The organism is Methylobacterium sp. Leaf89 (assembly GCF_001422215.1).
In the GTDB taxonomy this organism is placed as follows: domain Bacteria; phylum Pseudomonadota; class Alphaproteobacteria; order Rhizobiales; family Beijerinckiaceae; genus Methylobacterium.
Genome location: NZ_LMML01000008.1, coordinates 398 through 54,594 on the forward strand (window position 1 = coordinate 398; position 54,197 = coordinate 54,594).

Annotated in this window: 59 protein-coding genes and 2 tRNA genes (1 of these 61 cut by a window edge); 29 read left to right on the forward strand and 32 right to left on the reverse strand. The window is 69.3% G+C overall.

The genetic code is table 11. The features are described from left to right. Positions 1-419 precede the first annotated feature (419 nt). The 4 genes from ASF18_RS03405 to ASF18_RS03420 all read right to left on the reverse strand — a co-directional run bounded on the left by ASF18_RS03405 (position 420) and on the right by ASF18_RS03420 (position 5,669). Positions 420-496, reverse strand: a tRNA-Arg gene (locus ASF18_RS03405). Between the two features lie 581 nt (positions 497-1,077). Continuing rightward, positions 1,078-1,437, reverse strand: coding sequence for a hypothetical protein (locus ASF18_RS23495; protein WP_156649621.1), 360 nt, complete (start codon positions 1,435-1,437; stop codon positions 1,078-1,080). 2,475 nt (positions 1,438-3,912) lie between these two features. Next, positions 3,913-3,988: transfer RNA gene (locus ASF18_RS03415), tRNA-Lys, on the reverse strand. Positions 3,989-4,091: 103 nt separating this feature from the next. After that, positions 4,092-5,669 (reverse strand): 2-isopropylmalate synthase, encoded by a 1,578-nt coding sequence (locus ASF18_RS03420; protein WP_056277297.1) that lies wholly within the window; start codon positions 5,667-5,669, stop codon positions 4,092-4,094. A gap of 570 nt (positions 5,670-6,239) precedes the next feature. Here ASF18_RS03420 and ASF18_RS03425 point away from each other — a divergent pair. Together ASF18_RS03425 and ASF18_RS03430 are read left to right on the forward strand one after the other, a co-directional pair. Next, positions 6,240-6,716 (forward strand): SRPBCC family protein, encoded by a 477-nt coding sequence (locus ASF18_RS03425; RefSeq protein ID WP_244472563.1) that lies wholly within the window; start codon positions 6,240-6,242, stop codon positions 6,714-6,716. 166 nt (positions 6,717-6,882) lie between these two features. Beyond that, positions 6,883-7,212 carry a hypothetical protein gene (locus ASF18_RS03430; protein ID WP_056213371.1) on the forward strand — a complete coding sequence of 110 codons (330 nt, stop codon included), beginning with the start codon at positions 6,883-6,885 and terminating at the stop codon, positions 7,210-7,212. On the opposite strand, the gene ASF18_RS03435 is transcribed toward ASF18_RS03430, so the two are convergent. Genes ASF18_RS03435 through pdxY form a run of 3 tightly spaced genes read right to left on the reverse strand, consistent with a single transcriptional unit; the run spans position 7,203 to position 9,689 of the window. Then, a complete protein-coding gene (locus ASF18_RS03435; protein ID WP_056349526.1) occupies positions 7,203-7,919 on the reverse strand; it encodes a hypothetical protein in 717 nt (238 codons plus the stop codon). The genes ASF18_RS03430 and ASF18_RS03435 overlap by 10 nt on opposite strands. Beyond that, complete coding sequence (locus tag ASF18_RS03440; RefSeq protein WP_056277289.1) at positions 7,912-8,808, reverse strand: PhzF family phenazine biosynthesis protein; 897 nt, start codon at positions 8,806-8,808, stop codon at positions 7,912-7,914. Before ASF18_RS03440 ends, ASF18_RS03435 begins: the two co-directional genes overlap by 8 nt. Positions 8,809-8,840: 32 nt before the next feature. Continuing rightward, positions 8,841-9,689: a pyridoxal kinase PdxY gene (gene pdxY / locus ASF18_RS03445; protein ID WP_056349530.1), complete on the reverse strand. Its 849-nt coding sequence runs from the start codon at positions 9,687-9,689 to the stop codon at positions 8,841-8,843. A 151-nt stretch (positions 9,690-9,840) separates the two neighbouring features. On the opposite strand from pdxY, the gene ASF18_RS03450 reads away from it, so the two are divergent. Together ASF18_RS03450 and ASF18_RS03455 are read left to right on the forward strand one after the other, a co-directional pair. Next, entirely contained in the window at positions 9,841-10,362 is a 522-nt protein-coding gene (locus tag ASF18_RS03450) for a DedA family protein (RefSeq protein ID WP_056349533.1), read from the forward strand. Positions 10,363-10,368: 6 nt separating this feature from the next. Beyond that, positions 10,369-11,154: a cobalamin-binding protein gene (locus ASF18_RS03455; protein ID WP_056349536.1), complete on the forward strand. Its 786-nt coding sequence runs from the start codon at positions 10,369-10,371 to the stop codon at positions 11,152-11,154. Positions 11,155-11,160: 6 nt separating this feature from the next. Here ASF18_RS03455 and ASF18_RS03460 read toward each other — a convergent pair whose 3' ends face one another. Beyond that, a complete protein-coding gene (locus ASF18_RS03460) occupies positions 11,161-11,589 on the reverse strand; it encodes a hypothetical protein (RefSeq protein WP_244472556.1) in 429 nt (142 codons plus the stop codon). 200 nt (positions 11,590-11,789) lie between these two features. Here ASF18_RS03460 and ASF18_RS03465 point away from each other — a divergent pair, with 200 nt between their 5' ends. Beyond that, a complete protein-coding gene (locus tag ASF18_RS03465; protein ID WP_056213359.1) occupies positions 11,790-12,275 on the forward strand; it encodes an MmcB family DNA repair protein in 486 nt (161 codons plus the stop codon). 78 nt (positions 12,276-12,353) lie between these two features. After that, positions 12,354-13,700 carry an adenylate/guanylate cyclase domain-containing protein gene (locus ASF18_RS03470; protein ID WP_082487029.1) on the forward strand — a complete coding sequence of 449 codons (1,347 nt, stop codon included), beginning with the start codon at positions 12,354-12,356 and terminating at the stop codon, positions 13,698-13,700. Between the two features lie 10 nt (positions 13,701-13,710). Here the strand turns inward: ASF18_RS03470 and ASF18_RS03475 are convergent, their stop codons facing one another. From ASF18_RS03475 to ASF18_RS03490, 4 genes are all read right to left on the reverse strand, one after another. Then, the gene (locus ASF18_RS03475) at positions 13,711-13,899 is read right to left on the reverse strand and encodes a hypothetical protein (RefSeq protein WP_056213357.1); all 189 of its coding nucleotides are present in this window, start codon (positions 13,897-13,899) and stop codon (positions 13,711-13,713) included. A gap of 150 nt (positions 13,900-14,049) precedes the next feature. Beyond that, positions 14,050-14,280, reverse strand: a complete 231-nt coding sequence (locus ASF18_RS03480; protein WP_056349539.1) for a hypothetical protein — start codon at positions 14,278-14,280, stop codon at positions 14,050-14,052. Between the two features lie 69 nt (positions 14,281-14,349). Next, entirely contained in the window at positions 14,350-15,828 is a 1,479-nt protein-coding gene (locus tag ASF18_RS03485) for a protein adenylyltransferase SelO (RefSeq protein WP_056349542.1), read from the reverse strand. A gap of 231 nt (positions 15,829-16,059) precedes the next feature. Next, complete coding sequence (locus tag ASF18_RS03490) at positions 16,060-17,157, reverse strand: phosphatase PAP2 family protein (protein ID WP_244472557.1); 1,098 nt, start codon at positions 17,155-17,157, stop codon at positions 16,060-16,062. A gap of 124 nt (positions 17,158-17,281) precedes the next feature. On the opposite strand from ASF18_RS03490, the gene ASF18_RS03495 reads away from it, so the two are divergent. The 3 genes from ASF18_RS03495 to ASF18_RS03505 all read left to right on the forward strand — a co-directional run bounded on the left by ASF18_RS03495 (position 17,282) and on the right by ASF18_RS03505 (position 18,622). After that, positions 17,282-17,863 (forward strand): transcriptional regulator, encoded by a 582-nt coding sequence (locus ASF18_RS03495; protein WP_244472558.1) that lies wholly within the window; start codon positions 17,282-17,284, stop codon positions 17,861-17,863. A 211-nt stretch (positions 17,864-18,074) separates the two neighbouring features. Continuing rightward, positions 18,075-18,254 carry a hypothetical protein gene (locus tag ASF18_RS03500; protein WP_056349548.1) on the forward strand — a complete coding sequence of 60 codons (180 nt, stop codon included), beginning with the start codon at positions 18,075-18,077 and terminating at the stop codon, positions 18,252-18,254. Further along, positions 18,251-18,622 carry a DUF6883 domain-containing protein gene (locus tag ASF18_RS03505; protein WP_056213344.1) on the forward strand — a complete coding sequence of 124 codons (372 nt, stop codon included), beginning with the start codon at positions 18,251-18,253 and terminating at the stop codon, positions 18,620-18,622. The genes ASF18_RS03500 and ASF18_RS03505 overlap by 4 nt, the downstream gene beginning before the upstream one ends. A gap of 71 nt (positions 18,623-18,693) precedes the next feature. Here ASF18_RS03505 and ASF18_RS03510 read toward each other — a convergent pair whose 3' ends face one another. Then, positions 18,694-19,359, reverse strand: coding sequence for a class I SAM-dependent methyltransferase (locus ASF18_RS03510; protein ID WP_056349551.1), 666 nt, complete (start codon positions 19,357-19,359; stop codon positions 18,694-18,696). Positions 19,360-19,571: 212 nt separating this feature from the next. Between ASF18_RS03510 and ASF18_RS03515 the strand changes: the two genes are divergently transcribed. Continuing rightward, on the forward strand, positions 19,572-19,949 hold the full coding sequence (locus ASF18_RS03515; RefSeq protein ID WP_347379729.1) for a response regulator: 378 nt from the start codon (positions 19,572-19,574) through the stop codon (positions 19,947-19,949). A 42-nt stretch (positions 19,950-19,991) separates the two neighbouring features. On the opposite strand, the gene ASF18_RS03520 is transcribed toward ASF18_RS03515, so the two are convergent. From ASF18_RS03520 to ASF18_RS03530, 3 genes are read right to left on the reverse strand one after another with little or no spacing between them, the layout of a single operon-like run. Beyond that, positions 19,992-22,460, reverse strand: a complete 2,469-nt coding sequence (locus tag ASF18_RS03520) for a branched-chain amino acid ABC transporter ATP-binding protein/permease (protein ID WP_056349558.1) — start codon at positions 22,458-22,460, stop codon at positions 19,992-19,994. A gap of 4 nt (positions 22,461-22,464) precedes the next feature. Further along, entirely contained in the window at positions 22,465-23,334 is an 870-nt protein-coding gene (locus ASF18_RS03525; protein ID WP_056213336.1) for a branched-chain amino acid ABC transporter permease, read from the reverse strand. Positions 23,335-23,347: 13 nt separating this feature from the next. Beyond that, positions 23,348-24,574 (reverse strand): ABC transporter substrate-binding protein, encoded by a 1,227-nt coding sequence (locus ASF18_RS03530; RefSeq protein WP_056349562.1) that lies wholly within the window; start codon positions 24,572-24,574, stop codon positions 23,348-23,350. Between the two features lie 190 nt (positions 24,575-24,764). On the opposite strand from ASF18_RS03530, the gene ASF18_RS03535 reads away from it, so the two are divergent. Beyond that, positions 24,765-25,166 carry a nuclear transport factor 2 family protein gene (locus tag ASF18_RS03535; protein ID WP_056213332.1) on the forward strand — a complete coding sequence of 134 codons (402 nt, stop codon included), beginning with the start codon at positions 24,765-24,767 and terminating at the stop codon, positions 25,164-25,166. A 113-nt stretch (positions 25,167-25,279) separates the two neighbouring features. Here the strand turns inward: ASF18_RS03535 and ASF18_RS03540 are convergent, their stop codons facing one another. Together ASF18_RS03540 and ASF18_RS03545 are read right to left on the reverse strand one after the other, a co-directional pair. Further along, positions 25,280-25,993 (reverse strand): GntR family transcriptional regulator, encoded by a 714-nt coding sequence (locus tag ASF18_RS03540; RefSeq protein WP_056349566.1) that lies wholly within the window; start codon positions 25,991-25,993, stop codon positions 25,280-25,282. 124 nt (positions 25,994-26,117) lie between these two features. Further along, on the reverse strand, positions 26,118-27,071 hold the full coding sequence (locus tag ASF18_RS03545; RefSeq protein WP_056349567.1) for a DMT family transporter: 954 nt from the start codon (positions 27,069-27,071) through the stop codon (positions 26,118-26,120). A 142-nt stretch (positions 27,072-27,213) separates the two neighbouring features. Here ASF18_RS03545 and ASF18_RS03550 point away from each other — a divergent pair, with 142 nt between their 5' ends. From ASF18_RS03550 to ASF18_RS03560, 3 genes are all read left to right on the forward strand, one after another. Beyond that, positions 27,214-27,702 (forward strand): Lrp/AsnC family transcriptional regulator, encoded by a 489-nt coding sequence (locus tag ASF18_RS03550; protein WP_056213324.1) that lies wholly within the window; start codon positions 27,214-27,216, stop codon positions 27,700-27,702. A gap of 72 nt (positions 27,703-27,774) precedes the next feature. After that, complete coding sequence (locus ASF18_RS23500; RefSeq protein WP_156649623.1) at positions 27,775-28,506, forward strand: hypothetical protein; 732 nt, start codon at positions 27,775-27,777, stop codon at positions 28,504-28,506. Further along, a complete protein-coding gene (locus ASF18_RS03560) occupies positions 28,503-28,859 on the forward strand; it encodes a hypothetical protein (protein ID WP_056213320.1) in 357 nt (118 codons plus the stop codon). The genes ASF18_RS23500 and ASF18_RS03560 overlap by 4 nt, the downstream gene beginning before the upstream one ends. Before the next feature lie 15 nt (positions 28,860-28,874). Here ASF18_RS03560 and ASF18_RS03565 read toward each other — a convergent pair whose 3' ends face one another. Continuing rightward, a complete protein-coding gene (locus ASF18_RS03565; protein WP_056349649.1) occupies positions 28,875-29,744 on the reverse strand; it encodes an NAD(P)-dependent oxidoreductase in 870 nt (289 codons plus the stop codon). A gap of 42 nt (positions 29,745-29,786) precedes the next feature. Further along, positions 29,787-30,806, reverse strand: coding sequence for an alpha/beta fold hydrolase (locus ASF18_RS03570; protein WP_056349575.1), 1,020 nt, complete (start codon positions 30,804-30,806; stop codon positions 29,787-29,789). Positions 30,807-31,121: 315 nt separating this feature from the next. Here ASF18_RS03570 and ASF18_RS03575 point away from each other — a divergent pair, with 315 nt between their 5' ends. From ASF18_RS03575 to ASF18_RS22785, 4 genes are all read left to right on the forward strand, one after another. Continuing rightward, positions 31,122-32,450: an MFS transporter gene (locus tag ASF18_RS03575; RefSeq protein WP_056349579.1), complete on the forward strand. Its 1,329-nt coding sequence runs from the start codon at positions 31,122-31,124 to the stop codon at positions 32,448-32,450. Between the two features lie 74 nt (positions 32,451-32,524). Beyond that, the gene (locus tag ASF18_RS03580) at positions 32,525-33,337 is read left to right on the forward strand and encodes an SDR family oxidoreductase (RefSeq protein ID WP_056213313.1); all 813 of its coding nucleotides are present in this window, start codon (positions 32,525-32,527) and stop codon (positions 33,335-33,337) included. Positions 33,338-33,429: 92 nt separating this feature from the next. Further along, entirely contained in the window at positions 33,430-34,458 is a 1,029-nt protein-coding gene (locus tag ASF18_RS03585; RefSeq protein WP_056349582.1) for a matrixin family metalloprotease, read from the forward strand. 125 nt (positions 34,459-34,583) lie between these two features. Beyond that, positions 34,584-35,681, forward strand: a complete 1,098-nt coding sequence (locus ASF18_RS22785) for a DUF262 domain-containing protein (RefSeq protein ID WP_082487040.1) — start codon at positions 34,584-34,586, stop codon at positions 35,679-35,681. Positions 35,682-36,487: 806 nt separating this feature from the next. Here ASF18_RS22785 and phoB read toward each other — a convergent pair. The 6 genes from phoB to pstS all read right to left on the reverse strand — a co-directional run bounded on the left by phoB (position 36,488) and on the right by pstS (position 42,067). Beyond that, positions 36,488-37,192 (reverse strand): phosphate regulon transcriptional regulator PhoB, encoded by a 705-nt coding sequence (gene phoB, locus ASF18_RS03590; RefSeq protein WP_056349586.1) that lies wholly within the window; start codon positions 37,190-37,192, stop codon positions 36,488-36,490. Between the two features lie 30 nt (positions 37,193-37,222). Further along, complete coding sequence (phoU, locus tag ASF18_RS03595) at positions 37,223-37,948, reverse strand: phosphate signaling complex protein PhoU (protein WP_056213306.1); 726 nt, start codon at positions 37,946-37,948, stop codon at positions 37,223-37,225. An 86-nt stretch (positions 37,949-38,034) separates the two neighbouring features. After that, positions 38,035-38,853 (reverse strand): phosphate ABC transporter ATP-binding protein PstB, encoded by an 819-nt coding sequence (gene pstB / locus ASF18_RS03600; RefSeq protein WP_056213304.1) that lies wholly within the window; start codon positions 38,851-38,853, stop codon positions 38,035-38,037. A gap of 52 nt (positions 38,854-38,905) precedes the next feature. Continuing rightward, positions 38,906-39,796 carry a phosphate ABC transporter permease PstA gene (pstA, locus tag ASF18_RS03605; protein ID WP_056213301.1) on the reverse strand — a complete coding sequence of 297 codons (891 nt, stop codon included), beginning with the start codon at positions 39,794-39,796 and terminating at the stop codon, positions 38,906-38,908. Between the two features lie 33 nt (positions 39,797-39,829). Next, positions 39,830-40,804 carry a phosphate ABC transporter permease subunit PstC gene (gene pstC, locus ASF18_RS03610; RefSeq protein WP_056349589.1) on the reverse strand — a complete coding sequence of 325 codons (975 nt, stop codon included), beginning with the start codon at positions 40,802-40,804 and terminating at the stop codon, positions 39,830-39,832. A gap of 225 nt (positions 40,805-41,029) precedes the next feature. Further along, positions 41,030-42,067, reverse strand: coding sequence for a phosphate ABC transporter substrate-binding protein PstS (pstS, locus tag ASF18_RS03615; protein WP_056213297.1), 1,038 nt, complete (start codon positions 42,065-42,067; stop codon positions 41,030-41,032). A gap of 339 nt (positions 42,068-42,406) precedes the next feature. Between pstS and ASF18_RS03620 the strand changes: the two genes are divergently transcribed. Both ASF18_RS03620 and dut read left to right on the forward strand, forming a co-directional pair. Further along, on the forward strand, positions 42,407-43,294 hold the full coding sequence (locus ASF18_RS03620; RefSeq protein WP_056349592.1) for a CoA ester lyase: 888 nt from the start codon (positions 42,407-42,409) through the stop codon (positions 43,292-43,294). Then, the gene (gene dut, locus ASF18_RS03625; protein ID WP_056213292.1) at positions 43,291-43,782 is read left to right on the forward strand and encodes a dUTP diphosphatase; all 492 of its coding nucleotides are present in this window, start codon (positions 43,291-43,293) and stop codon (positions 43,780-43,782) included. The genes ASF18_RS03620 and dut overlap by 4 nt, the downstream gene beginning before the upstream one ends. Before the next feature lie 10 nt (positions 43,783-43,792). Here the strand turns inward: dut and ASF18_RS03630 are convergent, their stop codons facing one another. Then, positions 43,793-43,999, reverse strand: coding sequence for a DUF3606 domain-containing protein (locus ASF18_RS03630; RefSeq protein ID WP_056213289.1), 207 nt, complete (start codon positions 43,997-43,999; stop codon positions 43,793-43,795). A gap of 165 nt (positions 44,000-44,164) precedes the next feature. Here ASF18_RS03630 and motA point away from each other — a divergent pair, with 165 nt between their 5' ends. From motA to ASF18_RS03670, 8 genes are all read left to right on the forward strand, one after another. Next, the gene (gene motA / locus ASF18_RS03635; protein WP_056349595.1) at positions 44,165-45,037 is read left to right on the forward strand and encodes a flagellar motor stator protein MotA; all 873 of its coding nucleotides are present in this window, start codon (positions 44,165-44,167) and stop codon (positions 45,035-45,037) included. A 2-nt stretch (positions 45,038-45,039) separates the two neighbouring features. Continuing rightward, positions 45,040-45,972, forward strand: coding sequence for a FliM/FliN family flagellar motor switch protein (locus tag ASF18_RS03640; RefSeq protein ID WP_056213285.1), 933 nt, complete (start codon positions 45,040-45,042; stop codon positions 45,970-45,972). After that, positions 45,956-46,255: a hypothetical protein gene (locus tag ASF18_RS03645; RefSeq protein WP_056213282.1), complete on the forward strand. Its 300-nt coding sequence runs from the start codon at positions 45,956-45,958 to the stop codon at positions 46,253-46,255. The genes ASF18_RS03640 and ASF18_RS03645 overlap by 17 nt, the downstream gene beginning before the upstream one ends. A 107-nt stretch (positions 46,256-46,362) precedes the next feature. Beyond that, positions 46,363-46,752, forward strand: coding sequence for a flagellar motor switch protein FliN (fliN, locus tag ASF18_RS03650; RefSeq protein WP_056349599.1), 390 nt, complete (start codon positions 46,363-46,365; stop codon positions 46,750-46,752). A gap of 19 nt (positions 46,753-46,771) precedes the next feature. Continuing rightward, positions 46,772-47,800 (forward strand): flagellar motor switch protein FliG, encoded by a 1,029-nt coding sequence (locus ASF18_RS03655; protein WP_244472559.1) that lies wholly within the window; start codon positions 46,772-46,774, stop codon positions 47,798-47,800. Positions 47,801-47,827: 27 nt separating this feature from the next. Beyond that, a complete protein-coding gene (gene flhB, locus ASF18_RS03660) occupies positions 47,828-48,889 on the forward strand; it encodes a flagellar biosynthesis protein FlhB (RefSeq protein WP_056213279.1) in 1,062 nt (353 codons plus the stop codon). Continuing rightward, positions 48,889-49,341, forward strand: a complete 453-nt coding sequence (locus ASF18_RS03665) for a hypothetical protein (RefSeq protein WP_056213276.1) — start codon at positions 48,889-48,891, stop codon at positions 49,339-49,341. The genes flhB and ASF18_RS03665 overlap by 1 nt, the downstream gene beginning before the upstream one ends. A 293-nt stretch (positions 49,342-49,634) precedes the next feature. Then, on the forward strand, positions 49,635-50,318 hold the full coding sequence (locus ASF18_RS03670) for a response regulator transcription factor (protein WP_056349601.1): 684 nt from the start codon (positions 49,635-49,637) through the stop codon (positions 50,316-50,318). A 133-nt stretch (positions 50,319-50,451) separates the two neighbouring features. On the opposite strand, the gene ASF18_RS03675 is transcribed toward ASF18_RS03670, so the two are convergent. Next, on the reverse strand, positions 50,452-50,700 hold the full coding sequence (locus ASF18_RS03675) for a hypothetical protein (RefSeq protein WP_082487035.1): 249 nt from the start codon (positions 50,698-50,700) through the stop codon (positions 50,452-50,454). Positions 50,701-51,193: 493 nt separating this feature from the next. Here ASF18_RS03675 and ASF18_RS03680 point away from each other — a divergent pair, with 493 nt between their 5' ends. Beyond that, on the forward strand, positions 51,194-51,418 hold the full coding sequence (locus tag ASF18_RS03680) for a hypothetical protein (protein ID WP_056349604.1): 225 nt from the start codon (positions 51,194-51,196) through the stop codon (positions 51,416-51,418). Between the two features lie 25 nt (positions 51,419-51,443). On the opposite strand, the gene ASF18_RS03685 is transcribed toward ASF18_RS03680, so the two are convergent. The 4 genes from ASF18_RS03685 to ASF18_RS03700 form a co-directional block, all read right to left on the reverse strand. Continuing rightward, a complete protein-coding gene (locus tag ASF18_RS03685; protein ID WP_056349607.1) occupies positions 51,444-51,800 on the reverse strand; it encodes a cupin domain-containing protein in 357 nt (118 codons plus the stop codon). Positions 51,801-51,940: 140 nt separating this feature from the next. Next, positions 51,941-52,564, reverse strand: a complete 624-nt coding sequence (locus tag ASF18_RS03690; protein WP_082487038.1) for a transglycosylase SLT domain-containing protein — start codon at positions 52,562-52,564, stop codon at positions 51,941-51,943. After that, positions 52,518-54,176 (reverse strand): flagellar hook-length control protein FliK, encoded by a 1,659-nt coding sequence (locus ASF18_RS03695; RefSeq protein WP_056349610.1) that lies wholly within the window; start codon positions 54,174-54,176, stop codon positions 52,518-52,520. The genes ASF18_RS03690 and ASF18_RS03695 overlap by 47 nt, the downstream gene beginning before the upstream one ends. Beyond that, positions 54,173-54,197: the 3' portion of a chemotaxis protein MotC gene (locus ASF18_RS03700; protein WP_244472560.1), read on the reverse strand. 1,220 nt of this gene lie beyond the right edge of the window; only the last 25 of its 1,245 coding nucleotides appear in the window; its start codon lies off the right edge, out of view; it ends in the stop codon at positions 54,173-54,175. Before ASF18_RS03700 ends, ASF18_RS03695 begins: the two co-directional genes overlap by 4 nt.

Here is a 54,197-nt window from a genome sequence, read left to right on the forward strand (position 1 = left end):
GGGCGGGCCACTTGGCAGACCTGCACCGGCGGATCACGGAGGCGGAGGCCGATCAGCGTCTCAATCGGCCTTACGATGCGATCAAATGAGGGATCGCCGCTCTGGACGATGCGAGTTAAAGGAAAGGATCGCGACGTTGAAGGCGATGAGAGACCAGGCTGCGGCTGATGCGGAACGCGTCCAGGCGACCCTCGGTAGCGCCGGCCGTCGGGAGATCACCCCGGCCATGATCGACGCACTCTCGACGGCCGCGCACGGCCGGGAGGGGCGGCTTCGGCAGGAACACCTGAGCGCAGCGTATCGAGGCCGCTGCCGACGGAGCCCGCATCATGGAATCGAAGTCCGTACTGCTGCAAACCTCCGTCGCCGCTACGAGCAGTAGATCGGCGGGTCTTGGTGTCCGCAGTTCTGTACCGAAATGGCGCACCCATCAGGATTCGAACCTGAGGCCTTCGCCTTCGGAGGGCGACGCTCTATCCAGCTGAGCTATGGGTGCATATTGCTTACGCAGTGCTTACGCGAAATTTCTTGGCCTGGGAAGTCCCGATCCGCCTTCTTGTAAGCACTTGTACAATCTGTAGTACAATCTGTATTTTTCGACCTGCACTTCTACGTCCGCACCCTTGACTTCAGCCTTCGGAGGGCAACGCTCTATCCAGCTGAGCTACGGGTGCTGACCGTGCCGCTGTGGTAGCCCATGCGAGGGCGCCGCGCAACGGGTTCGTGAAAGCGTTTCGGCCACGTGAAGGGCGGCAGCGCGTGGAGGGCGACGCTCACACGTCCGAAGCGGGACGGCTGTGCCCCGCACGAAAGGTGACAATCGGTTGTCCGTGACAATAGCCCAGCAGAAGCAGCCGGGTCCGGCCCGACGGCGGCCAACTCGGACCCGTTCGTTGATCTGCCGACGGAATTAGGGTGGGACTGCGGAACGGGACTTGGGTCGTGGACAAAAGCCCGGTGTGAGGCCGGTCTCCGTGTCCGCCAACGAAGGGCAATCCTCGTCACCGTAACGCCCGAACCGAACGGCCGGATCGCGTCACGATCGATCCGGGCCACCTCAATCCCGTGATCATACAGCTAGTCGAGCGGTGCTTGGGCCGGGTCGCCGACGATCTCGCCGTCAGTCAGGGCACTCGCTTCGAAGCGTTCGAGGCGCGGCTCGATGCCCCTCCGGGGCGGCGCGCAGCCATTGCAGACCGAAGACATGGCGCGGCGTGCACGCATCGCGATCCTTCGATCGAACGCATCCATCGCCGCCACGGATTTCGCATGCGCCTCCTCGAGATGGCCTCCGATCCTGGCAGGATCGGTATCGCCCGGGATCCCCGTAGCGCTCTGGAGCGGCAGATAGACACGACGAATCGATGGCCGAGCCGCCGCATTTGGAGGCGCGCCACAGAACAGTATGATCAGCAGTGAGACGACAACGCGGAGCAAATCGAGAAATCCTACACCGCTGCCGTATCGATCGACATCTGAGCCGAACCAAGACCGACCTGTGGCGCGGGGCCATGATTGAGCCGACACGTCTTCATCATCCCCCCCGGTCGACGAACTCTGGCTTCGGGAGGAGGACAATCGAGAAGGAAAGGTCGTAGATAGAAAGGATCCCTCAACCCTTTTGAGAAAGCGATAATAGAGCACCGCTCGCTGCCCGCATTCGGGCTCCCGATACAGGGGCATCAAAGGCTGCTCTATGCTGCGGTGCCGCCAAGCCAGACCCCGGGCCAAGCCTGCACCCCCGATTGGGTGAAGCAAGGCTGCCACACCCTTTGGAATAAATACTTTAGCATAGTTTCCGTGGATACGATCCGGTGCAAACTTGCTTAGCGAGCCAAAGGACTTGAGCGCATTTTCGATTTAAATTTTATGATTCCGATCGAAATTGAGCAGCCATAAAAACACTTTGAACATCTAAAGCCGGTTTGGGTTGGAGGGGAAATTGACTAATACTTCCGCGTCTGTCTCCGCGAGCGGCAGTCAAGATGTTGATGGATTGCTTTCAGGCTTGCGCTGGGCGAACGCCCGGATCACGTTCAGTTTTCCGACAGTTCCGGCTCAGTACGAATACAGCGGTGAGAAGAACAATACCTTCGACTCATTCAGCGTACGGCAGCAGGAGGCTGTCCGAAGCATTTTGAGCTCGATCGCGTCAATCGCAAATGTCTTTTTCACCGAGGTGGATGGAGGGGCCGGCGATTTGCGCTTTGCCATGTCGGATATGCCCCCAACCGCGTGGGCTTACTATCCGGGTAATACCCCCAAAGCCGGTGACAGTTGGTATGGAAATACGAATGGGTGGTACGATGATCCGGTCGTCGGCAATTATGCTCTTTATTCGATCTTCCATGAAATTGGGCATGCACTTGGCTTAAAGCACGGTCATGAGACCGATGTCTTCGGTGCCATGACCTACGAACATAATTCAAGCGAATTTTCTCTGATGACCTACAGTTCCTATGTAGGCTCAAATGGAATGTATGCCTATAACGAGGCGAATGGCTTCCCTCAATCGCTGATGATGTATGATATCGCAGCACTGCAATACATGTACGGAGCAAATTATAACATCAACTCAGGTGATAATCGATACCAGTGGAACCCCGAGACTGGTCAGATCTCAATCGATGGAAATGGATGCTCCATTCCATCGGAAAATCGCCTGTTCATGACGATCTGGGATGGTGGAGGAATTGATACATATGATTTCTCGAACTATGGGACGGATCTCAGTATCGATCTGTCTCCCGGAGAATGGACGGTGACCTCCCTTGGTCAGCTGGCCCTGCTCGGAGAAGGTCGTCGGGCGGCTGGCAATATCGCCAATGCTCTCCTTTATGAAGACAATATCGTGTCGATCATCGAGAACGCCATCGGCGGATCGGGCAACGATACGATTGTCGGAAATACTGTTGACAATGTGCTGGCCGGTGGTTCGGGCAACGACACGCTGAACGGCGGTTTGGGCGCCGACCGGATGTACGGCGGGCTCGGCAACGACACCTTCGTGGTGGACAGCACCGGCGACACCGTCATCGAGTACACCAACCAGGGCACCGACACCGTCCGCGCCGCGATCTCCTANAGGCAGGCCAAGGGCATCGCCAAGGATGCCGCCGGCCGGCCCGTCTCCGCCGTCAGCGTTAAGGCGGTGGCTTGGTCGCTGGAGGGTGCCCTGGAGCGCGTCATCGGAGACCTGGAAAGCGGATCGCTTTTGTCCGATGTCTGCGATGCTTGCGGGGTAGACCGCTCGGCCTTCGGTGGCATTACGCGCCACAAGCGGGTAGTGACCGCGGTCCTGCAATACGGGCGAGACAGCGCAGCACGATCGTGACAGGCTTATGCCCTCGCAGTGCAAGGCGAGGCATAGACATGCCGGATAGACCTGTTCTTATCTCGGTAGGCGCAGTCAGCTTCCCTCTTGAGAGACTGGTAGGGACGCCACGAACACCCTTGGGTGTTATGGACTTTGTGGTGGCGCTTCTGTCCGACCCCGCTCGCCGGAATCAGGGCAGCGCGGCAAGCGACCTCCACTGCAATACATTATCACCCTACTGTACGACCGCCGCGCGGTGGGGCTTGGAAGGCGACATAGACAGGGCCGTCAGCATGGACGGGATCGACCGTGAAGCACCGGGCCTCAGCGAGCCCCCATATGGACATCGGCGCCGATTGACGGAGGCTGTCTATCAGTTGTTCGATGTTCCAGTGGACCGCTTCAACGATGCAGCAACACACCGGTTGGTCATGATGGAAGCTCGCGCCCGCGATTTCCACGTAGCTTTAGCGACAGCACATGAAGAAGACGGCTCTTCAGCCCGTCAGGTATAATCAGAAAAGGGAACTGCAGCTCAACTGCAACCCACGCCTCAAACTGCTGGGCTGCTAAATCACCTAAGTGATTAATATGTTTGGTGGGTGCACAAGGGTTCGAACCTTGGACCCGCTGATTAAGAGTCAGCTGCTCTACCAACTGAGCTATGCACCCAACGCCTTGCGGCGATCGCTGCGGCCCACCAAGTCCGCCGCGACGAGGGGGCTGATAGCAAACGCCCCGGGGGGTGTCCACCCCCGGGGCGTTATTTTCTCGGCTAAACCGCGGCTGGGCTCTGGGCATGCAGGCGCTCCGCCCAGGCTTCGAGCTTGTTGAGGGCCGAGAGGTAGGCACGGGCCGAAGCGACCAGGGTGTCGGGGTCGGCGCCGCGGGCGGTCACACTGCGCTCGCCGCTCTTGAGGCGCACCGAGACCTCGGCCTGAGCATCCGTGCCCTCGGTGACCGCGTGGACCTGATAAAGTTCGAGGTCGGCCTGATGCGGCACGAGAGCCTGAATCGCGTTGAACACGGCGTCGACCGGGCCGTTTCCGACGGCCTCCTCGGTGACCATCCGGCCTGCGATATCGAGCTTCAGGGTCGCCCGCTGCGGGCCGCGGGTGCCCGCGATCACCGACAGGGAGACGAGGCGGATCCGGTCATGCGCCGTGGCGAGGTTCTCGTCGACCAGGGCCTCGATGTCCTCGTCGTAGACGTGCTTCTTGCGGTCGGCCAACGCCTTGAAGCGCTCGAATACGTCCTGCATCTGGTTATCGCTCAGCACGAGGCCGAGTTCGTCCAGCTTCGCGCGGAAGGCGGCCCGGCCCGAATGCTTGCCCATGACGAGCGAGGTCTTGGCAACGCCGACCGAGGCCGGAGTCATGATCTCGTAGGTCTCCGTGTGCTTGAGCATGCCGTCCTGGTGGATGCCACTCTCGTGCGCGAAGGCGTTCCGACCGACAATCGCCTTGTTGTACTGCACGGGAAAGTTCGTCGCATGGCTGACGAGCTTCGAGGCGCGGGTGAGCATCGTGGTCTCGATGCCGGTCTCAAAGGGCATGACGTCGCCGCGGGTACGGATCGCCATGACGATCTCCTCCAAAGCAGCGTTGCCGGCCCGCTCGCCGATGCCGTTGATGGTGCACTCCACCTGCCGCGCTCCGCCCTCAATGCCGGCCAGGGAATTGGCGATGGCGAGACCCAGATCGTCGTGGCAATGCACCGAGAAGATCGCTTTGTCGGCGTTCGGCACCCGGTTCCGGACGTCCTGGAACATCCGGCGGTACTCGTCCGGTGTGGCGTAGCCCACGGTGTCGGGCAGGTTGATGGTGGTGGCGCCCGAACGGATCGCCGCCTCGACGCAGCGGCAGAGATAGTCGATCGGCGTGCGGGTGGCGTCCATGGCCGACCATTCCACGTCCTCGACGAGGTCGCGGGCCTGGGACACCGTCTTCAGGATGATCTCCACCACCTCATCCTCGGACTTGCGCATCTGGTGCGCGAGGTGGATCGGCGAGGTCGACACGAAGGTGTGGATACGGCCGCGCCTGGCCTGGCGCACCGCCTCGCCGGCCCGGGCGATGTCGGCGGGAATCGCGCGGGCGAGACCCGCGACGGTGGCGCGCTTGACGCGCCGGGCGATCTCGGAGACCGCCGCGAAATCGCCGTTCGACGCAATGGGGAAACCCGCCTCGATGATGTCGACGCCCATGGTATCGAGGAGTTCGGCGACCGCGAGCTTCTCGTCGAGGGTCATGGTGGCACCGGGGCACTGCTCGCCGTCGCGCAGGGTGGTGTCGAAGATGAGAACGCGGTCCTTCGCGCGGGCTTCGGGCGCCGGAGTCGGGGAGGTCGTCATGCTGGGTATCCTGTCGGAACGCGGTCCAGAACCGGGGACGCGGCATCGGGAAATCGAGGGGTCCGGGCAAGCGCCGGTGGACGGGCGCCGACCTTAGAAAACTGCACTCCCCTGAGAGCCCAGGCGCACGCGCCCGGACGGCCCTCAGGGGCGGATAAGGAGGAGCAGGGCGGCGAGAGACGCGCGCGACCGGACGGCCGCGAAGGCGGCGTCGGTCGTGCTGCGCGTGGAGCCGGCGCTGGCCAAGGCTCGTCTCTCCCGAGAGGCAAGGGCGCACCGCGGCGGTGCGCGAACGCTTGCGAAGGCGGTTTACCTAGCCGCTGAGGGCCCGCTTGACAAGTTTCAGCGCCGCGCCCGCCAGCAATGCGCGCGACCGCCGGACAGGAAGGGATTCGGTCTCAGAGCCCAGTTCCCCACAAGGTCTCGATGGAATTCGCAATCGTTTCGGCCGGATGCATTGCCGTGCGGTCTGCTCCGCCTAGCTTCGCTGGTGGATCGAATACGATTCGGCGGCGAAATCAGTCCGTCCACGCAAGAAAAAATCTGGAAGGAATCCCCATTATGTCGCGGATGCTGTCGCGCACCCTGGCCCTGCCTGCCCTCGCCCTGATCGCCGGAGCGGCGCCGGCGCTGGCGCTGGATGCTGCCAAGACCATCGATGTCGCCGCCCCTCCCGCCAAGGTCTGGGCGACGATCGGCGATTTCTGCGGCATCGGTCAGTGGCATCCGGCCATCGAGAAATGCGTGCTGTCGCAGGACGGCGGCAAGGCTTTGCGAACCCTGAGCCTGAAGGGTGGCGGCACCATCGTCGAGTCGCAGACCAAGCGCGACGACAAGGCCATGAGCTACACCTATGCCATCGTTTCCGGTCCGTTGCCGGTGAGCGACTATTCCTCGACCCTCTCGGTGATGCCCAAGGGCTCGGGCTCGACCGTGAACTGGACCGGCAGCTTCAAGGCGAAGGGCGCGCCGGATGCGGTGGCAATCGATGCGATCTCCGGCATCTACGATTCCGGCCTGAAGGCTATCGCCGACAAGTCCAAGTAAGCGGATCGAAGTAAGCGGACCAAGACCGAGGGCGGCTCACCCGGGGCCGCCCTCGCCTGCAGGTTCATTCGGACCCGCGCCCGATTGACCAGCCAGAGCACTCGGCGCAAAACCGGCCCGGATCAAGCTGTGCCGTGTCCCGGCACGGGTACCGTCAGGAGCCGCCGTGTCCCGGGTCAGCCTCGCCGTCGCCGTCCTTCTCTCCGCCGCCCTGCTCGGCGCCTGCAAACCGACCGCCTCGGCGCCCCCCGCGGTCGCCGTCGCCGCAGCCCCCGTGGTCGCCGCGCCCCTGCCACAGGGCACCGGCTGCGGCCCGTCCATCGCCCGCACCCAAGCGGTGGTCGAGAGCGATGTCGCTACCGGCAACCTCAACCCGCCCGTCGGCGAGCGCTTCGGGGCCGACCTGCGCCACGCCGCCGATGCCTGCGCGGGCGGCCGCGAGCGTGAAGCCCTCAGTCTGCTCGGCGCCGCCAAGGCACGCTACGGCTACCGCTGAGCGCCCGCGAAGGCGTCGGTGAGATAGGCGCGCACGAAGCCGGGCATCCGAGCGGCGTCGAGGTCGTCCAACCCGCGCGCGATGGCGAAGCCGGCGAGTTCTGGCGCGGCCTCGCTTTGGCGGTTTGCCTCCATCCGGCCATGCAGCACCTCGGCCGTTTCCGCAAAGCGGACCGGGAGCAGGAAGGCGTGCTGGCTCTGGCCCGAGACTAAAACCCACGCCTCCGGCGCATCGGCCGGAAGGGCAAGACCCGTTTCCTCCAGGAACTCCCGCCCGGCGCTGCCGGCGAGATCGACGCGACCGCCCTCGCGGGTGTCGGTTCGATCCGGGGTTCCGCAGGCGAAGTAGATCTGCCCGGCATTGGCTGTGTGTCCGCCCATGATGCCCAAGAGGGCCGCGCCGTCGGCGCTCCACGGCACCACCGCCGCGAAGGCGTTGGTCACCGCCGGATCCGGGGAGCCGGCCAGGCGGAAGGCGAGGAACTGAGAATACGCGACCTCGAACAGGTCGATCACGCAGGTCGATCCATCGATGCGGCAGTCGCGGGCAAGGAGCACCCGTCCGTCGAACAGGTCCGGCCGCTCGGTGCGTCGCCGCGCCCAGGTCTCGGCGATCGCCCCGGCATGGTCGCGGGCCCAGGACCAGTCGGAGGGGACCAGCCGGGCCTCGATGTGCCGGAGCGGCGTCAGCGTGAAACCGTCAGACAAGCAGGGTGCCCTCACTCACCAGCACCGCCGCCCCGCTGATCTCCACGGAGCGCAGGGCACCGGCCTCGATGACGAGCTGGACCCCGATCGTACTCGGTCGGCCCATGGCGACGCCTTGGCGTAGGACGATGTCGTGCTCCCCGTCGCCCAGGGGCTCGAACTGCATCATCACTCCGGCGAAGGCCGCTGCGGCCGAGCCGGTGGCCGGGTCTTCCGGCACGCCGAGATGGGGCGCGAACATCCGGGCCTGATAGCGGTGGCCGACCTCTTCGGGGTTGAGGGTGTAGCAGTAGAGCGCGGCCGGAGTGCCGAGATCATCGAGGGCTGCCGGCACGACGCGAGCCCGGTCGAGGGCCGCTCGGCTGGCGAGGGGCACGAACAGGAAGGAAGGGCCGGTCCGGTGCCGGCTCGGGACGTGGCGGGCGAAGCCGATCTCACCCGGCTCCAGGCCCAGGGCGGCCGCGACCAGGTTCGTCTCGGGTCCCTCCCCCAGATATTCCGGGAGCCCCGGCATCTTGAAGCGCCCGGTACCGCGCCCCTCCCCGGGCTCGACCACGCAGGCCAGGGTTCCGAGGGGGGCCTCGAGCCCGAAGGCCATCGCGTCGGTGAGCCCCGCCCGCTGGTCGCGCAGGGCAAGGAGGATGGCGGTGCCGAGGGTGGGGTGCCCGGCGAAGGGCAGTTCCGACGTGGGCGTGAAGATGCGCATCCGGGCGCGGTGCCGGGGTGTCTCGGGCGGGAGAACGAACACCGTCTCGGACAGATTGAACTCGGCGGCCAGGGCCTGCATCGCGGCGGTGTCGAGGTCCTCGGCATCGAGCACGACGGCCAGGGGATTGCCGGTCAGCGCCGTGTCGGTGAACACGTCGAGGGTCACGAAGCGGCGGGGCATGGCGGGGTCTCCAGGCTCTCTGAGAATCAACCTTAGACGGTGTGCACCGGAAACGTCTCGCTCGGCGTGACGAACTCGTCCTGCGCCGCCACCGTGAGGATCTCGCGTGAGCCCGCCTCGGCCGTGCGGCGCAGGAGACCGTAGACCGAGGCGCCGGCCATACCCAGGGCCAGCGCGGCCGAGCACGTCCGGGCGTAGTGCACCAGGAACAGAGCCGCGATGGCGTCGCCCGCGCCATTCACGTCGAGGTGAAGGCGCGGCGTGCGCAGGCGCCAGAAATGGCCGCCCTCCCCCGCCAGAAGGTCGATGGCGTCGTCCGGCGTATCGTCGGTGACCAGCGAGGTGACGAGGACAACGCGGGGTCCCAGCGAGTGAACCGAGGCCACCGCGCGCTTGGCCTCCGCGAGGGTGCCGGTCGGCAGGCCCGAGAGGTGGTTCAGCTCGAACTGGTTCGGGGTGACGATGTCGGCCGCGGGCACCGCCTGCTCGCGCATGAATTCGGGGATGCCGGGCCGTACGTAGATGCCGCGGTCGGTGTCGCCCATCACGGGGTCGCAGGCGTAGAGGGCCTGTGGGTTCAGCGCCCGCACCGAGGCCACGGCCCGCACGATGGCGGTCCCGATATCGGCCGAACCCATGTAGCCTGAGAGGACTCCGTCGCAGGTTCCGAGCACACCCCGCTCGGCAATGCCGGCGACGAGGTCCTCGATCGCCGGGCCATCGAACACCCGGCCGCGCCAGGCGCCGTAGCCGGTGTGGTTGGAGAACTGCACCGTATGGATCGGCCAAACCTCGACGCCGAGGCGTTGCATCGGAAACACCGCCGAGGCGTTGCCCACGTGTCCGAAGGCAACGTGGGACTGGATCGAGAGGATGTTCATGCCGGAATCTCCCGAAATCCCGCGGCCGAGGAGTTGTGGCGCCAGCCCTTAACCCGGTTTTCCTTCCCAACGCACCCCTGCCGGCGCCCCCTGCGCTTGCCCCGATCCGCGCCCTCGGTCACAGGAAGGCGCCGAACCTCAAGCGAGCCCCATGGACTTCGATTCAATCCGCACCAGCACCCTCGCCTTCGTGGAGGCGAACCAGGGCTGGACGCCGCTGATCGTCGGCGTGCTCGCGTTCTGCGAGTCCCTGGCCTTTCTCTCGCTGCTGGTGCCCGCCACCTTCCTGCTCCTCGGCATCGGAGCGCTGATGGGCTCGGTCGGTATCCCGTTCTTGCCGGTGATGCTCGCCGGTGCGCTCGGGGCCGCTCTCGGCGACTGGGTCTCCTACGAGTTCGGGCACTATTACAAGGACGGCGCCAAGCAGATGTGGCCGATGCGGCGCTATCCCGCCATCGTCGCCCGCGCCGAGGAGTTCTGCCGCAAATGGGGAGCCGGCGGCATCCTGATCGGGCGGTTCATCGGGCCGGCGCGGGCCGTGGTGCCCCTGGTCGCAGGGGTATTCGGTGTGAAGCGCCTGCCGTTCCAGATCGCCAATGTCACCTCGGCCCTGGCCTGGGCCTTCCTCATGCTGGCGCCGGGGGCCGGCCTCCTCGGCTACCTGAAGGGCTAAGGCGCCGTGCGCCTGTTCCCGCCCGAGCGCATCGTCTGTCTGACGGAGGAGACCGTCGAGACGCTCTACCTCCTCGGCCAGGAAGACCGCATCGTCGGGGTCTCGGGCTACGCGGTCCGCCCGGCCCGGGTCCGGCGGGAGAAGCCTCGGGTCTCGGCCTTCACCAGCGCCGACCTGCCCAAGATCCTGGCCCTCGCTCCCGATCTCGTCCTGGCCTTCTCCGATCTGCAGGCCGAGATCGTCGCCGACCTTGCCCGGGCCGGCATCGCCGTGCACCTCTTCAACCAGCGCGACCTAGCCGGCTGCCTGGCGATGATCCGCACCGTGGGCGCCCTGACCGGCGTGTCGGCCGAGGCCGAGACCCTGGCGGCGCGGTTGGCAGACCGCATCGCGGCCGCCGCCGCGGAAAGCGTCGGCCGGCCGCGTCCACGCGTCTACTTCGAAGAATGGGATGCCCCGATGATCTCCGGCATCGGATGGGTCTCGGACCTCATCGCGGCGGCGGGCGGCGACGACGTCTTCCCCGAACTCAGCCGGCAGGCGGCGGCCCGGGACCGGATCGTGAGCCCGGAGGCGGTGATCGCAGCCCGGCCCGACGTGATCCTCGCCTCATGGTGCGGCAAGCGTGTGAACCGCGCGCACATCCGCGCCCGCCCGGGATGGGACGCGATTCCGGCGGTGGCCGCCGGGCGCATCCACGAGATCAAGTCGCCGCTGATCCTCCAGCCGGGCCCTGCCGCCCTCACGGACGGTTTCGACGCGATCCGCGCCGCCCTCCGGGACGTAGGCTGAGCGGTTTCACGCGGCCGACAGCGGATCGGCCTCGCGCCGGCGCGCGCTGGGAGCCGGTCCCGACGGGGCTGCGAGCCAGGCTTGGCGCCGGGCGATGAGGTGGCGCAGGCGGGCCGCCCGCTTCTCCCGGCGCTCGCAGCCATCGCCGCAGGCGGTGTCGGGACAATCGGCGGCCCCTCCGTCGAACAGGCTCACCAGGGCGAGCACGAAGCCGATCAGCACCACCACCGCCAGGACGACGACGGGCCAGGCCAGCCCCAGCCCGACCAGCACGGCGATGCCGAGCTTGAGCGCCAGGGAGCCCGCCAGCTTCAGCTTGATGAGCGTCGCCAGGGTCGCGCCGGCGCCCAGGGCACCGCGCGCCGCTCTCAGCAAGCCCACCCGCAGGCGTCGCCGGGCGGCCAGCGCCTCGAGGCGATCGAGTTCGCGCGCCACCCGCGCCGTCTCGGCGTCCCGGTCTTCGTTCTTCGGCAGACCTGCCTCCTCCGCACCCGATCCACCGCGAGGGGTGCCATGGTCCGGGCCCGTGCTCCAGCCCGACCGGCGCAACGGGGTCGCAGGTGACAAGCCACGCGGCGGCTGATTTCCTGGGACCAGTCCCGATTCGGGACGTCGTTCCGAAGCATCAGAGCCGTATGTCAGCAGCCCTCGCGTCCGTGATCCTTCCGCCCGACCGGCGTCAGTCGGCCACCGCGCTCCAGGTCCAGCGCGGCGTCCGGCGTCTGTTCGCCGAGCTCGGTCACGTCACCATTCCGGAATTCTCCCTGGCGAACGGCCGCCGCGCCGACGTCATCGCCCTCTGCCCGGCCGGGCGCCTGACGATCGTGGAGATCAAGTCCAGCGTCGCCGACTTCCGGGCCGACCGGAAATGGCCGGATTATCGGGACTACTGCGACCGCTTCTATTTCGCGATCCCCGAGACGCTCTCCACCACCCTGACCCCGGAGGACGCCGGCCTCATCGTCGCCGATGCCTTCGGCGCCGCGATCCTGCGCGACCCGGCGGACCATTCCCTCAGCGGTCCCCGGCGCAAGGCCGTGACCCTGCGCTTCGCCCATAGCGCCGCGCGCCTGCTGCACGCTCTGGCCGATCCCGGCGCCATCCGCGAAGGCGCCCTCTGAGGCACGGCGAATCGCCGCCGATGCACGGGCGGCCCGGCGTGGTAAGGAACCACGCGCCACTCATCGATTGCCAACTGCATGCGCCTGCCCTCCCGTCGCCGTCCACACGACGGCGATCCCGCCATCCTGCGACGGCTCCAGGCCGCCTCGGGCCGTCGGTCCCTGCTGCTCTACCTCGTCATCGTCCTGGTGCTCGTGGCCACCGCCCAGGGCTACGATGGCTCGGCCCATTCCACCCATCACTGGATCGGCCTCGGGGTCTACGCGATCTTCTCCCTCGGCCTCGGGATCGCCGATTGGCGCGCCTCGCAGCGGGACGGCGGAGCGGAGCCCGGCATGGAGTGGCTGGCCTGGACAGCGACCCTGCTGAACGCCGGCGTGGCCCTGTTCCTCATCGTCGAGCACATCCTGCTCGGTGCGGTGGAAACAGAGGAGACGGCCACCGCGGTGAGCCGCCTGCCGGCCTTCCTGCTCCTGCTCCAAACCGGACTCAGCATGCGGGTCTGGCACACCGTCGTATTCTCGGGTCTGGTGAGTCTCGCCTGGGGCGGCACCATCCTCCTCGCCTATCTCGCGCCCGAGAGCGCCCTTCTCGGTCCGCACGTAACCCTGGAAGAGGAGGTGCCCGGCCTGCTCACCTTCCTCGCCGCGAGCCTCGTGGTGATCGATGGGGTGCGCCGCCTGCAGATGGCAGTGACGACGGCTTTGCGGATGGAGCAGGAGCGGACGAGTCTCGCGCGCTTCGTGCCGCGCCGGGTGGCGGGAGAGCTTGCCCAGAGCGGCGGCGGCGTCGGTGCGGTGCAGTCCCGCCACGCCTGCCTGTTCGGCCTCGACCTGCGCGGCTTCTCGGCCTTCTCGCGCGACCAGACCCAGGAGGAGGTGGTGCGCGCCCTGCTCGACGTCCGCGCCCTGACCCACGTGGCGGTGAGCGAGCACGGCGGCATCGTCGATAAATATGTCGGCGACGGCGTCCTGGCGCAGTTCATCGTCGGGCGTCCGCAGGCCCAGGCCGAGGCCGTGCTGGCATGCGCTCGGACCATCGTCGCGCGTCTCGCCGCGCTGAACGAGGATCGCCGCCGGGAAGAGCGCCCGGAGCTGCGCATCACCATGGCGCTGCATGCCGGCGAGGTGCTGGTGGGGGTCTTCGACGACGGGCACCGGGCCGAGTTCACGGTGCTGGGCACGGCGATGAACCGACTCGCCAGGATCGAGGCCCGGGCCAAGACCGCCGACCTGACCCTGGCGGCCTCGGACGAGGTGATCCGCCTCCTTGGGCCGGCTACCCGGACATCGCTCCGGCTCTCCGGCATGCCCCCGTCGGAGTGCCGAGACACCCGCGACATGCTGCTGTTCGCGGTGGGCTGGGCCGAGGACACCGCGGCGGATGCCGCGGCGCCGGAGCATCCGTTCGCCTCCGTCGCGTGAGCCAAGACGGTCAGCCCGAGAACGAGCCGAACCCCTCGAACCCGACACGCTGGCGGGCCGCCTCGTCGGCCTTGAGCCGCTCGAGGAGAGCCGGATCGATCTCGGGGGCTGGGGTCTCCGGTCGGGTGGTCCGGGGCGGCGGACGGTCGTCCGGGACGGAGGGCCAGATCGGACGGTCCGGCTTCACTGTCTGGGTCATCGGAACACTCCTGGCATGCGCTGACGAGCGATTACGAAATACAATATACCAGAATTAGCGCAAGGCTATCCGTGATCCCTCCGAACCGGGGAAGATCCGGTGCGTCGCCCGAGCCCGCTCAGCCCTCGGCCTTGTCCGCCCCGCCGGTCTTCACACCGCGCGTGGGGCGGTGGCGTGCTCTTTCCGCGCGGCGTCGCCGGTCCATCCCTGCGGAGTCAGGGGCGGGGTGTCGCGGGCGCCCGCCTCCGCGGCCTCGGTGCCGGGCCGATCCAGAGGGTCTCCGGGCGCGTCCTTGACCTGCCCGGTGACGGTGTCCCGCGGGCCGGTGGCAAGACCGCCCGACGGATCGGTGCCGGCTTCGGCGAAGGGGTCTTTCGGCATCCGGCGCGTCTCCGTCGTGGGCGGGGTTCGTTCCGTCGGAGAACACCGCCCGCGCGGATCCGGTTCGGTTCAGGTGCCGCAGAAGGTCTGGAGCACGCGCTCGTGCGGCTGCGGCGGCGCGGCATAGGCCGCGAAGGCGGGCTGGTCGTCGTAGGGGCGGGCCAGCACCGCCACGAGTTCGTGGAACGGCGCGAAGTCGTCGCGCGCGACCGCCGCCTCGATCACCGCCTCGACCCGATGGTTGCGCGGGATGAAGGCGGGGTTGACCCGGTCCATCGCCGCCCGGCGCGCGGCCGGGCTCCCCGGCTCGGCGGCGAGACGCGCGCGCCAGCGGGTCGCCCAGGGCTCGTATACGGTGGGGTCGTCGAAGAGGTCGCGCACCGGACCGTCGCCCTCGGGGCCGAGGGCCGCCACGCCGAGGCGCCGGAAGGTCAGGGTGAAGTCGGCGCGCCCGGCCTGCATCGCCTCCAGCAGGGTGCGGCCGAGCTCGCGGTCCTCGTCCCGGTCCGTGGTGAGGCCGAGCTTGGCCCGCAGGCCGCCGTAATAGGCCGCCTCGAACCGGGGGCCGAAGGCGGCGAGGCGGTCCTGCGCCACGGCGATGCCGTCCTCGGTCTCGGGCGCCAGCAGGGGCAGCAGCGCCTCGGCGAACCGGGTCAGGTTCCAGTGCAGGATGCCCGGCTGGTTGCCGTAGGCGTAGCGGCCATTCTCGTCGATGGCGCTGAACACGGCGGAGGGGTCGTAGGCGTCGAGGAAGGCACAGGGTCCGAAATCGATGGTCTCGCCGGAGACGGCGCAGTTGTCGGTGTTCATCACCCCGTGGATGAAGCCGACGAGGAGCCAGCGCGCGACGAGGTCGGCCTGGCGCTCCACCACCCGGGTCAGCAGGGCGCCGTAGGGGTTGGCGTCTTCCGCCAGCTCCGGATAGTGCCGGCCGATGACGTGGTCGGCCAGCGCCCGCACGCCGTCGACGTCGCCCCGCATGGCGAAGTACTGGAAGGTGCCGACGCGGATGTGGCTGGTGGCGACCCGGGTCAGGACGCCGCCGGGCAGGACCGTCTCGCGCCTCACGGAATCGCCCGTGAGCACCGCCGCCAGGGCGCGGGTGCTGGGGATGCCCAGCGCCGTCATGGCCTCGCTGACCACGTACTCGCGCAGCACCGGCCCGAGGGCGGCGCGGCCGTCGCCCCGCCGGGAGAACGGCGTCGGGCCCGAGCCCTTGAGCTGAATGTCGCGCCGGACCCCGTCGCGCCCGACGACCTCGCCGAGCAGGATCGCCCGGCCGTCCCCGAGCTGGGGCACGCGGTTGCCGAACTGGTGGCCGGCATAGGCCATGGCCAGGGGCTCGGCGCCCTCCGGCACCCGGTTGCCGGCCAGCACCGCGACGCCCTCCGGGCTCTCGAGCCAGGCGGCCTCGATCCCGAGGTCCGCGGCGAGTTCTCGGTTGACCCGGATCAGGCGGGGCGCCGCCACGGGGGTGGGGTTCACCGCAGCGAAGAAGTGCTCCGGCAGGCGGGCATAGGTGTTGGCGAAGGGAATGGCGGCTGTCATCGAGGGCATGGGTCCCGTGTGCGGCGCGGCGGGCGGTGCTGCCCACGAGGTGGGGCGCCGCATGCGCCAAGGCAAATCCCCAGGCAAAGGCCAAGGCACATCATGGCGATCCCGAACGTCGCGCGCGGGGCCGTCCTGTCCGGAGGCGACGGCCCCGGCGATGGGCGTATCGGCCCCGGCTCGGGTGATGGCGCACGGCGCGGGGGCCCCGAGGGGGCCGGCCGCGCGCGTTCACCCCGGACAACGCGACCCGTGCGGGGCGGGTTCGGTCAGGAGGCCCGGCGCGCGGGTGCGGCGTCCGCGCAGGATCGCACGTCCGCCGATGACCGTGACCGAGAGCACGAAGCCGGCCAGCAGGTCGGGCAGGTAGTGCCCACCGGCCCCGAGGGTCGCCACCACGATGACGGCGTTGAGGGCGATCGCCAGGGGGCCGAGGACCGGGATCGGCGCCAGCGCCCAGGCGGTCAGCACCGCAAGGCAGACGTGGAAGGAGGGAAAGGTCACGAGGCCGCGGATGTCCTCCAGGGCCAGGGTGCGCAGGGTCCCGGCGCGCAGGTGCTCCAGGGCGTCGAGGTGCCAGAGGGCGCCCAGGGTCTCGATGGAGCCGTCCGGCACGGTGGCGAGACCGTACTGCACGAAGGGGCCGGCCGCCGGCACCAGGGCGGCGATGAGCACGACCGTGAGGAGCAGCACGGCGAACATCCGCACATAGGCCCAGAGCCGGCCGACCCGGAGGGTGGCGCTGAGCGCGATCACCGTGAGCCCGACCTGCGGCCCGCTGGTGTGGTAGGCGAGCGCCAGCCACCAGGCGAGGCGCGGCTGCGCCTGCAGGGCAGCGTAGTAGGCGGGCCAGTCAAGGCCGAGCGCCGCCTCCGCCCGGGCCAGCCGCGCATCGGCCAGCGGCAGGGCCCAGGTGGCGGTGAGGTAGTGCAGCACCGCGATCGGCACGGTCACGGCGATGAGGCCGGCGCTCGCCAGGGCCATCGCCCGCAGCTTGGGCTCGGACAGGATCGGGCCGAACAGGACCGCGAGGGCGAGGAGCGCCGCGACGAGGCCCGCCGCCACGCCGAAGCCGAACGGCGCCAAGGCGATCCCGGTCCGGCGCAGCCACACCGCATCGAGGAGGGCGACCGCCAGGGCGAGCCCCCAGAGCGCCGGATGCGGCGCGGCCAGGGCGGCCGAGACCCGGCCGATGCGGGCGATGGGTTTGGCGAGGGCGGATCCTGAAAGGGGGGATCCTGAAAGGGGGGATCTTGCGAGGGAGGCGGCCTCGGCGAGTCCGCGGCGCGTCCCGCGCGCGGGCATCGAAATCGGAGTTGCGTCGCTCACCCGGCATCCTTCGTAGTTCGTCGCAGCCGGAACTCGGCTTTGCGCCGGTTTGTTGCCCGGCGGCGTTCCTTTTCCCCATCCCGTTCCGGTTCCCAACCCCGATGGTCCCCCCGATGGTCCCCCGTTGAGCCGCATCGCCTTCCTGGATTTCGAGGCGTCCTCCCTCGCGAAGACCAGCTACCCGATCGAGGTCGCGTGGGTGTTTCCCGACGGTAAGTCGGAGAGCTTCCTCATCCGCCCGGCCCCGGGCTGGACCGACTGGGCGCCCGAGGCCGAGGCGGTGCACGGGCTCGCCCGGGAACGCCTGGTGCGGGAGGGCGTCGCCCACGACTGGGTGGCGCTGCACATGCTCACGGCCCTGCGCGACGTGGCGCTCTACGCCTCGGCGCCCTCCTGGGACGGGCACTGGCTGAGCCGGCTCCTGCGCGCCGCCGGCCTGCCGCGCCACGCCCTCCGGCTGAAGGCCACGGCGGAGGCGCAGCGCCGCGCCGTCCTGGACGTGCTCGCGGCGGGCGGCGTGGCGCCGACCGCGCGCGACGCCCTGGCGGGCAAGCTCCTGGCGACCCTGCGCCTGGAGGCACGCGACGATCCGGCGGCGGAGCATCGCGCCCTGTCGGATGCCCGGCGCGAGTGCCGGCGCTGGGCCCGCGCCCGAAGCCGCGCCGCGGCGCTGCTCCGCGAGGAGGGCGGAGGCGGGGTGGAGTGAGCGGTCTCGGGTGGAGATGGGGCGAGCCTTTGCCCAGCGCCCGAACCCTGCGTCCGGTGAGGCCGGCGAGGTTTCGTCACCCGCCCGCGGCCGTCGCGGATCGGTGCCAGGTGTGCCATTCGGCGGGCAGCGTATCCTCTCCTGCCTGTCGATCGAAACGCAGTTCCTGCTGAGGAACGACCAGCCAGGCCTGTGAGACCTGGACCGCGTCGTGCTGATCGGTGCGGTGAACGCCGAGTCGGGCGCGCGGATCGAAGCAGGGACCGAGGGGACGATCGTCGCGGTCCAGCCGGGAGGCCGCGGCTATCCGGTCGCGTTCGCCGAGCCCGCCGAGGCCCTTGCGGCGGTCCCGGCCGCGCTCCCGACGCTCGCCGTCCCAGCGGAGCGGTGAGCGGGAACGCGGTCGTCCCGCACCGGCTCGGCATCGATACCCGCAAGATCTGCAATGATCTGCTGGACGTGACCCACCCGCATGGCGGGCCGAAAGCACGCTTCTTCCGCGGGTTCGGCTTCGCGCCGACCGAGTCCTTGGCGTTCGCGGACGCCCTCTTTGCCGAAGCCCAGGGCGCTGCCCTCGTCGCCCGCCAGCCCTCCGAATACGGAGCTGACATGCTGACCTGCGTCGGTCCCCTGGGGACACCCTCGGGCCGCAGGCCTTGGATCCGCTCGGTCTGGCTGGTGATCGCGGAGGCCGAGGGCGAAACGGGCCGCTTCGGGGCGGCGTTTCCCGACCGTAACCGGTCGGCGCCGAGCCCCTGATCCGGAGGATCGGGCGCCGATCCGTTCGACCGTGTGAACGACCACCGGGGGTGGTTTGCGGCTCTTTGGCGTCAGGCCCAGGCGACCCAGCCCCGGAAGGCAAACCCGGCGTAGAAGAGGCGGACCCCGCTAAACCCAGCCTCGCGCAACAGCGTCTCGTCCTCCTCGGGCGAAAGGATCGGCAAGCGTTCTACGATCCCGGTCTTTGCACGCTCGGCGTATGAGCCTTCGATGCCGGAGGCCGTCGCGAAAGCGGCATACCGTGAAAGCCAGAGGTCGCGTTCATCCTGCGGAATGCTGAAGTGCGCCGCGACGAAGGGTGCACCGGGCTTTAGACGACGCCGAATTTCCCGGAGGGTGCGTGACCGCTCCTGACGCTCGATGAAGTGCAGGGTCAGGATGCAGGCGGCAGCGTCGAACGGCCCCTCCGGCGCGCCATCGATCAGCCCCTCATGAAGATGCGCACGGTCGGAGAGGTGGCCCAGGGTTTTCCGGGCAAGGTCAAGCATTGCGGCAGACGGATCGACGCCGACGAACGTCCACCCGGGCTGCCCCTCGGCGAACACCTTGAGTTCGAGGCCGCCGCCCGCGCCGAGAACGAGCACCTGTGCCTTGTCCGGGGCGCGTTCCGCGAGGAGAAGCCTCGCCATACGTTGCATGTCGGCATAGCCGGGCACCATGCGCGGCGGGTTTTCGGCGTAGCGGGCAACGGCCTGCGGATCTGAGAAAGCATCCATGCCGGATCGTATCACGCGCGACGAGCTGGCGAACGTCCGCGTCAGGTGGCTTGCGGACGCTTCGACCCTCTTGGCTCCCCCTCCGAACCCCGATCCATCAGGCGCGCCAGCCGTGGCGATCCAGACCCATGCTCCCGCCAATCTGAACTTTTGTCCGTCCCCTCGGCTTGATGGACATGCCTCACCCCCCGAACGCGCCGTATGCCCTCGTCGTGGACGACGATTTCCTCGTTCGGATGGATGCGGAAACGATCTTGGAGGATGCCGGCTTCCACGCCCTGTCGGCAGCAAATGGCGTTGAAGCGATCAAGCTGCTTGAGGACCACGCAGACCTGATCGTGCTGCTGTTCACCGATGTGGAGATGCCGGGCGGCCCCGATGGCTTCGAGTTGGCACGAACGACCGCGAGGCGCTGGCCCGACATCTCGATCGTCGTTGCATCCGGCGGCGTCAAACCGGGGGTGGGGGATCTTCCCGAGGGGGCTGTCTTCCTGGGCAAGCCCTTCAGCGCTCAGATCGTCCACGACCACCTCGACATGATCCTGCCGGACGGTCAGAAACCCGAGCCTCTGAAAGCACGCAAGCGCTAGAAGGGGCGCTGGCCGCGGCCACCGGTCGGACCGGCCGCCCTGTCAGGCGGCGCCGAGATAGGCGGCCTCCAGGCCGGCATCGGCGCTGAGTTCGGCGGCGGTGCCGGCGGTGACGACGCGGCCCTGCTCCAGCACGTAGCCGCGATCGGCCACCGTCAGGGCCAGGGCCGCCATCTGGTCGACGATCAGGATGGTGACGCCCTGGTCGCGCAGGTCCGCCACCACGGCGTAGAGGGCGTTGATCATCGCCGGGGCCAGGCCGAGGGAGGGCTCGTCGAGGAGCAGGATGCGCGGCTGCGCCATCATCCCGCGGGCGATCGCCAGCATCTGCTGCTCGCCCCCCGAGAGCAGGCCCGCCCGGCTCGTCGCCCGGTCGCGCAGGCGAGGGAAGCGGGTGAGCAGCGCCTCGATCTCGGCCAGGTCGATGGGCGCCTTGCGCCCATGGGCTCCGAGGCGGATGTTCTCGATCACGGTCAATTCGGGAAACACCTGCCGGCCCTCCGGCACCAGGGCGAGGCCGAGGCGGGCGATGGTGTGGGCGGGCAGCTGCGCGATGGCCCGGTCCTCCAGCACGATCCCGCCGGAGACCGGCCGGAGCAGGCCGGCGAGGGCCCGCAGGGTCGTCGACTTGCCGGCGCCGTTGGCGCCGAGCAGCGCCACGGTCTCGCCGGGGCGGACCTCGAGGGCGACGCGGTCGAGGACCGGGGCGGCGCCGTAGCCGGCGGTGAGGCCCTGGGTGGAGAGTACCGCGTCGGCCGGCGGCTTCCAGGCGACGGCGCGGGGCCGGGCCGGCGTGTCGGCCCCGCCCAGATAGGCGCGGATCACCGCCGGGTCGTGCCGGATCGCGGCCGGCGTCCCGTGGGCGATCGGACGCCCGGCATCCATGACCAGGATCGCGTCGGAGACGCCCATCACCAGGGGCATGTCGTGCTCGACCAGCACCACGGCGATGCCCTGCCCGGCGATCCGGCGCAGGAGACCGCCCAGGGCGTCGGTGTCGGCCCGGGTCAGGCCGGCGGCGGGCTCGTCGAGGAGGAGGATGCGCGGCCGGCCAGCGAGCGCCCGGGCGATCTCCACCAGGCGGCGGTCCACATGGGGCAGCTCCCCGGCGGGCCGGTCGAGGTCGCCCGCGTAGCCCACGAAGTCCAGCAGGGACGCGGCGGCGGCGCGGTCGCCCTTGCCGGAGGGGCGCCAGAGGCGGCCCGGCTCGAAGGCCAGGGCGACGTTGTCGAGGACGCCGAGCGAGCCGAACAGGCGCGTGGTCTGGTAGGTGCGGGCGATGCCGGCCCGGGCGATGGCGTGGGCCGGGGCCCCGGCGAGGTCCCGGTCTCCTAAGCGGATCGCCCCGGCCTGCGGCCGGTAGAAACCCGAGATCATGTTGAGCACGGTGGTCTTGCCGGCGCCGTTGGGGCCGATCAGGCTCGTCACCGCCCCGGCCTCGGCCCGGACCGAGACGCCCTCGGCCGCGCGGATCCCGCCGAAGCGGATGCCGATGCCCTCGACCACCAGAGGCTCGCCCCCGCGCTGCCCGATGAGCCGGGCGAAATCCAGCGCCGGCGGCCGGGCGCCGGTGCGGGGCCGCGGCAGCAGCCGGGCCGCGCTGCCGACGATCCCCGCGGGCACCAGCCAGAGCACCACCAGGGTGGCGAGGCCGAAGAACAGCAGCCGGTACTCGGCGAGCCCCGCCAGGGTCTCGGGCAGGAGCACGGTGACGAGGGCGCCGAAGAGCGGCCCGAGCACGGTGCCGGCCCCGCCGACCACCACGGAGAGCACGAACAGGATCGACTGCGAGAACGGGAACGAGCTCGGGGCGATGAACAGCATCAGGGGCGGCAGCACCGCCCCGGCGAGGCCCGTCAGCGCCGCCGAGATCGCGAAGGCGAGCGTCTTCACCCGCACCGGGTCGAAGCCCAGGGAGGCGGCCGCCACGTCGGCGTCTCGCACCGCCCGCATCGCCCGGCCGAGGCGGCTGCGGGCGAGGCGATGGAAGCCGTAGAGGGCGAGGCCCGCGCCCAGCACGGCGAGGAAAGCCAGCTCGCGCTCGGCGAAGGGGGTGCCGAACAGGCTCGGCCCGGCGGTGACCACGAGGCCGTTCTGGCCGCCGGTGAGCGCCCCGCCCTCGATCAGGGCGTGCTCGATGATGAAGCCGAACGCGATGGTGACCATGGCGAGGTAGGGGCCCTTCACCCGCATGGCCGGCACCGCGAGCCCCGCTCCGACCAGGCCCGAGAGCAGGCCGGCCGCCGGCAGCGCGAGCCAGAAGCTCAGCCCGGCCCCGGTGAGGATCGCGCTGGCATAGGCGCCGATGGCGTAGAAGCCGGCATGGCCGAAGGAGATCAGCCCGGTCAGCCCGAGGAGGACGTTGAGCCCCGTTCCGGCGACCGTGGTCAGGGCCACCAGGGCGATGACGAAGTGGCTGTAGCCGCCGGTCAGCCCCACCAGGGCCAGCCCCGCCAGGGTCAGGGCCAGGATCGTGAGGGGCATCGCGGCGGGGGCGCGCAGGCGGTGCATCGGCTCAGACCTTGTTGATGGCGGCGCGGCCGAGGAGCCCGTCGGGGCGCAGCGCCAGGGCCAGGATGATCACCGAGAAGACCACGAGCTGGGTGTAGGTGGAGCCGAGGGTCGCGGTGACGCCGGCCTCGACGAGGCCGTAGAGCAGGCCCGCCAGCACCACGCCCGTGGCCGAGCCGATGCCGCCCAGGATCGCCACCGCGAAGGCCTTGATCCCGAACAGCGCCCCCATCTCGGCCGAGACCGAGAACAGCGGCGCGATGAGGAGGCCGGCGGCCCCGGCCAGCAGCGCCGAGAGCGCGAAGGCGCAGGCCACCGTGCGCCGGACGTCGATGCCCATCAGCCGCGCCGCGTCGGCGTTCTGCGCCACCGCCAGGAGCACCCGGCCGAGGTCGGTGCGCCGGAACAGGGTCCGGATCGCCACCGCCACCGAGAGGCCGACCACCGGGATGAGGAGCTGGAGCGGATAGAGGCCGGTGCCGAGGATCTCCACCGGCGTCACCGCCAGGGACGAGGGCAGGCTGCGCGGCTCCTTGCCGAAGGTGAACAGCATCGCGTTGTCGAGGACGATGCCGCCCGCGACCGTGGCGAGGAGCCAGGCGTCCGAGCCCTTCTCGACGAAGGGCCGCACCAGCAGCCGCTCCACCGTGACCCCGAGGAGCGCGCAGCCCAGGAGCGCCCCGAGGATCGCCGCCGGCATCGGCCAGCCCAGCGTCACCGCCAAGGTGTAGCCCAGCACCGCCCCGAGGGTGACGGCGCTGCCCTGCGCGAAGTTCACCGTGCCCGAGACCGCGTAGGTGACGTGGAAGCCGAGCGCCACGAGCCCGTACATGCTGCCGAGGCCGAGGCCGGTGATGAGCGTTCCCGTGAGCATCGGCCCCGTCCCTTCAATTGGTAACGGCGACGATCTCGCCGTTCTGGAAGCGGGTGAAGACGTAGTCCTGCGGCCCAAGGGCGTCGTGCTGGCCCGGCGCGAAGGGCTTGTCGTAGGTCTTGATCAGGCCCGGATAGGTCGCGACATTGTAGAAGCCGTCCCGCACCTCCGGTCCCTTGGTCGAGCCGGCGGCCTGGATCGCCAGGGCGAGCAGGTGGGTGGCGTCGTAGGCGTTGGCGATGCCCACCGCCGGGGTGACGTCGGCCATCGACTTGATCGCCGGATACTTCGCCTTGAGGGCGTCGAGGACCGCGAGGGCCTTCGGGCTGGTGTTGCCCGCGAAGGTGAAGGTCTGGATGAAGTGGACTCTTGCCGCGCTCGGCCCGGCGAGCTCGTCGAAACGCCCGCCGGCCGGGCCCCAGTGCGAGACCACCGGCACGCTCCAGCCCATCCGGTCGAGGGACTTCACCACCTGGGCCGAGGGCCCGACATTGCCGACGAGGAACAGGGTGTCGGCGCCGGCCTCCCGCAGGCGGGTGAGCTGGGGCACCATGTCGAGGTCGGCGGCCTCGTATTTCTCGATGCCGGCGGCCGGCAGGTCGGCGGCCTTCAGCGCCGCGGTCAGGCCCTGCTGGTTCGACTCGCCCCAGGCGTTGTTGACCAGGATCATTCCGGGCTTCTTCGCGCGATGGGTCTTCACCGCGTAGGCGACCAGGGCCTCGTCCACCAGGGCGTCCACGGCCGAGACCCGGAAGGCGTAGTTGTCGGCCGCCCCGTTGCGGGTGATCCCGGTGCCGGCGGCCCAGGGCCCGAGGAAGGGCACCTTCATCTGGTTGGCGATGGGCACCAGCGCCATCGAGACCGGCGTGTCGAGGCCGCCGACCAGCGCCACCACGCCGACCCGCTGGATCAGCTCGCGGGCGGCGAGCACGCCCTTCGACGGGTTGGCCTCGTCGTCCCGCGCCACCAGCTCCAGAGGCCGCCCGAGCACGCCGCCGCGGGCGTTGACCTCGTCGATGGCGAGCCCGATGCCGCGGGAGATCGCCTCGCCGGATTTCGCCGACTGCCCGCTCAGCGCCGTGACGAGGCCGATCCGGATCGGCTCCGCGGCCCGGGCCGCGCCGGAGAGCCCCAGGACGAGGCAGGCGCCCAGAGCGCCGCAGGCCCCCAGGGCGAGGCGGCGGGTCAGGGGCGTCGATCGGCCGGACAGGGGTCGGCTGGACAGGGGTCGGCGGGGCATGGGGTCTCTCCGGCGGCTGCGTCTTGCCCCACCCCGCAACCCCCATGCCAGCCGCTTCGGCCTTGAATTTGCACGGGGATTCTCGCCAGACCCCGCTCAGTGCCTGCGGATGCGCCAAAGTGCATACACTTGTTGCATGCACTTTGGCGGCGTTTGCGGCAGGGAGGGGCGTGTCACCGGAGGCCCGACCATGACCGACACCACCGCCCGCGACGCGGCCAACGTCACCGCCTATCTCGAAGCCTCGATGGTGCCCGACCCCGAGCGGGCGGCGACCTACATGGCGCCGGGCATCACCATCGTGTTCACGGGCGGGCGCACCTTCGGGCATCCCCGCGAGGTCACGGCCTTCAATGCCGGGCGTTACGCCTGGGTGAAGAAGCGGATGGAGCGCCTCGATGTGGTGCCGGGGGACGGCGTCACCACGGTCTACAGCCTCGGGACCCTCTACGGCGCATGGCCGGACGGGACGCCGTTCGAGGGCAACCGCTACGTCGACCGCTTCACGGTGCGGGACGGCCTGATCGTGACCATGGAGGTCTGGAACGACAGCGCCGAGCGCCTCCTCAGCCGGCACGACCTGAACACCTGATCCGGGCTCCGCATGATCGAAGCGGTGCCCGGATCGGCAAGCCGGCGCGGCGCGTGCGCGAAGCCCGTATCCGCCATCCCGAAGGGATCAGACGGATTGGGTCCGCGGGACCCTCATCCGCCCACGGGCTCGATGTAGGGCGCGAGCAGGCGGCCGAGGTCGCGCTCGCGCGGCGGGGCGGCGACGATGCGCGCCCGCTCGGCCACCGCGTCGAGGTGGTGGTCCATCAGCGCCACGGCCCGCGCGGGGTCGCCCCCGATCAGGGCGGCGGCGAGGGCGCGGTGCTCAGCGACCCCGCATTCGGCGGAATGCGGCCGGCTGTAGAGCGAGAGCACCAGGGCGCAGCGGTAGCCGAGCTCGGCCACGTAGCGCTCCAGCACCGGGCTGCCGGTCATCTGGGCGAGCAGCAGGTGGAACTCGGTGGCCAGGCGGATCGAGGCGCCGTCGGCCCCGCCCTGCGCCGCCTCCTCCCGGGCGATGTGCGCGTGGAGCGCCGCCTGCTGCGCGGGCGTCAGCTGCCCGGCGAGGCGCGCGACCACGAGGCGCTCCAGGCTGATGCGCACGTCGAAGGTGTCGCGCGCCTCCGCCCAGCTCGGAGTCGCCACCACGGCGATGCGGTTGCGCCGCAGTTCCACCAGCCCCTCCCCCGCCAGTTGCCCGAGGGCCTGGCGGGCGATGGTACGGCTGACGCCGAAGCGCTCGCCCAGCGCATCTTCAGGCAGGCGGTCGCCGGGCATGATCGCCCGCTCGACGATCGCCCGGCGCAGGGAGCGGCAGATCGAGCCCACCCGGTCCCGGCTCTCCACCCGCGTCTCGTCGTCCTGCATGTCGCGTCGATCCATCCCGTGCCCGTCGCGGCTCCGGAAGCACGAGTGGGACCAGATCCGGCCCCCTGCCTCCGGCCGAGGGGCCGCGCGGGCGAGGGTCCGGGATGGACTCGACCGATCCGGGTCAGGCGCGGCGCGCATCCTGCGCCGCTGTGACCAGGGCGGCGGCGAGACAGCCGAGGCCGACGAGCAGGGCAGGGCCGAGGCGCTCGCCCAGCAGCAGGGCGGAGGACAGGAGGCCCACCGCCGGAACCCCGAGGGTGGCGTTCGCCATGGTGAAGCTGTCGATGCGCCGGCCGATCGTCGCGAAGATCACGAAGCAGAGCGACGTCGCCACAGGCCCGATGAAGACCAGGAGCCCGACGAGGCGTGGCGACCACGCGACGGCGAGCGGCCCCTCCACCGCGAAGGCGGCGACGGCGAGCGGGACCGCCGCCAGCAGCATCTGCCAGGGCGCGAGGTCGAGGGGATGCGCGCGCCAGCGGTGGCGGCGGACATGCAGGATGACCCCGGCCCAGCAGAGGGCGCAGACGAGCAGCAGGCCGTTGCCGAGGAGCACGTCGGGATCGGTCCAATCCATGCCCATCGGCGAGCAGACCACGGCGACGCCCACGAGGCCGAGCAGGATCGCGACGCCCTGCCGGCGCGACGGGCGCTCGCGCAGCACCAGGCCGGCGCCGAGCAGGACCCAGATCGGTGTCGTGTAGGCCAGCAGCGCCGCCCGGCCCGCATCGGTGTGGCGCATCGCGATCAGGCCGAGGGCCGTGAAGGCCATCATCTGCAGGAGCCCGACGCTGGCGAGCACCGGCCAGTCGGCCCGGGGCGGCCAGCGCAGGCGGCCGGCGAGGCCGAGGAGCCCGAACAGGACCGCGCCGGCGCTGGAAAAGCGCAGGGCCGCGAGCCAGAGAGGCGGCGCGGCGTCGAGGCAGAGCTTCATCGCCGGCCAGCTCAGGCCCCAGAGCAGCACCATCAGGCCGAGCCAGGCCCCCGTCGGAACCCGGATGCGGGGACGGGCCGGCGCCAAGGGTGGCGAGACCAAGGGTGGGGAGGCCAAGGGTGGGGAGAAGGGATTGACCATGAGGGGGTCCGCGGACAGATCGCGGACGAGGCCGCGGCCCAGGATGTTTATGTCCCGCTCGGCGGTATGTTCGTCCCGATTTTCCGGTTAGACCGGTACAATCGGCAAAACATGCCGCATGCATCCAGTTTGGGGACAGATCATGCCGCCGCGGTCGATCATGCTGGATGACGCCTCCCTGCGCATCCTCGAACGCCTGCAACGGGACAGCGAGATCAGCGTCGCCGAGCTGGCCCAGGAGGTCGGGCTCTCGACCTCGCCGTGCTGGCGCCGGGTCAACGACCTGAAGGCCAGCGGCGTCATCCAGCGCTCCGTCGCGGTGGCCGATCCGATCGCCCTCGGGCTGGCGGTCAACGTCTTCGTCCACGTCACGCTGGAGAAACAGACCCAGACCGCGCTCACGGCCTTCGACGAGGCGGTGCGCCACCGTCCCGAGGTGATGGAGTGCTACCTGATGAGCGGCGAGGCCGATTACATGCTGCGCGTCGTGGTGGAGGATCTGGGCCAGTTCCAGAAGCTCGTGCTCGATTACCTCACCCGAATTCCCGGCGTCGCGAGCATCCGCTCCAGCTTCGCCCTGGGACAGGTGAAGTACACGACCGCCCTGCCCCTCGGCCATCTTCGGCGCTGAGGGGCCCTCCGGCGGCGGAGCCTGCTCACGGAGCATCCGGGGCTGCGCATCAGCGTCCTGCGCAACCGGTCCATGGGGCCCGCCATCGCCCCGATCCCGCAGGGTGCGGGCGCGCCGCAGGGGCATTCCGCGTTCGACGAGGCCTTCCGGACGTTCCAGAACGGACGCCTCGACGACGTGATCGGTCACGCCGACACCGCGGCCTCCTCCGCCCGGGCGCTGGGCGAGCCCCGGCCCTGGATCGGGTGGCCCATGACCGAGAATCCGGCCCCGCGCTTCAGCCGGGTGATGGGCGCACGCACGCCCTGGGGGCGGGCGGTCATCGAGCGCATCGCCGCGATCCTGCCGGACGTCCGCGCGACGGAGGCGTTCCGGGAGATCGTCGAAGCGTGGTCCGCACCGGAGGACCGCGCCACGCTGCGGGCCGTCTCCGATGCGTCCTTCCCGTCGAGCGCCTGGCCAGCACCGGTCTGCTCACCGGCCTCGACAACCGGCGGCGCCCCGACGGCGCGCTGGACGCCCCTGCCCGTCGTCGGCGCCCGGACCTGTTCCTGCGGGATCGCGGCCCTCCGGGCGGGCGAGTCCGGCGACAGCCTCGTGACCCGGGCCGATGCCGCGCTCTCCCGCCGAAAGCACAGGGGCCGGACCCCGGTCACCCCGGACGGGGACGCGATTTTCGCCCGCGGCGCGGCTTGGGGCCCCGAGGCGTGGCGCGGTGCTGCGTCAGAGCGGGCGACGAACGGGCGAGGCCATGGCGCGTTGCCTCCCCACAGGTCCGCCCCCGGACACGGAGCCCCCCCATGACCTTACGATCCGAAACACCCCCGTCCCCGGGCAACCTCGCGGTCGCGACGCCGCCCGAATCCGACCGGCCCACCACCGCCATGCTGAAGGCGGACATCGACAGTGGCCGGACCGGGGACAAGATCGCCCAGTACGACCCCGGCCTGTCGCAGCTCGGCACCGACGACGAGGCGGCCGGCAACGCCCCCTCGCATGCCCGCGTGGCGCTCGCCCGGAAGACCGAGGCCGCGCCGCCGAAGGCGCGGGAGGCCGCGAGGCCGGAGACCGGCGGCGGCTGGGTCATGCCGCTGTTCATCGGCCTCGCCGCCCTGGTGCCGGTGGTGGTCGGCGTGTCGCTCTTCGTCTTCCGCTGAAGGCGGAAACCGCCCTCAGGCCGTCCGGCCCCGCCGGCGGGCGACCTCGGCGAGGGCCGCGAGGTCCTTCTCGGCGTCGCCGTGGCCCATCGCCTCGATGAGGTTGTCGCGCAGCACGCTGGCGAAGGGCATCGGCACCCCGGCGGCCCCGGCCGCGGAGAGCGCCAGGCCGACATCCTTGGCGCCGAGCTTGAGGTTGAACCCCGGCGGCTCGTAGCGCCGGGCCGCGATGAGCGCGCCGTAGTTCTTGTAGACGGGGGAAGCGAACAGGGTGTTCGTCAGGAGGTCGAGGAGGTCGGCCCCCGTCACCCCGTGGCCCTCGGCCAGGGCGGCCGCCTCGCCCATGGCCTCGATCGCCGCGATCAGCATGAAGTTGCCCGCGAGCTTCACCGCGTTGGCCCGGTGCGGCTCGGTCCCGAAGCCCCAGGTCCGGGCGCCCAGGGCGTCGAGGAGCGGCCCGGCCCGGTCGATGGCCGCCGGTTCGCCCGCCGCCACGATGTTGAGGGCGCCGGCCTCGGCGACGTCCGGGCGTCCGAAGACCGGAGCGGCGATGTAGGGCACGCCGGCGCGGGCGTGGATGGCGGCGAGCTCCTGCGCCAGGGCCACCGAGATCGTGCTCATCGAGAGATGCAGGCCCGGGCGCCCGGCGCCGTCGAGGAGGCCCCCCTCCACGATCACCGCCCGCAGGGCCGCGTCGTCGGCCAGCATGGTGATGGCCGCATCCCCGGCGAAGGCCTCGGCGGCGCTCGCCACCGGGACCACCCCGTCGAGCCCGTCGGCCGCGCCGGCCGAGCGGTTCCAGACCCGGACCCTGTGCCCGTCCCGGACCAGGCTCGCCGCCATGCCGCGGCCCATCCGTCCGAGGCCGATCACGCCGACATCCATGCGCACGCTCATGTCGTCTCTCCCGTCGTGGTGGCCCGGCGCTCAGTGGCCGTCGAGGAATTCGAGCGTCAGGCTGTTGAACTGGTCCGTCGCCTCCATGTGGACGAGGTGCCCGATGCCGGGCAGCACCACGGCACGGCCGTTCGGCATCCGGCCGGCCAGCGTCCGCGCGTGCTCGGCATTGCGCCCCATCCCGGCCCGGAGGGCTTCCGGCGCGAAGGGCTTGCCGGGGGCGTTGTGGTCGTTCTCGCCCATGATGAAGAGGGTCGGGACCGGGAGCAGCGGGATCTCGTGCACCACCGGCTGCCCCCAGATCGCCTGGTAGGCATTGACGAAGGACTGCAGCCAGCGCGGATACTCGCCCGAGCCCTTCACCCGCTCGCGCAGCGCCACGAAGGGTTCGATGGCGGAGGCCGGCAGCGACAGGGCGTAGTTCGTCATCAGCTGGCGGCGGTAGGACTCCGCCGTGGCGTCGCCCTCCAGGCGCAGCAGGGTGGCGTCGGAGACCGGCGGCACCGTGAACCGGTAATCCTCCAGGCCGATCGGCGCTTCGAGGACGAGGCTGTTGACCCGGGTCGGGGCATTGCGCGCGAGGCGCACCGCCAGCATCCCCCCCATGGAATGGGCCACCACGTCGACCCGGGCCAGGCCGAGGGAGTCGAGCAGCGCCACGGTGTCGGCCGCCATGGCGTCGAAGGTGTAGGGCCCCACGGGCTTGGCCGACTTGCCGAAGCCGAGCTGGTCCGGGGCCAGCACCCGGTAGCCAGCGCGGGTCAGGGCCTGGATCACCGGCTGCCAGTAGCTCGACGGGAAGTTGCGCCCGTGCAGCAGCAGGACGGTCCGGCCGTTGGCCTGTCCCTCCGCGGGCACGTCCATGTAGGCGAGGCGCTGGCGCTCGCCGTCGCGCATCCGCTCGAGATAGAAGACCGGGTACGGGTAGGCGAAGCCCTCCAGGGCGATGCCGAGGGGCGCCGTGTCGTTGGCGGTCGGCTGGGCGGCGGCGGGCGCCACGGACAGCAGGGCCGCCAGCAGCAGGGCGGAGAGTTTGAGGAGCGCGTCCATGTGGGGTCCCGGCAACGGCGCGCAATCCTACGCACCGGGCTGACATAGCGCAGGTTCCGCACCAGCGTCGCCCGATCCCGGTGACAAACGACACGCCGCGTTTCCCCGGCCCTTGCGGTTTCCGGCCCGGCGTCCCAGGGCTCGGCCATGACCACCGACGTTCCCGGCCCGGATCCGCGCGGCCGACCTTCCTCCCCGGACCGGACGACGTCCCGGGATCAGGATCCCTCCCAGGGTCAAGATCTCCCGCACCAGGATCTCCCGCCCCGGACACCGCCCGAGCCCGGACTGGACGGCATTCCGGTGCGCGAACGCATGCTGGCGCTCCTCGCGATCGGCCTCGCCATGACCATGGCGGTCCTCGACGGCGCCATCGTCAACGTCGCCCTGCCGGTGATGGCCAAGGACCTCGGGGTCGAGCCCTCCGCGGCGATCTTCGTGACCAACAGCTTCCAGATCGCGGTGACGGCCGCCCTGCTGCCCCTGGCCGCCCTGGGCGACATCCTGGGCTATCGCCGGATCTACCTCGCCGGTCTCGCCGTCTTCACGGCGGCGTCCGTCGCCTGCGCCTTCGCCCCCAGCTTCGAAGCCCTGGTGGCCGCGCGGATCGCGCAGGGGCTCGGGGCCGCCGGCATCATGAGCGTGAACACCGCCCTGGTGCGCTTCATCTACCCGCAGCGGATGATCGGGCGCGGCGTCGGCAACATCGCCCTGGTGGTGGCCATGGCCTCCGCCGCTGGTCCGACGGTGGCGGCCGCCATCCTGTCGGTGGCGAGCTGGCCCTGGCTGTTCCTGGTCAACCTGCCGGTGGGGCTGATCGCCCTGACGGTGGGGGCCCGCACCCTCCCGGTGACGCCCCGGAGCGGCGGGCGCTTCGACCTCCGCAGCGCCCTCCTCAACGCCGTGACCTTCGGGCTCCTCATCATCGGGGTCGACGGCCTCGGCGACCCGGCGACCCGAGGCTTGGCGCTGGCCGAGATCGGGGCGGCCCTGGCGTTCGGCGCGGTGTTCGTCCGGACCCAGACCCGGCTGGCGCGCCCGCTCCTGCCCGTCGACCTCCTGCGGATTCCCGCCTTCGCCCTGTCGATGGCGAGCTCGGTCGCCTCCTTCGCGGCCCAGATGATGGCCTACGTCGCCCTGCCCTTCTACTTCCAGGACGTGCTGCACCTCTCCGAGACCCAGACCGGCTTCCTGATGACGCCGTGGCCCCTGGCCATCGCCCTGATGGCCCCGATCTCGGGGCGCCTCGCCGACCGCTACGCCCCGGGACTGCTCGGCGGCCTCGGCCTCGCCCTGATGGCCACCGGCCTGACGGCGACGGCCCTCCTCCCCGCGGGCGCGTCGCATCCCGACATCGCCTGGCGCCTGACCCTGTGCGGCCTCGGCTTCGGGTTGTTCCAGTCGCCCAACAACAAGGTCATCATCACCAGCGCCCCGCGGGACCGCAGCGGCGGGGCGAGCGGGATGCAGTCCACCGCCCGCCTCACCGGGCAATCCTTCGGCGCGGCCCTGGTGGCGGTGATCTTCGGCCTGCACCAGGGCGGCCCGCCGGCCGGGCCGGTGACCGCGACCCTGTGGTGCGCCGTCGCGCTGGCGAGCCTCGGGGCGGTGACCAGCGTCCTGCGGCGCCAGCCCCGCGCCTGACGCATCCGCCGCGATCGCACCAGGGCCCGACCTGCGCGTTGACCCGGATCAGTGCCTCTCCGAAGGACGATCCCATGAACCTCGACCTGTCCGGCAAGCGCGCCCTCGTCAGCGGCTCCACCAGCGGCATCGGCTACGCCATCGCCAAGGCCCTGGGCGAACTCGGCGCCAACGTGGCGATCAACGGGCGGACGCAGGACCGCGTCCGCGACGCCGTCGACCGCCTGAAGCGCGAGACCGGCCGTGCCGGCTTCATCGGGGCGCCCGGGGACGTCGCCAGTCCGGACGGGGCGGCCCGCGTGGTCGCCGGCCTGCCGGACGTCGACATCCTGGTGAACAACACCGGCATCTTCGAGCCGAAGCCGTTCTTCGAGATCCCGGACGAGGACTGGCAGCGGTTCTTCGAGACCAACGTGATGAGCGGCGTGCGCCTCGCGCGGGCCTACACCCCCGGCATGGTCGCGCGCGGCTGGGGCCGGGTGGTCTTCATCTCCAGCGAATCCGGCGTGAACATCCCGGTGGAGATGGTCCATTACGGGATGACGAAGACCGCCCAGCTCGCCGTGGCCCGGGGGCTCGCCGAGACCGTGTCGGGCAGCGGCGTCACCGTGAACAGCGTGCTGCCGGGGCCGACCCTGTCCGAGGGGGTCGCCGATTTCATGAAGAGCATGGCGCAGGGGCAGGACGGCGGAGCCGGGGGCGCCGTCGACCTCGACGCTGCCGGCCGCGCCTTCGTGGCCGAGCACCGCCCGACCTCGCTGATCGGCCGCCTCGCCACCGTCGAGGAGGTCGCCAGCATGGTCGCCTACATCTGCAGCCCGGCCGCCAGCGCCACCAGCGGGGCGGCGCTGCGCGTCGATGGCGGCGTGGTGCGCAGCATCGTGTGAGGACGCGCCGCCCCGACGCGTGGCGGCCGGTCCGGTAAGGATTTCGCAACCTCTGCCGCCGACCCTGGCCCGAACGCACGGGAGGGCGGTCGATGGGGGATTATGCGCTGGAAGGTCCGCGATGGGGAACGGGCGCGGCAGGCACGGGCGGCGGCACCGTCACCTGGGCCGTCGACGGCACGATCCCCACCGGCTTCGTGAGCCTCCTCCAGGCCGCCTTCGCCACCTGGGCCGCCGCCGCCGACATCGCCTTCCAGCAGGTGGCCGCGACGGCCAACGCCCAGATCGACTTCACCCTCGGGGGGATCGACGGGCTCGGCAAGACCCTGGGCTACGCCACCTATTCCTACAGCGGCCAGCGCATGCAGTCCGCGGAGGTGACCTTCGACAGCGGCGAGGGCTGGCACGCCTCCGGCGCCCGCATCGTCGGCACCCAGAACGTGGATCTCTCCCTGGTGGCGTTGCACGAGATCGGCCACGCGCTCGGCCTCGACCATTACGACGCCAAGCCCGAGGTGATGAACGCCATCCTCGACAGGGGCATCACGACCCTGGCGGCCGGCGACATCGCCGGGATCCAGGCCCTGTACGGTGCGCCGCCCGCCCCGGTGGTGGCCGCGGCGGCACAGACGAGCCCGGTCGCCGGCACCGCCGTCACGGCGGTCTATCGGTTCTACGACACCCATACGGGGGATCACTTCTACACCACGAGCACGGCCGAGAAGGCGCAGATCGAAAAGACGCTGCCGTGGTTCACCTACGAGGGCACCCCGTGGGCGGCCCCGGCCCAGGGCGCCGACACGGTGGACGTGTTCCGGTTCTTCGACACGGCCTCGAACGCCCACTTCTTCACGACGAGCGTCGCCGAGCGGGACCAGGTCCTCAAGACGGCGCCGACCTACACGTACGAGGGCGTGGCCTTCGAGGCCTACGCGGATGCGGGCGCCCCCGGCGGCCTGACCCTGGAGCGCTTCTACAACACCCAGACCGGCCAGCATCACTTCGCCGGCAGTGCCGAGGAAGCCAACGGCATCAACCACGGCGCCGCCGGTCCGGGCTGGGTCGACGAGGGCAAGGCCTTCACCGTCCACCTGCCCACCGACGCGATGATTTTCGCCTGAACAACGATCCGAATAATTTCACGTGACAAGCCACGGCGAGCGCTGCACGAACGAGACCATTCCTGATTCGCAATGACGAATCTTGGTTAGTTTTAGCTACCCGTCTTTTGCCTGAGAAGGTCCTTATGTCTTTAGACAAAGAAATTGAGCGCGGCGCACTTAGTGTAGCGACGGATTCTTATGACATGTCCGTTGGCGAACTGATGAACGTATATCGAGACAATGAACTTATAGTCAATCCAGAATTTCAGCGCCTATTTAGGTGGACACTTTATCAGAAAAGCCATTTTATAGAGTCGCTGCTCATTGGCATTCCTATCCCGTCAATATTTGTGTTCGAACAGGCATCTGGCGCCTGGGAACTCATTGATGGACTGCAACGAGTATCAACAATTCTTGAATTCGCAGGATTATTGCGAAATTCCGCTGGCAGAAAATCGCAACCATCAGTTCTGCAGGCGACCAGAACTTTGCCGTCTCTTGCAAATACTACTTGGGATGATGGACCAGCAGGCACAACTGCTCTTACGCCGGCTCAACAGATCTCAATAAAACGTGCCCGCATTGGCGTCCAAATTCTCAAAAAGACCAGCGACACAAAAGCAAAATACGATCTATTTCAGCGCCTCAACAGTCATGGATCTCAAGCGAATGATCAGGAGCTCAGGAACTGTGTAATTGTCATGCTCAACAGAGATCTATTTGCGGAAATCAAACGACTTGCCTCCGATCGACGCTTCAAAGCGATCATGCAGCCGAGCGAACGTGGAATAGAAACTCAAGCCCTGATGGACTACGTAACCCGCTTTTTGGTATTCATGTTTGTCGATTACGACAAAAGGTGGGATATAGAAGAGTACCTCAATAACGGTGTTATAGAAATTGCAGATGAGGATGGAAGCAATTGGCAATCTCTCATAAAAATATTTGAGGAAACAATCGATTTAGTTCACTCTACAGGTGAGCCAAATATACTGAAACGTTATCGAAACGGGACCTTCAGCGGTAAAGTTGGCCAAGCAGGTTTTGAAGCAATCTTTTTGGGAGTTGCTCAAAATAGAAAAGCGATCCTAAGAAAATCCAATCCCGGAGGTTTTGTATTGCAAAGAGCAAAAGATCTCTGGACACGAGCCGAAGTCAGTGATTTTACTAAGGGTGGTGTTAGAGGCACAACTCGGATTCAAAAAACTCTTCCATTTGGCAGAGAATGGTTTCAGCAGTGAAACCAGTAACGCCGAGCGCCCTGCAGGAGATTCTGGATACCGATCTTGTATGGAGGCGAAAAGAGCTAACATCACTAATTACTACTATGAGAAGCACAGATCTTGCAACTAAAGTTGTGCTTATCCGAGCCGCGGTGCCACTCCTCTATGCGCATTGGGAGGGCTTTGGCCGCGCGTGTTTCCAACGGTATCTTGAGCATGTAAGTTACAAGAACGTAAAATATAAAGATCTACACCCAGCCTTTTATTACTTATATAATTTAAACCGACTACAGGAAATTGGTAGAGCACCTGCTAAAACCGCAGTCATGCTCCTCCCACAAGTTATGCAGGCAAGAGACAATATAAATAGAAATGCGTTCCGAAAAATGATAGACACAAAGTCAAATTTGCGGTTCGAGGTTTTGGAACAATTGTGTTCAATGACGGGAATAGATCCAACACCCTTTTTTGAAGACGAGGTTTTTATAAATTTTGAATTGTGCGATCCTAGGAATGAGATTGCACATGGATCTTCTGCATCCCCATCGGAGACCACGTTAATTAAACGCCGAGATAGAGCGTTTGGCATAATGACAAAACTGCAAACCGCTCTTGTAAATGCAGCTATAAATAAAAGCTACAAAGCATAACCTGAAGACTTACTTTCTCAGACATTGTATTTCAAATATTTCATTTCGAAAAATAGAATTCATCCGCAGTAAAATCAATACCCTCTTGAATACAACTCGAAGAAATCTACATATTATAAAATATTAGTATTTGATGTATAAGTTATAATTTTAAAGTCTTTTATGCTGCCCTTTCTACTCGGCGTCGGCCTCGAACATCTCGTCGAAGGAGTAGCCCGAGCCGCGGACCGTGCGGATCGGGTCGCTCTGGCGCGGGCGGTTCAGGGCCTTGCGCAGGCGCCCGACATGGACGTCGACCGTGCGCTCGTCGATGTAGACGTCGTGGCCCCAGACGCCGTCGAGGAGCTGCTCGCGCGAGAACACCCGGCCGGGGCTCTGCATCAGGAATTCGAGGAGCTTGAACTCGGTCGGCCCGAGATGGATCTCGCGGCCTTCCCGGCGGATGCGGTGGCTGACCCGGTCGAGCTCGATGTCGCCGGCCACCAGCAGGTTGGCGACGTGGGCCGGCTTGGCCCGGCGCAGCAGGGCGCGGACCCGGGCGAGGAGCTCCGGCACCGAGAACGGCTTCACGATGTAGTCGTCGGCGCCCGTTCCGAGGCCCCGGATGCGGTCGCCCTCCTCGCCCCGCGCCGTGAGCATGATGACCGGCAGCCGCTCGGTCTCGCGCCGGGCGCGGATGCGGCGGCAGAGCTCGATCCCCGACAGGGCCGGCAGCATCCAGTCGAGCAGGACGAGGTCGGGCACCTGCTCCTGCAGGCGCAGGTCCGCCTCGTCGCCGCGGGCGGCCGAGTCGACGATGAACCCCTCGGCCTCGAGGTTGTAGCGGAGGAGGAGGGTCAGGGCCTCCTCGTCCTCGACGATCAGGATACGCGTACTCATCGTGCGCTTTCGATCAGACCGGCACGGGGGTCAGGCCGCGCCGGGCATGTCCACGGTGGCGTAGTTGGACGCGTCGTTCTTCGGGCGCTCGCGCTCGGCCAGGAGGTTCTCGCCGGTGACGAGGTAGTGGATCGTCTCGGCGATGTTGGTGGTGTGGTCGCCGATGCGCTCGATGTTCTTGGCCACGAACAGGAGATGCGTGCAGAACGAGATGTTGCGCGGGTCCTCCATCATGTAGGTCAGGAGCTCGCGGAACAGGGAATTGTAGAGGGCGTCGATGGCGTCGTCGCGCTCCCAGACGTCGAGGGCCGCCTTGGTGTCGCGGCTGGCATAGGCGTCGAGGACGTCCTTGAGCTGCTCCTGCACCAGGTCGCTCATGTGCTGGACGCCGATGACGATCTTCTGCGGCTGGATCTGGTCGGCGATCGCCACGACGCGCTTGGCGACGTTCTTGGCGAGGTCGCCGATGCGTTCGAGATCGTTCGACACGCGGATCGCCGTCACGGTCTCGCGCAGGTCGATGGCCAGGGGCTGGCGCCGGGCGATGAGCAGGATCGCCCGCTCCTCGATCTCGCGCTGGAGGGTATCGAGGCGGGCGTCGGCGGCGATCACCGCCTGGGCCAGGGGCGCGTCCCGGCGCACCAGGGCCTCGCCGGCCTCGGTCATCATCTTCTCGGCGATGCCGCCCATCTCGGAGATCGAGCGGCGCAGGTCCTCGAGGTCCGTATCGTAGGATTTGACGATGTGGTCGGGCATGGGGTTCGCTCCTCGATCGGGCCCGCCTGTCCGGGGCCCGCCCTGGCGGTGATGGGGGACGCGGGCCGAGACCGGCCGGCGGAGGATCAGCCGAAGCGGCCGGTGATGTAGTCCTGCGTCTGGCGCTTTTCCGGATTCATGAAGATGCGCGTGGTGGGCCCGAACTCCACCAGTTCGCCGAGATACATGAAGGCGGTGAACTGCGAGATGCGCGCCGCCTGCTGCATGTTGTGCGTGACGATGACGATGGTGAATTCCGAACGCAGCTGCTCGATCAGCTCCTCGATGCGGCCCGTCGAGATCGGGTCGAGGGCCGAGGTCGGCTCGTCGAACAGGATCACCTCGGGGCGCTGGGCCACCGTGCGGGCGATGCAGAGGCGCTGCTGCTGGCCGCCCGAGAGGCCCATGCCGGATTGCTTGAGCTTGTCCTTCACCTCGTCCCAGAGGGCGGCCTTGCGCAGGGATTCCTCGACGCGCATGTCGAGGTCGGCCTTGGGCAGCTTCTCGTAGAGGCGCAGGCCGAAGGCGACGTTGTCGTAGATCGACATCGGGAACGGGGTCGGCTTCTGGAACACCATGCCGATGCGCGAGCGCAGCTCGTTCAGGTCGACCCCGGAATCCAGGACGTTCTGGCCGTCGAGGAGGATCTCCCCTTCCGCGCGCTGGTCCGGATACAGGCTGTAGATCCGGTTGAAGGTGCGCAACAGGGTGGACTTCCCGCAGCCCGACGGGCCGATCAGCGCCGTGACCTGGCGGTCGTGGAAGTTGAGGTTGACCGACTTCAGGCCGTGGAAGCTGCCGTAGTAGAAGTTCAGGTCCTTGACGGCGATGCGGACCGGTGAGGACTCGTCGGCCTTGTGGCGTCCGGTGAGCTGCGCGGACGTGATCCCGGGGGCGGCGTTCATCGGTTCAAGATCCTATCGGGCGAAGCGGCGGGGACAGGCGGCGCGCGGGTGGTCAGCGCGACCGCTCGGTCTTGATGACGAAGCGGGCCACGATCGACAGGGCGAGGATCGTGACGGTGATGAGGAGGGCGCCGGCCCAGGCGAGCTGCTGCCAGTTCGGATAGGGCGAGAGGGCGAACTGGTAGATCATCACGGGCAGGTTCGGCACGCCGCCCATCAGATTGGGGGCGAACCAGCTGTTGTTGTTAAGCGCGGTGAAGAGCAGCGGCGCGGTCTCGCCGGCGATGCGGGCCAGGGCCAGGATGATGCCGGTGACGATGCCGGCGCTGGCGCCGCGCCAGGTGATGCTCCGGATGACGATGGAGGGCGGGGCGCCCAGCGCGGCGCCGGCCTCGCGCAGGGTCGAGGGCACGAGTCGCAGCATGTCCTCGGTGGTGCGCACGATCACCGGGGTGGCGATGATGGCCAGCGCCACCGCGCCGGCCCAGCCGGAATAGGAGCCCATGGGGCGCACCATCAGCGTGTAGACGAACAGGCCGATGAGGATCGAGGGCGCCGAGAGCAGGATGTCGTTGAGGAAGCGGATGACGTCGGCGATCTTCGAGTTGCGGCCGTACTCGGCCAGGAACGTCCCCGCCATCACGCCGACGGGCGTCGCCACCAGGATGGCCAGGAGGGTCATCACCAGGCTGCCGAGGATCGCGTTGGCGATGCCGCCGCCCTCGGAACCGGGCCCCGGCGTCGGGGCGGTGAAGAGGGTCGGCGAGACGCCCTTGATGCCCTCGACCACCAGCATGAACAGGATCGAGCCGAGCACGACGATGCCCACCAGCGTGGCGATCGTGCTCGCCAGGATCAGGATCCGGTCGGCGACCCGGCGGCCGGGCCGGACCCGGCTGATCCGGGCCGGGGCGGCGGTGGTGAGGGGGTTCGCGGCGTCCATGATGCGGCTCCTGACGACTCGGTGAGGCTGGCCTCAGGCGACCTTCGCGCGGCGGGTGAGGAGGCGCGCGACGATCAGGACGAAGAAGGTGATGACGAAGAGGATGCAGCCGAGGGCCATCAGGGCGTTCAGCTGCATGCCGTCGGCCTCGTTGAACTCGTTGGCGATGCGCGAGGCGATGGTGGAGCCCGGGTCGAAGACCGAGCCCGAGAGGCGGTTGGCGTTGCCGATGACGAAGGTCACCGCCATGGTCTCGCCGAGCGCCCGGCCGAGGCCCAGCATGATGGCCCCGATGATGGAGACCGAGGCCTGGGGCACCAGCACGTGGCGCACCACCTCCCAGGTGGTGCAGCCGATGCCGTAGGCGCTCTCCCGCAGCACCGTCGGGATCTGGTCGAGCATGTCGCGGGTGATCGAGGCCACGAAGGGCACGATCATGATGGCCAGGATGATGCCCGCGGTGAGGATGCCGACGCCCGAGGGGACGCGGGCATAGAACAGGGTGCCGACGATCGGCATGCCCTCGACGAGGTTCGACACCGGCACCTGCACGAAGCGGGCGAAGAGCGGGGCGAACACGAACAGGCCCCACATGCCGTAGATGATGCTCGGCACCGAGGCGAGGAGCTCGATGGTCATCGAGACGGGCTTGCGGGCCCAGCCGGGGCAGAGCTGCGTCAGGTAGACGGCGATGCCGAGGGAGAGCGGCACGCCGATCAGCAGGGCGAGGACGGCCGAGGCCAGGGTCCCGACGATGGCCACAAGGCCGCCGTACTGCTCCTGCCCGATGTTCCAGACGCTGGAGGTGATGAAGCCGAGGCCGAATTCCCGGAAGGCCGGCCAGGCGCCGTACGCGATGGAGGCCAGGATGCCGGCCAGAAACAGGAGCACCAGGATCGCCGCGCCGTAGGAGGCCGCGCGGAACAGGCTGTCGCCGAGGCCGCCGGGCGTCTTGCGGGCCGCGGCGCGGCCCCGCGTCAGGGCGATCTGGTCAGTCAAGGCGGCCATCCGAATGTCTTCTCTTCACCGGGCGGCGTCCTACCCTGCGCCGGTCGTCGGCGCGAGGGGGGATCACCGGATCGTTGCCAAGGGGTGGCGATAGGGGGTGGCGAAGGGGGAGCCCGGCATCGCGACGCCGGGCCCGTCGGTCGCAGTCATTGGGGCGCGGTGGCTCGCCCCCTGGCCCCGCGGGCGGAGCGCCCGCGAGGTTCGGCTTCCCGGGTGAGGACGGGCCTACATGTTGAAGACGGGTTTGCCGTCCTTGCCCTTGATCTCCTTCCACGCGTCGTGGATCTGGCTGACGACGGTGTCGGGCAGCGGCACGTAGTCGAGGTCGACGGCGAGCTTGTCGCCGTTCTTGTAGGCCCAGTCGAAGAACTTCAGCACCTCGGCGGTGCGGGCCGCGTCGGCCGGGTCCTTGTGCACCAGGATGAAGGTGGCGGCGGTGATCGGCCAGGCGCCCTCGCCGCCCTCGTTGGTCAGCGAGATGCCGAAGCCGGGGGCGGCTTTCCAGTCGGCGCTGGCGGCGGCGGCCTGGAAGGCCTTGTCGTCGGGCTGCGGGAACTTGCCGGCCTTGTTCTGGATCAGGGCGTAGCTCAGCTTGTTCTGCTTGGCGTAGGCCGACTCGACGTAGCCGATGGCGTTCGGGACCTGCTTGACGGTGGCGGTGACGCCCTCGTTGCCCTTGCCGCCCTGGCCCACCGGCCAGCTGATCGTGGTGGCCGCGCCGTACTCCTTCTTCCAGGGCTCGGAGACCTGGGAGAGGTAGGTGGTGAAGATGTTGGTCGTGCCGGAGGCATCGGACCGGTAGACCGGGGTGATGTTGGCGTCGGGGAGCTTCAGCCCCTCGTTCAGCTTGGCGATCTTGGCGTCCGACCACTTGGCGATCTTGCCGGCGTAGATCTCGGCGATGACCTCGCCGGTGAGCTTCAGCTTGCCCGGCTCGACACCCGGGATATTCACCACGGTGACCACGCCGCCCATGACGGTCGGGAACTGGACGAGGCCGTCCTTCTCCAGGGCGGGGCCCTTCAGCGGCGCGTCGGTGGCGCCGAAATCGACGGTCTTGGCCTGGATCTGCTTGATGCCGCCGCCCGAGCCGATGGACTGGTAGTTCAGTCCGAGGCCGCTCTCCTTGCGATAGGCTTCGGCCCACTTGGAGTAGACCGGGAACGGGAAGGTGGCGCCGGCGCCGGTGATCTCGGCCGCCTGAGCGGGGGCGAGAGTGGCGAGGCCGAGGCCCACGAGGGCGGCGAGGGTCGTGAATTTCATCTGTGGTCTCCTTGAGGAGCGCGCATCGGCCCGGGCGCGGCGCCCGTGAGCCGTTGTGCACCGCGCCATACGGTCGGTTGGGCTAAGGCGGTATGACGATTGCGCGACAGTTCGATGACACGGGCCCCGGACAGGGGCGGACCGCCCGCGGCCGACGCGCTTTTCCGGGGAGGACGGGCCGGCGCTCGGTCCGCGTCGCCGCCTTGAATCGGGATTCGCGGGAGGCTATCGCCGGGGCCGAGGGCGAGTCGCTGCCGGTCGAGGCCTCGACCGGAACGGCGCGTCGCCGGGTGCGGACGTGCGGCGCCCGATTCCCGACCGTGCCTCGAGGGATGCGCCATGACCGAGATCCGCCCGCGCCGCAGCGTCCTGGCCATGCCGGGGTCGAATCCGCGCCTTCTCGTGAAGGCCCGCACCCTCCCCACCGACGTGGTGATGATCGACCTCGAGGACGGGGTGGCCCCCGAGACCCGCGCCGCGACGCGCGAGGCCGTGGCCCGCGCCGTGGCCGAGGGCGGCTTCGGCCCGCGCGAGGTGGTGGTGCGGATCAACGCCCTCGACACGCCCGACGGCGCGGACGACCTCGCCGCCATCGCGCCGGCCGGGCCGGACGCGATCGTGGTGCCGAAGGTGACGGGGGCCGACGCCCTGGTGGCGGTGGGCTCGCGCCTGCGCCGCCTCGGCGCCCCGGACCGGACCCGGACCTGGGCCATGATCGAGAGCCCGATGGCGATCCTGCACCTTGCCGAGATCGCCAGCTCGGCCCGGGACGTCGACACCCGGCTCGCCTGCCTCATGGTGGGGCCGAACGATCTGGCCAAGGCCAGCCGGCTGCGCCTCGGCGTGCCGGGCCGCCCCGCCCTGATGCCCTGGCTGATGAGCGTGATCGCGGCCGCGCGCGCCTACGAGATCGACGTCATCGACGGCATCTACAACGCGTTTCGCGATGCGCCCGGTTTCGCGGCCGAGTGCGCGCAGGGCCGCGATTGCGGCTTCGACGGCAAGATGCTGATCCATCCCGACCAGATCGCCCCGGCCAACGCCGCCTTCGGCCCCGAGGAGGCCGAGATCGCCTGGGCCCGGCGCATCCTCGCCGCCTTCGCCGAACCGGAGAACCGCACCCGCGGCGTCATCGGCCTCGACGGCCAGATGGTGGAGCGCCTGCACGCGGCCGAAGCCGCCCGCACCGTGGCCCTGGCCGACGCCATCGCGGCCCGGACGGCGTGAGCGCGGCCCTCGCCGTCGAGATCCGCCTCCTGGACGGCCGCCTCTCCGGCTGGGGCTTTCCGCGCTGGGGTTCGGCGGCCGCCGCGGGCCTCGACCTGCATGCCTGCCTCGACGCGCCGCTGGCGCTGGCGCCCCAGGGGCCGCCGGCCCTGATTCCGGCGGGCTTCAGCCTGGCCATCGGCGACCCGGGCTGGTGCGGCCTCGTCTTTCCGCGCTCCGGCCTCGGCCATCGCGAGGGCCTCGTCCTCGGCAACGGCACCGGCGTGATCGACGCCGATTACGAAGGGCCGCTGATGATCTCGGCCTGGAACCGCAATCCCGGCGGGACCGACCTGCGCATCGAGCCCGGCGACCGCATCGCCCAGCTCGTCTTCACCCGCGTGACCCGGCCGGCGCTCACGCTCCGCGACGCCTCGGACGCGGTGCCGCCCTCCGGGGAGGCCGGTGCGCGGGGCACCGGCGGGTTCGGTTCGACCGGGCGGCGCTAGGGCGCGCGCCTCAGACGATGCCGCTGCCTGCGAAGGGCCAGGGCCGGCCGAGCTCAGCGGCGACCTTCGCGGGCTCGTGGCCGACCGCGGCGACGGCGGCCTCGACGTCCTCGCGCGGCACCTCGAAGCGGCGGGCCCAGTAGGCCAGGGTCCAGGGCTCCGAGACGTTGACGGTGGCGGGCTCGTGGTCGTTGTCGGGGGTCGCGCTGCTGCTCATGGCGTGTCTCGCTGCTGTATCGGGTTCCTCCCTAACGCGCGGCCGGGCCGCCGGTGCGTTTTCGCGGCTCACCCGCCCCCGTGCCCCGCCCACCCAGCCCCGCGCAAGCCATCCTGCGTAGGTCCGCTGCATCGGATTCCACATTCCCATCGGAGGCGTTGAGCCTTGGGCGTTCTGATCGGCCTCGTCATCGCAATCGGCTGCATGCTCGGCGGCTTCGTCGCCATGGGCGGCCACCTCGTCGTGCTCTGGCAGCCCTGGGAGTTCGTCATCATCGGCGGCATGGGCGCCGGCACCTTCGTCATGGCCAACCCGATGAAGACGGTGGTCGATACGGGCAAGGCCAGCCTCGACGCGCTCACGGGCAAGGTGCCCAAGCGCAAGGACTACCTCGCCCTCCTCGGCCTGATGCACGCCCTGATCCGCGAGCTGAAGACCAAGCCCCGCAACGAGGTCGAGCCGCATCTCGACGACCCGGCCAATTCCGAGATCTTCAAGGCCTACCCGGACGTGGCCAAGAACGCCGACCTGGTGCTGTTCATCTGCGACTATGCCCGCCTGATCCTGATCGGCAACGCCCGCGCCCACGAGATCGAGGCGCTGATGGACGAGGAGATCAGCGGCTACCGCAAGGACCGCCTCAAGCCCTACGGCGCCGTGACCACGGTGGCCGAGGCGATGCCGGCGCTGGGCATCGTGGCGGCGGTGCTCGGCATCGTCAAGGCGATGGGCGCCCTCGACCAGTCGCCGCAGATCCTCGGCGGCCTCATCGGCGCCGCACTCGTGGGGACATTCTTCGGGGTGTTCATGTCCTACGGCGTGCTGGCCCCCTTCGCGATCAAGATCAAGACCATCCGCGAGAAGCAGAACCACGTCTACATCATCGTGAAGCAGAGCCTGATCGCCCACATGAGCGGAGCGGTGCCGCAGATCGCCGTCGAGCACGGGCGCAAGGGCATCTCGCTCGCCGATCGTCCCACCATCGACGAGGTCGAGAACGCCACCGTCACCGGCGGCGCCCAGCGGGAGGCCGCCTGAGCATGGACGGCCCCACCGGGAACGCCACCGACATCCGCGCCCGCCTGATCGAGGCCGGGGGCCTGTCCCTCGACCGCATGCCGATGCTGAACGTGGTGTTCGACCGGCTCACCTCGGGCTGCTCGGACAACCTGAAGCCCCTCGTCGCCTCGCCGGTCTACTTCGCCTTCAGCGGCTTCGCGAGCGGCCGCTTCGGCGAGATGCTCGACGCCTACGAGAACAACGCGGTGGCGGGCATCTTCCACGCCCCCGAATGGGACAGCCACATCCTCATCGGCCTCGACCGGGACTTCCTCTTCACCATGGTGGAGGCCCTGTTCGGCAGCGACGGGGCCGAGCCGCCGGTGGAGGACGAGCGCGCCTTCTCCAGCCTCGAGATCCGGCTCGCCCAGACCATCCTGGAACAGGTCGGCCGCGCGCTCGAATCGTCGTTCTCCCTGGTCTCCGCGACGCCGTTCCGCCTGGAGCGGACCGAGACCCGGATGGAGTTCGCCGTGATCGGGGGGCGCAACAACAAGGCGGTGGAGGCCAAGTTCACCATCCAGGCGCTCAACCGCGGCGGCGAGATGTTCCTCATCCTGCCCCAATCGGTCATCAACCCGATGCGGCCCGCCCTGTCCAAGGTGCTCACCGGCGACACGGCCGCCCGCGACCCGAAATGGACGCAGCAGATCGCCGCCGAGGTGCAGAAGGCGGAAGTCACCCTCCGGGCGGTGCTCGAGGAGCGCCTGCTGACGCTGGGCGAGATCGCCGACCTCAAGGTCGGCCAGATCATCGGCCTCGACGCCACGCCCTCGACCCGGGTGAAGCTCGAGGGCAACGACCGCCCGCTGTTCTGGTGCCACATGGGCCAGGCGCAGGGCTCCTACGTGCTGCGGGTCGACGAGGCCATCGCACAGGACAAGGAAGGCACACCCGATGACACCGTGGGTTGACACCATTCTCCTCGTGGCCCTCGTGGCGACGAGTGCCTGCGTGGTGCCGATGTACCTCAAGCTGAAGCGCCTCGACCGGACCCAGGCCGAGTACGGCCGCATCCTGACGCAGTCGGGCCAGGCCCTCGCCCAGGCGGGCGACGCGGTCCGCAACTTCAGCACCGAGGGACGCGAGATCCTGGAGGCCCTCGACCAGCGCATCGGCGAAGCGCGCCAGACCCTCGCCGAATTGGAGGCGAGCCGACGCGATCTTGCAGCCACACGCGCCCCCCAACTGGGCTGAGGCCGGCCGATCCGCTTGCGCCCCGGCCGCGTTTCCCCGATCCTTTCCCTTCCGCTGCCAGACGACTCTTCCCCTGACGTTCGATTGCAGCCCCTGACGAGCGGACGATGAGCAACAGCCCCTTCGACGATGCGGACCTCGCGTCCACCGGCACCGCCCCGGTCTTTCCGACCGTCTCGCCCAGCGTCGCGCCCGAGGGGTCGGCGGCCGGCGACGCGCGGATCGGCGATAGCCGCAACCTCGATTCGATCCTTCGCATCCCGGTGCTGATCCAGGTGGTCCTCGGCTCGGCGACGATGCCGGTGGCCAACCTGATGAAGCTCGGGCGCGGCGCCATCGTGCCCCTCGACCACCGGGTCGGAGAGCCCGTGGACGTCACGGTCAACGGCCGCGTCGTCGCCCGGGGCGAGATCGTCGTGGTCGAGGAGGACAATTCCCGCTTCGGGGTCTCCCTCACCGAGATCGTCGGCCCGGCCGATGCCGGCCAGAACGGCTGAGGGCGAACCCGTGGCGAGCGTGCCGATCCCCCACCGGACGCAGGGCGTCCACCGGCACCTCAACCCCGTGGACGAGGTCGCGGCGCTGCTGCTCGCCATGGGCAAGCCGGCGGCCGGTCGCCTGCTGAAGTACTTCGATCCCGAGGAGATCCGGCGCATCACGCGCTCGGCGACGCAGCTCGGCACCGTCAGCGCCCACCAGCTCGACGACATCGTGGAGATGTTCTCGCACGAATTCGCCGCCGACGGGCGCCTCGTCGGCACCGCGTCGGAGGTGGAGAAGCTCCTCACCGGCCTGCTCCCCGCCGACCAGGTGGCCGAGATCCTGGCCGACGTCCGGGGGGACGCCACGCGCTCGGTCTGGGAGCGCCTGACCACGGTCTCCGAGGGCGTGATCGCGAGCTACCTGATCAAGGAGCATCCCCAGACCGCGGCCCTCGTGCTGTCCCGCCTGAAGCCCGCGGCGGCCGCCAAGGTGATGGCCCACCTGCCCCAGCCCACCCGCAACACGGTGATGCGGCGGATGCTGAGCTTCAAGCCGGTCTGCGACGCGGTGATCGCCACCGTCGAGCGCGCCCTGCACGAGGACCTCCTCGCCAGCGGCGCCCGCAACGGCGGGGCCGACACCCACGCGAAGATGGCCGACATCATCAACAAGATGGAGCGGACCCAGATCGACGAGGTGCTCACCAGCCTGTCCGAGTCGCGCCCGAAATCCGTGGAGATCCTCAAGGGCCTGCTCTTCACCTTCGACGACATCGTGAAGCTCCAGCCCCGTGCCCGGACCACGCTGTTCGACGCCGTGCCCAACGACCGCCTGGTCCTGGCGCTCAAGGGCACCGACGCGGAGTTCCGCAGCGTCATCCTCGGCGCCCTCTCCGCCCGCGTCCGCCGCATGGTCGAGCACGAGCTGAACGGCGGCGAGCCGGCCGCGCAGAAGGACGTGACCGAGGCCCGCCGCAGCATCACCGACCTCGCCCTCGAGATGGCCGGGCGCGGCGAGTTGGAGATCAATTCCGGGGACGAGGTCGAGGCCCTCGTCCGCTAGGGACGGTGGCCCGACCCGGCGTGAGCGATGTCCGACGAGGATCAGGAGAGCAAGACCGAAGCCGCCACCGAGCGGAAGATCCGGGAGGCCGTCGAGAAGGGCAACGTCCCGTTCTCCCGGGAGGCCCCCATCTTCGCCTCGATCCTCGGCCTGCTCATCGCCCTCAGCTTCGTCGTGCGCGACGCGGTCACGCCCCTGATGCAGGCGCTCGCGCCCTTCTTCGACCATCCCCGCGACTTCGCCCTGGAGAACAATCAGGACGTCGCCCGGATTCTCGAAGGAACCGCGATGGCGGCCGCACGCTTCCTGATCCCGGTCGTGCTGATCCTCGGCCTCTGCGGCCTCGTCTCCGCCCTGATCCAGAACGTGCCGAGCCTCGTGGGCGAACGCATCCGCCCGCAATGGTCGCGCATCTCGCCGGCGGCGGGCTGGGGACGAATCTTCGGAAAAGCGGGTCAGCTCGAGTTCCTGAAATCGGTCCTTAAATTTTTAAGCATCAGTCTCGTCTGCCTGCTGCTCCTGCGCTCGGAGGGCAGCAAAGCCGTGAGTGCCATGTTCACCGACCCGAGCCAGATCCCGGACCTCATCCTCACCGTCTCGATCCGGCTCGTTTCCGTCGTCTGCATCGCCACCATCGTCATCGTGGCCGCCGACCTGGTCTGGTCGCGCCTGCGCTGGCAGCGCTCCCTGCGGATGTCGAAGCAGGACCTCAAGGACGAGCACAAGCAGACCGAGGGCGATCCCCTGGTGAAGAGCCGCCTGCGCTCCCTGGCCCAGGACCGCTCCCGCAAGCGCATGCTCGCCAATGTGAAGCAGGCCACCGTGGTCATCGCCAATCCGACGCACTACGCGATCGCGCTCCGGTATGCGCGCGACGAACAGCCCGCGCCTCTCGTTCTCGCCAAGGGAAAGGACCTCGTGGCGCTCCGCATCCGAGAAATCGCCGAGGCGAACGGCATTGCGGTCGTGGAAGACAAGCCTCTCGCAAGGTCCCTGTACGACAGTGTCGAGGTGGACCAGATGATTCCCGCGGAGTTCTACAGCGCAGTGGCTCAGATCCTGTTCTTCCTGTTCTCGAAGGCTCGCTGATGACCGAGGCGTCTTCCTCCCCCGGAGCCCTGTGCGTGGACGTCCCGGACGTGCTCGCCGATGCCGAGCGCGTCTTCGCCAACGCGATCCGGGACTTCATCGCGGAACTCTGCCTCCTCGACGGCGGCATCCTGATCGGCTGGGTGCAGGCCGCCCGGCACGGGAACATCGCCGACCTCGTCGCCTCCTCCGCCGAGCCGTTCTTCAAGGAAGCGACCATCGCGTACGCGGACGGGGCCGACGTCCGGTTCGACTGGGGCCGCTCGCTCACCGTGGTGCTCGACATGGAGTTCGTCACCGAACCCGTGACGGTGTTCTTCAAGCTCATCCTCGACGGCGTCTACGTGGGCGTCGCGATCCAGCGGATCCTGGCCGACCAGGGCCCGACCTTCTGCCTCGACGGCTTCGAGACGGCCCTCGCCGGGGCCCGCCTGACCCGCGCCGCCGCCTGAGCGGAGGCCGGGCGCACCGGCCCGATCGATCCGACCCGGCCGCGTCCTCGCAGCTCATCGCCCGCACCGCGACCGTTTGTCGACGCGCCGATCGCGCGATCACATCTGCGTGTGACCCGAACCTCATTGACGGCGCCGGCGATGCCCGACATTGCTAAATGATAGGCGATTCCCTCGGCCAGGCTGGACTTGAGGAGCGACGTGCAAGGCTCCGTACCGACCCCTGATTGTTTCGCTGTCCAGTTGTAACCCAGCATACCCCCGACCGTCGCAAGATCATCCGGAGATTGCCGATGTATGTCCTGGTCGACGAGCGGCCTTCGGTGAATTCCGGCTACAAGGCGAGCTTCGACCGCGAGGGCATCTCCTCCCTCGGCCTCGACCCGCAGGAATTCACCCACTGGTTCCAGTCTTCCTCCCGGGTCGACCGCGAGGCGATCCAGGGCTTCCTCCTGGGCGATTTCGAGGGCCGGGCGAAGTGCGCCACGCTGATCCGCAAGCTGTCGCGCGCCCCCATCATCGCCCTGAGCGACGTGCGCTCCCTCGACCAGACCCTGCAGCTCTTCGAGGCCGGCATCGACGACGTGCTGCCCAAGCCCGTCCATATCCGGGAGATCCTGGCACGCTCCGAGGCGATCTGGCGCCGGGTGAACGCGCAGGCCGGCCCGGTCCGCGAGGCGCCGCCCGAGCCCGAGCGCCTGAAGGTGCATTTCGATGGCCGCGATCCCGAGGTGGACGGCGCGGTGCTGCCCCTGCCGCGGCGCGAGCGCCACATCCTGGAGTGCCTGGTGCGCAACCGGGGCCGGCGGATGACCAAGTCGCAGATCTACAACATCGTCTACGGCGTCTACAGCAACGGCGTCGAGGAGAGCGTCATCGAGGGCCACGTCAGCAAGCTGCGCAAGAAGCTCAGCCAGCGCCTCGGCTACGACCCGATCGAGGCCAAGCGCTTCATGGGCTACACCTTCGTCGGCTGAGCCCCGCCTGCCGCGACGCCGATGCACAACGAAACGGGCCCACCGGGGCGGATCCTTCAGGGGATCGCCCGATGAGCCTGGGTTCGACGACCTCGGCGGATGGACCGCAGGGTCGCGGCGGTCGGTCTCTTCCTCAGAAGGAGCCCGTCGTTTCGACTTCGCTGCCGGCCAGCGCGCTCTGCGGGGCGGTGGCGGCCTTCGCGGGGGCGACGGGCTGAGGGGTGGTGGTCAGGTCGCTGAGAGTCCGCACCTGCTGGGTCTCGCGCGCCTGCTCACGGAACAGCGGGGGCGTCAGGTAGAGGGCCTCGCCCGCCATGGCCGCGCCGGTGGCGAAGGTGGCGGACGCGAGGACGGTCAAGGCGAAGAGGCGGGTCGCGCGCATCTGAAATCTCCGGTTTGGCTGGCGACGTGCCGGCCGTTGAGGAGATGAAACCACATTTTTGTGCGCTGCGACTTGCTCATTTTGCAACGCACCATAATGCGAAGGCCTCAGCGTCCGACCACTATAGCGCATGCTCCAGAGGAGGGTTCGGAGGCCTCGACGCTAAGAGCCATGTCTTCAGCGCATAGGCCTGAAATGGAAGATTTGGCCGCCCAAATTTAATTTTCGCGTCTCTCAATCGTATTTTGATGTTCTCAGGTGAGAAACAGCACATGCGCCGCGGTTCATCAGCATCCGCACCACCGATCGCGCGCCTGTGCTTGCAAGAGCGGCTCGCCGGCCGATCCCTGATCGGGCGCAGCCGTCGCCGTGATTCAGCGGCCCGCCCCTTGCGCGTCGTCCTCCCCAAACGCCGAGGGGCGGAGGAATCTATTTACCACATTCGCCCGCTCACGCAGCCGTGACGGCCGCAAGCCGGCGCGCCGGACGTTCCGTGTTCATGCACATGTCCCGGTCGGCTCTCCCCGCGCTACAGACCCTGGCGGCCCTGCCAGCCCGTGACGCCGATATGCTGCTGGGGTCCGCGGAACGGATGTGTCGCGCCCAATCAGGTCGGGAACAGCAGAAGGCCTTGCGGCGCATCGCCGTCTATCGCCGTGTCCTCGGCCTGCCGCCGTCGATGCAGCTGATGCAGGAGCGATGGGCGGCCTCCGCGTGAGGACGCGCCCGAGCCCCGGGACGGCTCAGGACCCTGCCGGCGGGGACGGCCCGTCGCCGGGCTCCGCCGTCGTGACCAGGGCCTCCGGGCGTTTGACCTCGATCTCCACGAAGGCGATCGGGTGGTCGGAGCCGTTCATCACGTCGTGCCGGATGCCGGCCGGGCGGGTATAGGCCTGGCCGGCCTCCAGGGCGCTGTCGGTGACCCGGTCGCCGTCGTGGACCCTGAGGGTTCCGGCCACCAGCATCACGACGAAGTAGGGCCATCCGTGCTCGTGCCAGCCGGTGACCGCGCCGGGCGCGAAATCCCACCGCGTGATGCGCACGGTTGCGTCGTCCTGCTGAAGGGTGGCGACCGCGGGGATGGTGCAGGCAAAGGCCATGGGCGTTCCTTCCTAAGCCGGGACGCTCGCAAAGTCGGCGCCACCTGGCGGCCCCCGGAGGCCGTCCAGGCCACAAGGGGGCTCGGACGGGGGCGTGGCGCGAGAGGAGGCTCCGACGGAGTCCCCAATGCGCGCGCGCCTTACTGGCAGAAGCTGCGCGCCCCCGGCGTCCAGGCGCCGAAGCCCGTGGCCACCATGTTGGTGATGACCCGGCAGACATACTGCTTCTGGGCCGGATTGTTGTTCGGACCCGCATGATAGCGCGCCACCGCCAGGGTCCAGCTGCCCTCGCGCGCCTTCAGCTGCTTCAGGAACAGGGTCGCGTACTCGACGTTCTGGCGCGGATCGATCATCGCCTCCAGGCTGGCGAACTTCTCGCGGTGATAGTGGTGGTTGATCTGCATACAGCCCAGGTCGACGAGCTTGATGCCGCTCGCCCGCGCCTGGGCGAGCTGGCTCATCACGTCGGCGGCGCTGGTGCCGAAATAGGCCCGGCCCTGGATGTTCATGGCATAGGGCTGCAGCGAGCCGCGCCGGCCGCTCTCCGTCAAGCCGACCGCGTAGAGGACGCCGAGCGGCACCCCGTGCTTGGCCGAGGCCCCCGCCATCTCCCGCTCGCAGATATTGGCCGAGGCCGGCAGCGCCGCAGCCTTTCCCGGCACCGGCGGGGCGCTGTTGGCCAGCGCCCCGCCCAGACCGGAGACGGCCAGGCCGGGGCTAGAGGTAAACGCCGCTGCGATCAGGGCTGCTCGAAACGCTCTCATGCATCCGCTCGTGAAGGTCGGAGGCGGCCGGATCGCCGCCCGGGGAGGACCGGCGCCCGGCCTGGTCCGGGGTGGGGCGGCCCTGGTTCGCACCGGACTCGCCCTGGCCCGGGAAGCCCTGTGCGCCCTGTCCCTGTTGCGAGCCTGGATTCCCCAATGCGCCCCGGCCGTCGGCCGGGGGCGACGCGACGGTGACGGTGACGCTCTCGGGCCGGTAGCCGCCCTGGCGCAGGAGATCGTTGAGGACCTCGCCGCCCTCGCGGAGCAGGCGCGCCGAGTCCTCGCGGCTGGCCTGAAGACTCATCTCGAGCTGGCCGTCGCGCAGGCGCATCCGCACCAGAACGGTGCCGAGGTCCGCCGGATGAAGCTGCAGCGTGAGGAGCTTCAGGGGGCCCTCCCCCGTCGGAGCCCCGGGCAGCGCGCCGGGGACGGCCCCGGCCGGTCCGCGCGGCAGCTCCGCCAGGACGGCGGCGGCCACCTGCTGGGCCGGCGCGGCGGCCGGGCCGGACAGGGACCCGGCCGGCAGGGTCAGGGGGGTGGACAGGTTCGCGTCGGCAACGCCCGGCAGGGCCGGCGCGAGGCTGCTCCGGGCCGCGCGCGCGGCCGCGGTGCCGGTCTCGGCGGACGCCGCCACCGGATCGACGCGCAGGATCGGAGAGGGTGTTGCGGGGGCCCGCTCGATCGCGCTCGGTCCCGCGCCGCCACGGACGGGATCGCGCGCGGGCATGACGGCGTCGCCCGAGAGCGATCCCGGCGCGCGCGCGGGGGCCGCCGCCGCGGTCGCGGAGACGAGGGCGCCCTGCGTCGGGGGCTGCGCCGGAAGGACGGGGGCGCCCGATGCGGGCAGGTTCGCCGGGCCGGTCGGCGGCGCGGCCGGGGTCGGGCCGACCGCAGCGGCGGCTTCGCCGGGAGCCAGGCCCCCCGCGGCGGCGGGCAAGCCCCCCGCGGCGGCGGGCAGGAGCGCCGCAGCATCGGGCAGGCCGGGCGCGCCCGGCGCCGGGACGGCCGCCCGCGATCCGCCGAGGAGGCTCGGAAGCACCGGCGCGAAGTGGGTCTCGCGCTGGAGCACGGCGATGCGGGTCCGCGCCTCGGCGCCCGCGGCCTGCGGCACGCGGCCGGCGGCGACCGGGTCCGTCGCAGCCAGCAGGTCCGCCCCCGGAAGCAGGTCCGCCCCGGCCAGCAGGTCCGTCCCGGCCGTCCCGGCCGGACCGTCCGGTCCGCCGGGCCGGGTCGCCGGGCCGCTGGCCACGGCCTGCCCCGGGGACTGGGCCGGCAAGGCGCGGGCCACCAGGGTCTCGAGGGTGATCGCCTGCGGCTTCGGCGCCGGGGCGCCGGCGGCGGGGGCGGCCGTCGGAACCACGAGGGCGAGCAGGGCCAGCGGATCGGTCTCCTCACCGGACGGGGCCGGGGCGGCCTCGTCGTCGCGGCGGCGGCCCGGCCGGTCGGCTTCCGGCGTGGGCGTCTCGTCCGCGTTGCGTCCTCCCCCGAGGGCGCCCAGCACGGCCCCGAAGGCATCGCGGGGCGCCTCCGGCGTCTCCGAGCCTGCGCCGCGGGGGCCGGGCGCGTCCGACAGGGCGCGGGGGCCGGGACTGGTGGCACCGAGGGTGTTCAACGCTCGCTCCTGCGCATGATC

What these genes read in the sequence shown, in the direction of transcription:
- ASF18_RS03420 (WP_056277297.1), bottom strand. Translation starts at nt 5,669, where the DNA reads ATGACGACCTCCCCGACTCCGGCGCCCGAAGCCCGCGCGAAGGACCGC.
- ASF18_RS03425 (WP_244472563.1), top strand. Translation starts at nt 6,240, where the DNA reads ATGCTGTCGCGCACCCTGGCCCTGCCTGCCCTCGCCCTGATCGCCGGA.
- ASF18_RS03440 (WP_056277289.1), bottom strand. Translation starts at nt 8,808, where the DNA reads ATGCCCCGCCGCTTCGTGACCCTCGACGTGTTCACCGACACGGCGCTG.
- pdxY (WP_056349530.1), bottom strand. Translation starts at nt 9,689, where the DNA reads ATGAACATCCTCTCGATCCAGTCCCACGTTGCCTTCGGACACGTGGGC.
- ASF18_RS03450 (WP_056349533.1), top strand. Translation starts at nt 9,841, where the DNA reads ATGGACTTCGATTCAATCCGCACCAGCACCCTCGCCTTCGTGGAGGCG.
- ASF18_RS03465 (WP_056213359.1), top strand. Translation starts at nt 11,790, where the DNA reads ATGTCAGCAGCCCTCGCGTCCGTGATCCTTCCGCCCGACCGGCGTCAG.
- ASF18_RS03470 (WP_082487029.1), top strand. Translation starts at nt 12,354, where the DNA reads ATGCGCCTGCCCTCCCGTCGCCGTCCACACGACGGCGATCCCGCCATC.
- ASF18_RS03475 (WP_056213357.1), bottom strand. Translation starts at nt 13,899, where the DNA reads ATGACCCAGACAGTGAAGCCGGACCGTCCGATCTGGCCCTCCGTCCCG.
- ASF18_RS03480 (WP_056349539.1), bottom strand. Translation starts at nt 14,280, where the DNA reads ATGCCGAAAGACCCCTTCGCCGAAGCCGGCACCGATCCGTCGGGCGGT.
- ASF18_RS03485 (WP_056349542.1), bottom strand. Translation starts at nt 15,828, where the DNA reads ATGACAGCCGCCATTCCCTTCGCCAACACCTATGCCCGCCTGCCGGAG.
- ASF18_RS03510 (WP_056349551.1), bottom strand. Translation starts at nt 19,359, where the DNA reads ATGGATGCTTTCTCAGATCCGCAGGCCGTTGCCCGCTACGCCGAAAAC.
- ASF18_RS03520 (WP_056349558.1), bottom strand. Translation starts at nt 22,460, where the DNA reads ATGCACCGCCTGCGCGCCCCCGCCGCGATGCCCCTCACGATCCTGGCC.
- ASF18_RS03525 (WP_056213336.1), bottom strand. Translation starts at nt 23,334, where the DNA reads ATGCTCACGGGAACGCTCATCACCGGCCTCGGCCTCGGCAGCATGTAC.
- ASF18_RS03530 (WP_056349562.1), bottom strand. Translation starts at nt 24,574, where the DNA reads ATGCCCCGCCGACCCCTGTCCAGCCGACCCCTGTCCGGCCGATCGACG.
- ASF18_RS03535 (WP_056213332.1), top strand. Translation starts at nt 24,765, where the DNA reads ATGACCGACACCACCGCCCGCGACGCGGCCAACGTCACCGCCTATCTC.
- ASF18_RS03540 (WP_056349566.1), bottom strand. Translation starts at nt 25,993, where the DNA reads ATGCAGGACGACGAGACGCGGGTGGAGAGCCGGGACCGGGTGGGCTCG.
- ASF18_RS03545 (WP_056349567.1), bottom strand. Translation starts at nt 27,071, where the DNA reads ATGGTCAATCCCTTCTCCCCACCCTTGGCCTCCCCACCCTTGGTCTCG.
- ASF18_RS03550 (WP_056213324.1), top strand. Translation starts at nt 27,214, where the DNA reads ATGCCGCCGCGGTCGATCATGCTGGATGACGCCTCCCTGCGCATCCTC.
- ASF18_RS23500 (WP_156649623.1), top strand. Translation starts at nt 27,775, where the DNA reads ATGGGGCCCGCCATCGCCCCGATCCCGCAGGGTGCGGGCGCGCCGCAG.
- ASF18_RS03560 (WP_056213320.1), top strand. Translation starts at nt 28,503, where the DNA reads ATGACCTTACGATCCGAAACACCCCCGTCCCCGGGCAACCTCGCGGTC.
- ASF18_RS03565 (WP_056349649.1), bottom strand. Translation starts at nt 29,744, where the DNA reads ATGGATGTCGGCGTGATCGGCCTCGGACGGATGGGCCGCGGCATGGCG.
- ASF18_RS03570 (WP_056349575.1), bottom strand. Translation starts at nt 30,806, where the DNA reads ATGGACGCGCTCCTCAAACTCTCCGCCCTGCTGCTGGCGGCCCTGCTG.
- ASF18_RS03575 (WP_056349579.1), top strand. Translation starts at nt 31,122, where the DNA reads ATGCTGGCGCTCCTCGCGATCGGCCTCGCCATGACCATGGCGGTCCTC.
- ASF18_RS03580 (WP_056213313.1), top strand. Translation starts at nt 32,525, where the DNA reads ATGAACCTCGACCTGTCCGGCAAGCGCGCCCTCGTCAGCGGCTCCACC.
- ASF18_RS03585 (WP_056349582.1), top strand. Translation starts at nt 33,430, where the DNA reads ATGGGGGATTATGCGCTGGAAGGTCCGCGATGGGGAACGGGCGCGGCA.
- ASF18_RS22785 (WP_082487040.1), top strand. Translation starts at nt 34,584, where the DNA reads ATGTCTTTAGACAAAGAAATTGAGCGCGGCGCACTTAGTGTAGCGACG.
- phoB (WP_056349586.1), bottom strand. Translation starts at nt 37,192, where the DNA reads ATGAGTACGCGTATCCTGATCGTCGAGGACGAGGAGGCCCTGACCCTC.
- phoU (WP_056213306.1), bottom strand. Translation starts at nt 37,948, where the DNA reads ATGCCCGACCACATCGTCAAATCCTACGATACGGACCTCGAGGACCTG.
- pstB (WP_056213304.1), bottom strand. Translation starts at nt 38,853, where the DNA reads ATGAACGCCGCCCCCGGGATCACGTCCGCGCAGCTCACCGGACGCCAC.
- pstA (WP_056213301.1), bottom strand. Translation starts at nt 39,796, where the DNA reads ATGGACGCCGCGAACCCCCTCACCACCGCCGCCCCGGCCCGGATCAGC.
- pstC (WP_056349589.1), bottom strand. Translation starts at nt 40,804, where the DNA reads ATGGCCGCCTTGACTGACCAGATCGCCCTGACGCGGGGCCGCGCCGCG.
- pstS (WP_056213297.1), bottom strand. Translation starts at nt 42,067, where the DNA reads ATGAAATTCACGACCCTCGCCGCCCTCGTGGGCCTCGGCCTCGCCACT.
- ASF18_RS03620 (WP_056349592.1), top strand. Translation starts at nt 42,407, where the DNA reads ATGACCGAGATCCGCCCGCGCCGCAGCGTCCTGGCCATGCCGGGGTCG.
- ASF18_RS03630 (WP_056213289.1), bottom strand. Translation starts at nt 43,999, where the DNA reads ATGAGCAGCAGCGCGACCCCCGACAACGACCACGAGCCCGCCACCGTC.
- ASF18_RS03640 (WP_056213285.1), top strand. Translation starts at nt 45,040, where the DNA reads ATGGACGGCCCCACCGGGAACGCCACCGACATCCGCGCCCGCCTGATC.
- ASF18_RS03645 (WP_056213282.1), top strand. Translation starts at nt 45,956, where the DNA reads ATGACACCGTGGGTTGACACCATTCTCCTCGTGGCCCTCGTGGCGACG.
- fliN (WP_056349599.1), top strand. Translation starts at nt 46,363, where the DNA reads ATGAGCAACAGCCCCTTCGACGATGCGGACCTCGCGTCCACCGGCACC.
- flhB (WP_056213279.1), top strand. Translation starts at nt 47,828, where the DNA reads ATGTCCGACGAGGATCAGGAGAGCAAGACCGAAGCCGCCACCGAGCGG.
- ASF18_RS03665 (WP_056213276.1), top strand. Translation starts at nt 48,889, where the DNA reads ATGACCGAGGCGTCTTCCTCCCCCGGAGCCCTGTGCGTGGACGTCCCG.
- ASF18_RS03670 (WP_056349601.1), top strand. Translation starts at nt 49,635, where the DNA reads ATGTATGTCCTGGTCGACGAGCGGCCTTCGGTGAATTCCGGCTACAAG.
- ASF18_RS03675 (WP_082487035.1), bottom strand. Translation starts at nt 50,700, where the DNA reads ATGCGCGCGACCCGCCTCTTCGCCTTGACCGTCCTCGCGTCCGCCACC.
- ASF18_RS03685 (WP_056349607.1), bottom strand. Translation starts at nt 51,800, where the DNA reads ATGGCCTTTGCCTGCACCATCCCCGCGGTCGCCACCCTTCAGCAGGAC.
- ASF18_RS03690 (WP_082487038.1), bottom strand. Translation starts at nt 52,564, where the DNA reads ATGAGAGCGTTTCGAGCAGCCCTGATCGCAGCGGCGTTTACCTCTAGC.